The following is a 57,671-nucleotide window of genomic DNA, read 5'->3' on the forward strand; positions in this document are numbered from 1 at the left end:
CAATGCCTTCTGCCAGGGTAATGGCGGCATCATTGCCAGACTGGATAATCAGGCCATGTAACAGTTCATCCACCGTGACCGTCATGGTGGTATCGATAAACATTTTAGAGCCTTCGACTTTCCAGGCTTTTTGGCTGACCGGCAAGGTTTGTGTCAGTGCCAGGCGTTTTTGCTTTACCGCTTCAAACGTCAGGTAAGCCGTCATCACTTTCGTCAGTGACGCAGGCTCAACCGGCATATCCGGGTTACTCGCTGCCAGCAGACTGCCGGTATTGGCATCGCGCAGCACAAAGGCTTTGGCCGCCAATGTCGGTGTCGGCACATTGCCAGTGATGGCTTCGGCCGCCACGGTCATTAAAGGAATGGAAAGTAGAAAAGCAATACAGGAACGCCACATGGTCATCATTTATACGAGAATAAAAATTAATGAGAAGAAAACTGCTAACGGAAAAAGACTACCGCGAAAATATCAGTGCAGGTAACTGCAATTTGTCACGCATCTGGCTGGCGGCTTGCGCTGCTAATGCGTGATCCGGATAAGGCCCCAGCACAATCTGGAACGTTTTTCCATTATACACTTTGTTGAGTAGGGATTGTGTTTCTGGCAGGGTGGTGAAAATGCGCTGGTGCAGGCGGTCCGCATTTTCTTCCTGGCCAAATGCACCCACTTGTACATAAATGCCACCGGCTTCCAGTGTCGTCAGTGGGTTGGCGGATACTACGGCTGGTGTGGTGATTGCCTGGGTCGGTGTATTGCTGGCAGCAGGTGATGCCGATGGTTGTTGCGATGGGATTTGTTGCGACGGCGTTTGCTGGGTCGGGTCTATCAGTGACACCTCAACTTGTGCCGAGCCATGGCGAATAATATCCAGTTGTTTGGCCGCGGCGTAAGAGAGGTCTATGATGCGGTCACGGCCAAACGGGCCGCGGTCATTGACGCGTGCCATGATGGTTTTGCCATTGCTGAGGTTGGTGATGCGTACATAGCTTGGAATAGGCAACGTTCTATGCGCAGCGGTTAATTTGAACATGTCATAGGGTTCACCACTGGCAGTGCGGCGGCCATGGAATTTTTTGCCATACCACGAAGCATGTCCGGTTTGTGTGAACGGTGTGTTGATTTCAGACATCGGCGTCATGGTTTCACCATTGACGATATAGGGTTTGGTGGTGCCTTTGACAATCGGTTCCAGCTTGGGCGTGATGGTGGTTTCGAGCGGGATGTTCGGGTCTATGCCGTCAGTCGGATTGCCGCTAGTCTCTGGTTTGGGGTCGATGTTAATGACTTTGGGGCCACCAATGACTGAGCCATTCGTTGCGGGGTTGTTGGTAGCGGGAGTAGGTGTCGAGCTGGCAGCGCCGCTGGTGGCAGGCCTGGTCGGTGCCGCTGCTGGTGCGGTTTGCCGGGGAGGCATGCTGCTGCTACAAGCTGCCAGCCAGATGGCCAGCGTGACGATGCATAACCGTTGCAAGTAAAAAAACATCCTGTTCCTTAATCGGTGTTTACGCGCTTAATCCGTCGCCACCAAGCGTTTGTGCGATTGAACGCTCATCAGCAAGCCCAGGCTAAGGCCCAGGGTTAACAGTGAGGTGCCGCCGTAGCTCACCAGTGGTAATGGAATGCCGACCACAGGCAGGATACCGCTCACCATGCCCATATTCACAAAGCAGTAAGTAAAGAAAGTGGCGGCGATGCTACCCGCCAGCAAACGCGAAAAGGTACTCTTGGCTTGTGACGCGATAATGAAGGCGCGGCCGATAATAATGGTGAACAACAGCAATAACAGGCTGCAGCCAACCAGGCCAAACTCTTCAGCAAACACCGCAAAAATAAAGTCGGTCGTTCTTTCTGGCACAAAGTCGAGTTGTGACTGCGTACCATTGAGCCAGCCTTTGCCAGTGGTACCACCAGAGCCAATGGCGATGGTAGCCTGGATAATATGGTAACCAGCGCCTAGTGGATCCTGGCTGGGATCAATCAGGATCTCCACCCGACGACGCTGGTAATCATGCAGCATGGACCACAGAATTGGCAATGCGGCACCGAAGGCAACAGCGCTGCCCAAAATAAACTTCCAACTCAGCCCTGCCAGAAAAATGACATAAAAGCCTGACGCAAAGACCAGCGTGGCTGTGCCGAGGTCGGGTTGCTTGGCAATCAGCAACACGGGCGTGAGCAAAATGACGCCAGCGACGATGTAGTCTGCGGTACGCAGCATACTTTCACGTTTGGAAAAGTACCATGACAACATGATGGGTACCGCCAGTTTCATCAGTTCTGACGGCTGGATTTTGGTCACACCGAGGTTGAGCCAGCGTCGTGCGCCGTGGCTGATATCACCGACCAGTGCTACCGCAATCAGCAAGGCCAGCCCGAGCAGGTAGGCCGGTAGCGCAATGCGTTCTATATGTTGTGGCTGGGTATTGGCGACCAGGAACATCACCCCCAACATCACCACAATGTTGATTAACTGCGCATTCACCTTAAGCAGTGACTGGCCCGAGGCGCTGTAAAGTACCATGAGTGCTACCACCAGCACCATGAGCACCGTGGCCAGCAAAATCGAGTCGATATGCCGGATAAAATGGCCTATCCATTGTCTAATCATGAGGCTCCTCCTCGACTTCTGGTGCGTTGACGACAGCTGCTTCTGCCGCCGCTGCAGCTTGTGCCGCTGCCGGATCCACCGGGACTTTGCCCAGCAAGTAATAATCCATCACCTTGCGGGCAATGGGGCCTGCGGTAGAGCCACCGTGGCTGCCGTTTTCAACAATCACCGCCACGGCAATTTTTGGGTCTTCGGCTGGCGCATAGGCAATAAACCAGGCATGGTCGCGGTGGCGTTCATTAATCAGTTTTTCGTTGTATTTTTCATTTTGCTTGATGCCGACCACTTGTGCAGTACCCGTTTTAGCCGCGATGTCATAGCCGGCATTGGCGCCGATTGCTGCAGCGGTACCGCCTGGGCGGGTCACATCCATCATGCCCAGTTTCACAATATCCAGATTCTGCGCGCTCAAGTTGAGCTGGTCGGCAATGATGTGCGGCAACATTTTCACCTGGTTGGTTTTGGCGTTAACGATGGCATTGACCAGGTGCGGACGAATCGCCTTGCCGTTGTTGGCCAGCGTGGCCGTGGCATAGGCTAGCTGCATGGGCGTCACCAGCGTGTAGCCCTGGCCGATACCGACAATCACGGTTTCGCCCATGTACCAGGGTTGTTTATAGCGCCTTTGCTTCCAGGCAGGGGTTGGCAACAGACCGGACAACTCACCCTGGATATCAATATTGGTTTTTTCACCAAAGCCAAAATGGCGCACAAAATCTGTCAGGCGCTCAATGCCGAGCTCAACTGCCAGGCCGTAGAAAAAAGTGTCACAAGAGACGGTAATCGCCCTGCGCATATCCACTGCACCATGGCCGGACGGTTTCCAGTCCCGGTAGCGATGGCGGCTATTGGGCAGGGTGAAATAGCCGGGGTCACTAATGGTAAAGGGTGGCTGGCGTTTGCCGGATTCCAGGCCTGCCAGTGCAACGAATGGTTTAAATGTCGAGCCAGGTGGGTAGATGCCCTTGAGGCTGCGGTTAATCAGAGGCTTGTCTGGTGAGTTATTGAGGTTGTTCCAGTTGTCAAAATCAATGCCATCGACAAACAGGTTGGCATCAAACGACGGCATGCTCACCATAGATAGCACTTCGCCGGTTTTTGGCTGGATCGCCACTAATGCACCACGTCTGCCAGCAAACTCATGCTCGGCGATCTCCTGCATTTTGGCATCCATAGACAGCACAATATTGTTGCCTGAGGTGGGCGATGCGCTGGATAGCACACGCACCGCGCGGCCATCGGCGTCAATTTCTACCTGCTGGAAACCGGTGATGCCATGTAAGTCTTCTTCATAAGCCTGCTCGACCCCGGCTTTGCCGATGTGCTCAGTGCCTTTGTAATTCGACAGCTGGTTGCTTTCTTTGAGCTGTTTGAGGTCGTTTTCATTGATGCGGCTGATATAGCCGATGCCATGCGTGCCCAAGGTGCCATATGGATAATGGCGGAACAGGCGCGATTTGAGCTCAACGCCTGGGAAACGGAAGCGATTGACGGCGAACTTGGCCGCTTCATATTCGTTGAGGTGGGTGCGGATCGGGATACTTTCAAAGGTGTGACTCTGCGCGCGCAACTTCTTAAAGCGTTTTAAATCAGAGGCCGAGATTTCAACCAGTGCACCCAATTCGGCAATGGTGTCCTGCAAGCCATCGGTTTTAGACGGCGTGATTTCCAGCGTATACACAAAAAAGTTATGTGCCAGGATAATGCCATTACGATCCGAGATCAGGCCGCGGTTGGGTGTGATCGGGACAATCGAAATACGGTTATTTTCTGCCAGCGTCTGGTAGTAATCATAGCGGTAGACTTGCAGGAAATAGAAACGACCAAGCAGCGCGGAGAACGCGCTGAGGACCATTAATATCAGAAAAACCAGACGAACCCGGAACTTGTGCTGTTCGTTTTGATGGTTTTTGAGTTCAGTGCTATACCCCATGTGCTTATAACTTCTTCGGGCGGGTCAGCTCGCCAAACCAGATAATCATGAATTGCCACAATATCAGGTCGGAAACCACGGGCAGGCTGTAGGTCCAGTCCGGCAGCTCGCCGCCAGCAAACAGTTTGAGCAGTAAAATCAGCCCGCGTTGTACCCCAAACAGGAATATCACGTACAAATACAGTTGCCAGCGGTTAAATAGCACCAGGCGCCGTTGGTAAATCAGGCCCAGAAAAGCGGTGATGGCAAATGTCAGCGCGTGTTGGCCCAGCAGGCTGCCAGTGGATAAGTCGACCAGTAACCCGGCAAACCAGACCCAGCCGATATTGCAGTGATACGGGGCTTGTAGCACCCAGTAAATCATGATCACCAGCAAAAAGTCCGGGCGGATAATGACACCGGTGTTAGACCAAGGGTAGAGCTGGAATATCAGCCCGACCAACATGGTGAACAGGAAAGTGCTGAATTTTACCGGTTTCATGGGTGCTCCGGCGCGGCAGGGGCCGTGGTGTTTTCAGGGGCAGGGGCTGCACCCGAGGTGGCTGCAGCGGCGCCAGGCTCGGTGCTGGGGGAGTCCAGCACAGGCGTTTCGGTCGCCGGGTGCGGGTCAACCGCGGCATTATTTTTTTGCAGCACTTCAACTACCGATTGATCCAGATGCTGTGCGTTGTTGCGCGGCAACACCGGTTTGTTTTCGCTGGATGGGTTAATGGCGGGTGACTCAGGTACTTTGAGGATCAGCACATGCTTGTGGTTATTCACGCCAGCAATCGGGCGGCTAATGATTTTGGCAAAAGGCGAATCCTGGCTTTGTTTGATCTGGGTGACCACGGCGACGGCTAAGCCCGCCGGGTAGACGCCATCAATACCGGATGTGACCAGCTTGTCGCCCACTTTAATATCCACGCTGGTCGGCAGGTAGGGAATGTCCAGCGTGTTGCGCTTGCCTTCACCAAAGGCAATCGCGCGCAACTGGTTGCGCTCAATCTGNNTGTTCATCGACTACGGCCTGGCCAGGCGTAATGTGATGGCGGCTGCCACGGTTGAGCGTGATGATGTTGCTGAACGGGTCGCGACCCATGTGCAATACTTCGCCCAGGGTAGCCTGTGGAATAATCGGTGCATCGCCCGCCAGCAGTGTGCGTAAATGTGCATTTTCAGCATCCACGGTCGCCAGGCGCTGCAAGGCGGCATTGTCTATCAGTGACTGCTGCTTGAGTTTGAAATTGTCTTGAATCAGCTGGTTGTGTGAGGTGAAGTAGGTGTTGATGTTGCGGCCCCACTCATTAGGTGCACTGGCCAGCACTTCCAGGGGGTGCAAGGCGGTGCTGAACCATTGCCTGACCTGGCTCAGGTAGTCAAAGCGCGCGTCCACCGCCATCATGACCAGTGACAGCGTGCAAAAAAACATCAGGCGTGAGAAAGGCTTAGGTCCCTGGATAAAAAAAGCCGGGGACTCCTGCGGATCAAGCTGTTGGTGTATGCCTTTTAGCATAATCGGGTGCGCGCCATCGTTGCCCCGAATTATTCGCTAGCAAAAACGTTGCCCAGCTTGTCCATTTCTTCCAGTGCGCGACCACAGCCACGTGCGACGCAAGTCAGTGGGTCTTCTGCCACGATCACTGGCAAACCGGTTTCTTCCACCAGCAGGCGATCCAGGTCACGCAGCAGGGCGCCACCACCGGTCAATACCATGCCTTTTTCGGCAATGTCGGCACCCAGTTCTGGTGGGGTTTGTTCCAGGGCAGATTTTACCGCACCAACGATAGAGTTTAATGGTTCGGTCAGGGCTTCCAGGATTTCGTTACTGGAGATAGTGAATTTACGTGGCAAGCCTTCTGCCAGGTTGCGGCCAGTGACTTCCATTTCCAACACTTCAGAACCCGGGAAGGCGGAGCCGATTCTTTTCTTGATCGCTTCAGCGGTTGGCTCGGAAATTTGCATGCCGTAGTTGCGGCGGATGTAGTCAATAATCGCCTGGTCAAACTTGTCACCACCGACACGCTCAGACTTGGCGTACACAATGCCGCCCAGTGAGATCACGCCCACTTCGGTCGTGCCGCCACCGATATCCACCACCATGGAGCCTGTCGCTTCAGCGACTGGCATGTCGGCACCAATCGCAGCAGCCATGGGTTCTTCAATCAAAAACACTTGTTTGGCACCGGCGCGCTCAGCGGATTCTTTAATCGCGCGACGCTCAACCTGGGTGGAGCCTACCGGCACACAGATAATGATGCGTGGGCTAGGGGAGAACCAGCGGGATTCGTGTACTTTACGGATAAAAAACTTGAGCATTTGCTCGGTGATGGTGAAGTCGGCAATCACACCGTCCTTCATCGGGCGGATGGCCTGGATATTGGCTGGTGCACGGCCCAGCATGCTTTTCGCATCTGAACCGACGGCCAGTAACACCTTTTTGCCGTTGGGGCCGCCTTCGGTACGAATCGCCACCACCGACGGTTCATCCAGAACGACGCCCTTACCACGCACGTAGATCAAGGTGTTGGCGGTGCCAAGGTCAATGGCAAGGTCATTGGAGAAGTAGCTGTTGAGTGAACCGAACATGTTTTATCCTGTGAAGTTTCCGACTTTAGAACTGCTCGCTAAGTGCGGCATAAAATCAAGGTATAATAGCGCAAAACGCACATGAAATTAAGATGTGCTTTCAAAATCTTACAGACAATTAACCAGAACATGGCACTGAATCTAGATGATATCAAGCGTATCGCTCATCTGGCCCGTATTGAGGTCAGCGAGAGTGAAGCGCAGGAAACCCTGAACAAGCTATCCGGCATCCTCGGTTTGATCGAGCAAATGCAGGCGGTCGACACCACAGGCATTGTCCCTATGTCGCACTCGCAAGACGTGACGCAGCGCCTGCGTGAAGACGTGGTCACCAAAACGAACCAGCGCGAGCTGTTCCAGTCTATTGCCCCGGCAACACAGGATGGTCTGTACCTGGTGCCAAGAGTCATCGAATAACAGCGGTTTTCTACGCGATTTTACGGTTCTTATTATGATTAACAGCAGTCTCAAGCAGCTGGGCCAGCAGTTGGCCAGCAAACAAGTATCCAGTGTCGAGCTGACGCAAGCCTATTTGCAGCGCATGACGCAGCTCAATCCGACCATTAATGCCTACGTCACCATCGACGAGGATAAAACGCTGGCGCAGGCCAAGGCAGCTGATGCACGCATTGCCACTGGTGATTTCGGCCCGCTGACCGGAATCCCGCTGGCGCAAAAAGACATTTTCTGTGCCAAAGGCTGGCGCACCACCTGTAGCTCAAAAATGCTGGAGACCTTTATCTCTCCGTATGATGCACATGTCATCAGCCAGTTTGATGCTGCAGGCGCTGTGAACCTGGGTAAAACCAATATGGACGAGTTCGCCATGGGCTCCTCCAACGAAACCAGCTATTTTGGTGGCGTGAAAAACCCGTGGGACTTTGACCGTGTGCCGGGTGGTAGCTCAGGCGGTTCTGCCGCCGCGGTGGCCGCACGTTTGTGTGCCGCTGCGACGGGCACCGATACCGGCGGCTCCATCCGCCAGCCGGCCTCTTTGTGCGGTTTTACTGGCCTCAAGCCCACCTATGGCCTGGTGTCGCGTTACGGCATGATTGCGTTTGCATCTTCACTCGACCAAGCGGGCCCGATGGCCAAATCCGCCGAAGACTGTGCACTCATGCTGAATGTCATGGCGGGGTTTGATGAGCGTGACTCCACCAGCGTCAATCGTGAAAAAGAAGACTACACCCGCGGCCTGGCTGCCCTGACCGGCGAGCAGCCACTCAAAGGTTTGCGCATAGGCCTGCCTAAAGAATACTTTGCCGAAGGCCTGAGTGCCGATGTGGCCAAGGTCATCGAAACCGCCATTGCCGAATACAAAAAGCTGGGCGCCGAAATCGTAGAAATCAGTTTGCCTAATAACAATCTGTCGATTCCGGTCTATTACGTGCTGGCTCCGGCAGAAGCCTCCAGCAACCTGTCACGCTTTGACGGTGTACGTTATGGCCACCGTGCTGCCGAATACAACGACCTGATGGAAATGTATATGAAGTCGCGCGCCGAAGGCTTTGGTGCCGAGGTCAAACGCCGTATCCTGATTGGTACGTATGTATTAAGTGCCGGTTATTACGATGCTTACTATCTCAAAGCACAGCAAATTCGCCGTCTGATTGCGCAAGATTTTGTCGAAGCATTTAAGCACTGTGATGTGATCATGGGGCCAGCTGCCCCTTCGACAGCCTTTAAGGCCGGAGAGAAGACCAGTGACCCGGTCGCCATGTACCTCGAAGATCTGTATACCATCGCTGTTAACCTGGCCGGTTTGCCAGGCATGAGTATTCCAGCTGGTTTTGCGGCTAACTCAGAAGGTAAGTCCTTGCCGGTAGGCTTGCAGATTATCGGTAATTATTTTGATGAGGCGCGCATGCTGGAGATCGGCCACGCTTATCAACAAGTGACAGACTGGCACACACGTATGCCGGAGGGAATTTAAATGCAGTGGGAAGTCGTCATCGGGTTGGAAACTCATACTCAGTTACAAACTAAATCTAAACAGTTTAGCGGCGCTTCGACCACCTATGGTGCTGCGCCAAATACACAGGCTTGCGAAGTGAGCATCGCTTTACCCGGTGTATTGCCGGTACTGAACAAAGAAGCCGTCGAATGTGCCATTAAGTTTGGCCTGGCGATTGATGCTGAGATGGCGCCACGCAGTGTGTTTTCCCGCAAGAATTACTTTTATCCGGATTTACCTAAAGGCTACCAGATCAGCCAGTTTGAGTTGCCGGTGGTCGGTAAAGGCAAAATCACCATCCAGGTGCCTGCGACTAAAAGTACCGAAGCCTACGAAAAAGTCATTAACATCACGCGTGCGCATCTGGAAGAAGATGCCGGTAAATCGGTGCATGATGCGGTTGAAGGCATGTCCGGCATAGATCTCAACCGTGCAGGGACGCCGTTGCTGGAAATTGTGACTGAGCCAGATATGCGCAGCGCAGCGGAAGCGGTGGCTTATGCCAAGAAATTGCATGAACTGGTGCAATGGATAGGTATCTGTGATGGCAACATGCAAGAAGGTAGTTTCCGTTGTGATGTCAACGTGTCGGTGCGTCCAAAAGGCACTGAGAAATTAGGTACCCGTCGCGAAATCAAGAACCTCAACTCGTTCAAGTTTATGCAGCAGGCAATCGAGTACGAGACACAATGGCAAATTGAGACGCTGGAAGATGGCGGCACCATTCAGCAGGCAACCGTGCTGTTTAATCCGGATACGGGTGAAACGCGTGCCATGCGTAGCAAGGAAGAAGCCAACGATTACCGTTACTTCCCAGACCCTGACTTATTGCCGCTGGAAGTCACCGAAGCAGATAAGGCACGTGTGAAGGCCGAGATGCCAGAACTGCCGCAAGCTTTGCAAGCGCGCTTCAGCAGTGAATACCAACTCTCCAGTTATGATGCCAGCACCCTCACGGCCTCACGCAGTCTGGCCGATTATTTCGTTGCTGTGGTCAATGCTGGTGCTGAGCCTAAACAGGCCGCTAACTGGGTGATGGGCGCGTTGTCAGCCAAGCTGAATGCCGAAGAAAAAGCCATTGCTGATAGCCCGTTGTCTGCTGTGCAGCTGGCTGCTTTACTCAAGCGTATTGCTGATAACACTATCTCTAACAATGCCGCCAAGCAGGTGTTTGAAGGTTTGTGGGCCGGTGAGGGCGAAGTGGATGCCATTATTGAGGCCAAAGGCCTCAAACAGGTCTCTGATACTGGCGCCATTGAAGCGATTATCAATGAAGTACTGGCCGCTAACCAGGCGATGGTGGATGAATACAAAGCCGGTAAAGAAAAAGCTTTTAATGCGCTTGTTGGCCAATGTATGAAAGCCTCCAAAGGCAAGGCCAATCCGGCCCAAGTCAACGAACTGCTTAAGGCTAAACTGGGCTAAAGCGGATTATCCTGCTGTGGTATGGCAGGATAATATGGACGGACCTTATTCTTCTTCAAGCCAGTTGTTATTAATGGCAATCAAATCTGGCAGGCACTGCAACATGGCGTCGACGACAGCCGGGTCAAAGTGCTTGCCACGATTGGCTTCAATTTCTGCAATGGCATCTTCCACAGGCCAGGCCTCTTTGTAGGGGCGCTTGTTGAGTAAGGCATCAAATACGTCAGCCACCGCCACAATGCGGGCCTCCACCGGAATAGCCTCCCCTTTTAAGCCGAACGGATAACCGCTGCCATCCCATTTTTCATGGTGGTAAAGGGCGACGGAGTGTGCCAGCTTGATCAGGGGGGATGTGGAATTGTCGAGGATTTTTGCACCCATTTCCGGGTGCTTCCGCATTAACTCCAGCTCTTCATCGTTCAATTTTCCTGGTTTGAGCAATACATGGTCAGGAATGCCAATTTTGCCGATGTCATGCATGGGCGCAGCATGGATCAATTGTTCGGAGAAATGCGGATCCATACCCATTTGCAAGGCCAGTCTGCCAGACACATGACTCATACGCATGACATGCATGCCGGTTTCATTATCCTTGAACTCGGCAGCGCGGCCTAAACGCTGGATCAGTTCCAGGTGGGTGCGTTTCAGTTCGTCGATATGTACCAGTGATAAGTGCGTTTTGACGCGTGCTCGCACCAGGGCGGGTGAAATCGGTTTATTGATGTAATCCACACCGCCTGCGGCAAAGCCTTCAGACTCATCGGCCTCTTCCGCCAATGCGGTGACAAAAATGACCGGGATGGTGTTGGTTTCCGGGTCGCTTTTGAGCTGTCTACAGACTTCGAAGCCAGTCATGCCTGGCATCATCACATCCAGCAAAATCAGGCCGGGTCTTTCTTTTTTGACCAACTCCAATGCGTCCATACCGTTTTTGGCAAAACTCAAACGGTAATTGTCCTGTAGCACCTGCTTCAACACTTTAAGGTTAAGTGGTTCATCGTCAACAATCAGAATTTTTGCTTGTTGCGCGCTGTTGTCCATCATGAGGAAGTCTCCTGGGTCTGGATTGCCAGTAGCTGGTCAATATGCATGGTCGCTTGCTCAAAGTCAAAATCATTCAATAGCTGCGCAATGGTATTCAAGGCCTGGCGCCACGCTGCAGGGGCATGCTGAACGAGTTTGCTGACGAGCGCATCATCCAGCTCATTCATGACGATCAGTGTACGTAGTTCTTGCAGCCAGCCTAATAGTTGCGCAGCTGGCAGTTGAGCTTCATGCGTAGAGGCGGTCACTGCCTGCTGTAATAGCAAGGGTGTGATGGACGCATGCAGTGACTGTACGTGTGTTTGCAACTGAGTCACCAGTGCAGTGCAGGTGTGCCACTGATCCTCGCTCACTTGTTCCAGTGCGTGATAGCTGTCCTGAATGTTGCTTAGGGCGAGATTGGCGCTGACACCTTTATTAGCATGCGCGAGTTGCTTCACCGTGGCGTAATCCTGCGTTGCGATTGCGTGCTTAAGGGTAGTGATGTGCTTGCGTGATTCTTGCACATAAACATTGATTTCATGCAGGTAAGTTTGCTGGTCACCCCACAACTGGATACCTTTTTTCAGGTCGAAATGCGCCGTTACGGGCGGCGATGGGGTGGTGTCGGTGGCCATTGCCACAGGTTCCAGTTGTAATACACGCTGAATTTCTGCTAGTAATAATGGCAGTTCAATCGGTTTGGACGCAAAGCCATCCATGCCGGCTTCGGCGGCGGCTACCCGGTCCTGATCAAGCACGCTGGCTGTCAGCGCAATAATCGGCGTTCTGGCCCTGCCGGATTGTTGCTCTAATGCGCGTATATGCATGCTGGCGCTGAGGCCATCCATGACAGGCATTTGGACATCCATCAAAATCACGTCGTACGGCTGGGTTTGCCAGGCGTCGACGACTTCCTGACCATTGCTGGCCAGGGTGAGTTGATGGCCTTGTTTTTCCAGCACAATGTTTAATAGCCTGCGGTTTTGCTCAATATCATCTGCAGCCAGAATTTTCAGTGCGGGCAAGGTCAATGCTAACGCATTATTTTGTACTGAGTTTTCTGGCGCGCGGCCTTCAGTGAGCGGCAAAATCACTGAAAAACAGCTGCCGTTGCCAATTTTGCTGCTGGCGGTAATGCGGCCACCCATTAACTCTACCAATTGTTTGCTAATGGTGGTGCCCAGTCCGGTGCCACCGAAGCGGCGGCTCATTGAAGCATCGGCCTGGGTAAATGGCTCAAAAATCACATCCAGCCGGTTTGCATCAATGCCGATGCCAGTATCAATGATGTCAAATTGCACTTCGCCTTGCGGTGTCAGGTGCACATTGAGTTCAACATGACCTTTTTCGGTAAATTTAATCGCATTGCCCAGCAGATTGGTGAGCACCTGGCGAATGCGATGCTCGGCGCCGATGTAGTAACCAGCGGTTTCCGGGGCTAAATTCAGCCGCAAGTCCAACTGTTTTTTGCGCGCCTGTAACCAGAGGGATGAGATCAGGCTATCTACCATTTCGCGCATGGAGAAATCCAGCATCTCCAGCTCCAGCATGCCTTTTTCCAGTTTGGCACTGTCTAAAATATCATTGAGCAAATGCAGCAAGGACTTGGCGGATTGGCTGATGGTGGATAAATAGTTGCGCTGTTCCGGTTGCATGGCGGTATCCAGCAGCAATTCGCTAAAGCCGATAATGGAATTCATCGGTGTGCGAATCTCATGACTCATATTGGCCAGAAACGTACTTTTTGCATTAGCCGCTTGTTCAGCGGTTTCTTTTGCCTGTCGCATTTCCTGTTCCATTTGCTTGCGTTCGCTGATGTCCATCATAAACATCAGTACTTTAATCACTTTGCCATCGACATCGCGAATCGGGCTGTATGAGGCGTTGATCCAAACCGTTTTACCCGCTTTGCCATAACGCAAAAACTCGCCATGCACGAACTCACCCTGGCGCAAGGATGACCATTTTTTCTTGTAGGTGTCGGTCAGGGCAAAGTCGGGCGGGCAGAAAATGGAGTGATGACGGCCTTCGATGTCGTCGGCCTGGTAGCCAAGCAGGTCAAGGAAGTTCTGGTTGGCGGAAATCACAAAGCCGTCGATAGTAAATTCGGCCACGCTGGTGGAGTAATTGATCGCATTGACGATGCCTTCGAATTCGGCATTTTTCTGCTTGGACTCGGTGATGTCCAGCAGTACGCCATCCATGGCATACGGTATGCCGTCTTTATTCAGCAGCGGGGAAGCGAATGCTGATACCCATTTTTCACTACCGTTGCGATCCGTGATCCTGAACTCCACTTCAAAACTTTCAAGCTTGGCAATGGCTTTTGCCGCAATCGGGCGCACACGTGCGATATCGTCAGGATGCATCAAGGGCGAAAAGCGTAATTGTCCGCTGAGAAAGTCCTGCGCTGGCCAGCCTGTCATCTGCAGCACAGCATCGCTGATCAGTTGTATGCTCCAGTCGTCCGCCAGGCTGACGCGAAACGTCACACCTGGGATATTGTTCATCATAGATTGAATCTGCTGATCTTTTTGTCGCACAGACTCTTCAATAGCTTTGCGCAGGCTGAGGTCGGTGATGAAGCCCACGTATAAGGTTTCATTGGCAAGCTTGACTTCACCAATCGCCAGCCTGATCGGAAAGGTTGAGCCATCTTTGCGCATGGCATCCAGATCGCGGCCTTCGCCCATGATTTTTGCCTGGCCCGTTGCCTGGTAATTTTTCAGGTAATAAAGGTGATTGGAGCTGTCCGGTTCTGGCATCAGCAGGGAAATATTTTTGCCTTTCATTTCTGCTTTGGTCCAGCCGAACAGTTTTTCGACGGCGTCATTGCAGGCGATCATTTCGCCAGTGGTATTGATGGTGACGATACCGTCTACGGCTGTATCCAGAATGGTCGACAAGCGTGTTTCACTGGCCTGGATGGTCGCCAGCATTTGCCGGTAGCGTATCAGGGCGTTAATCGCCGTGGCGATGATGCCGATGAGGATAGTGACCAGCGTAATGCCCAGTGCCATGGTGATGGATTGGTTGTCATCCGGGTTAAAGCCGGGTTTCGCTTCGCCCAGAAAGCGCGCAGACGCCATGCCGGTATAGTGCATGGCGGTGATGGCGCTGCCCATGAGCACACCGCCCAGGATGATGCTCACTTTGGGCGGGATTTTGCCTTTCTGGTTTAAAAAGATGCCTGTCCACAGGGACAGCGTGGATAAAGCCACGGCGACCACCACTGAAACCAATACCCATACCAGGTCAAACTTGAGCACAGGCTCCATGCGCATGGCGAGCATGCCGATGTAATGCATGGCACCAATGCCTGCGCCGACGGCAAATCCGCCTTTAATCAATTTGCGGTAGTCGATCTGGTTTTCAGACATCAGGCTCAGGGCATAGTGTGACGCCAGAATGCCTGGCATCATAGAGACCAGGGTCGCATCGGGATAATAGGAAACCGGCGTGCAGATTTGATAGGCCAGCATGCCAATAAAGTGCATGGCCCAGATGCCGGCACCTAATGATACTGAGCTGGCGATAATCGAAAACCGGCGTGAAACCACAGATGTCTGTTTTTGTGACAGGCGCGTTAATTGCAGGGCCAGAATAGAGGAGCCGATGGCGACCACGGCCGATAACACCACCAGCCAATCATCATAGCTGCCATAGAGCAGGGCGGTTGGAGCGCCTGCTCTGAAAAAGAAAATACCGTACCAATCCATGCTTGATTTGCCTTGTGAGTCCCTGTTTGACTACTTCCCACGTATAGTCTAGCGGGTACAGCTCTGCACTAAATAGCGGAATAATTGCAGGTTCGGTGCTTAGTTTTTTAAATTACTGCTCGTTTTGATTGATATTGCGATCAGCCTGATTGAAAAACCCTGCCGAAGCAGGGTTTTTTGGCGCAAAGCAATCCATGCTAGTGCGTGCAAAGCGCGTGGCAAATCAACTGGTAGCAAATGGTCATAAAACCGACGGTGGTGATGACGAAGCTGATGGCGGAAAATACTTTCCACTTGGTTTTGCTCCAGAAGTCCGGGTCAAACGCCGCAATCACAAACACGGTCGGGTTAGTAAAGCCACCAATCGCCACGCAAACACAGGCAAAATAGTGCAACTCAACGCCTGCCGCTTTGGCCGCCCCAAAAAATCCCAGGTTAAACAAGGCCATTAAGGCATAGTCAACGTGGGCGCGGATCATGGTTTTGTAATCGACCAGAAAATCGCCATCTATACCTTTGATGGGAAACCAGCGCGCGAATGTCATCAACCACGCTGACAGAATTAAAGCGGTAGTACAGGCCACGGCCCCTATGAGTAAAGCTTCCATTATGATCTCTCCTGAGTTCCTGATTGAAATAAATCCCGTATGTTTTTATAGTCGGGTGACATGATTGTAGACAGGTCTGTCTATTTGTCAATGGCAGGCAGTTGCAAAACTTTGTTTTGCTTGCGTTATCAGGTGTTTTCGCGCACAATCCGTCCGTTGCTAGGGGTCTGTACATCCTTGATTTATTCCAGGTTTTGCAGTGAGAGTTACCCTTCGAACCTGATGTGGTTAATACCACCGTAGGGAATGCAAACCTTCACATGCATCCTTACGTCTTTTTCTTTTAAGGATGCCAATGAACGCTATTGATAAAAATATCAAGTTCGTCAACGCTGATGCTAAAGTTGACGAAGCTGCTACCAAACCGTTTGCCAAATCGCGCAAAATCTACGTTGAAGGTTCCCGCCCTGATATCCAGGTGCCATTCCGTGAAATTTCATTGAGTGATACACCGTCCAGTTTTGGCGGTGATACCAATCCACCCGTCGTGGTCTACGACACTTCAGGCCCTTACACTGACCCGACGGTCGAGATTGATATCCGTAATGGTTTGCCAGCCTTGCGTGCCCAATGGATCATGGAGCGTGGCGATGTGGAGCAACTGGATGGCCCGACCTCTGAGTTTGGTCATCAGCGCCTGGTAGATCCACAGTTGGCAGAAATGCGCTTTAACCTGCACCGTAAACCATTGCGTGCAAAGGCTGGCCAAAACGTGAGCCAGATGCACTATGCGCGTAAAGGCATCATTACGCCGGAGATGGAATTTATCGCCATCCGCGAAAACCAGCGCCGTGAAAATATGAGCGAATTGCTGCAAACACAGCATCCTGGCCAGAATTATGGCGCCAGCATTCCAGCCGTGATTACGCCAGAGTTTGTACGTGACGAAGTGGCCCGTGGCCGCGCCATTATCCCAGCCAACATCAACCACCCTGAAATCGAGCCGATGATTATTGGCCGTAACTTCCTGGTCAAAATCAACGCCAACATCGGTAACTCAGCCCTCGGTTCTTCGATCTCTGAAGAAGTAGAGAAAATGGTATGGGGCACGCGTTGGGGCGGCGATACCGTAATGGATCTGTCTACTGGTAAAAACATCCACGAAACCCGTGAGTGGATTATCCGTAACTCACCTGTGCCGATTGGCACTGTGCCTATCTACCAGGCCTTGGAAAAAGTAAACGGTAAAGCCGAAGACCTGACTTGGGAAATCTTCCGCGATACGCTGATCGAGCAGGCAGAGCAAGGTGTGGACTACTTCACCATTCATGCAGGTGTGCGTTTAGCGTACATCCCGATGACCGCAAAACGTATGACCGGTATCGTGTCACGCGGTGGTTCGATTATGGCGAAATGGTGTTTGGCGCATCACCAAGAATCCTTCCTGTATACGCACTTCGAAGATATCTGCGAAATCATGAAGCAGTACGATGTGTCCTTCTCACTGGGTGATGGCTTGCGTCCTGGTTCTATCTATGACGCTAACGACGAAGCGCAGTTTGCCGAGTTGAAAACATTGGGTGAACTGACACAAATCGCCTGGAAGCACGATGTACAGTGCATGATTGAAGGCCCAGGTCACGTGCCGATGCACCTGATTAAAGAGAACATGGACCTGCAACTGGAACACTGTGGCGAAGCCCCATTCTACACATTGGGGCCTTTAACTACCGACATTGCACCAGGTTATGACCACATCACTTCCGGTATCGGCGCCGCCATGATCGGCTGGTACGGCTGTGCCATGCTGTGTTACGTCACCCCGAAAGAGCACTTGGGCTTGCCGGACAAAGAAGACGTACGCGTGGGTATCATTACTTACAAGATTGCTGCGCACGCTGCAGACTTGGCAAAAGGTCACCCAGGCGCACAAATTCGTGACAATGCTTTATCAAAAGCACGTTTCGAATTCCGCTGGGAAGATCAGTTCAATATCGGCCTCGATCCTGAAAAAGCCCGCGAATTTCATGANNGGGAAGACCAGTTTAACCTCGGCCTGGATCCGGAAAAAGCCAAGGAATTCCACGACGAAACCTTGCCACAAGAGGGCGCTAAACAAGCCCACTTCTGCTCCATGTGTGGTCCACATTTCTGCTCGATGAAGATCACACAAGACGTCCGTGATTATGCGGATAAGCTGGGGGTTGATGAACAAGCCGCCCTGCAAAAAGGTATGCAGGAAAAAGCGATTGAATTCGTGAAAAAAGGGAGCGAGGTTTATCAGAAGGTGTAACCAGTCTGATTAACGCTTAAAAGCCAGCAGCGATGCTGGCTTTTTTTATGGCTATTTGCGACACGTGCCAGACAATATGCGGCCTGTTTTCTGCAAAGTGCCTGGGGCACAACATCAGTCACGGTAACGGTGTTAAGGTTTGTCTATCTATGCCAAAGGGGTGTGCCATGTCGTCTATTCTGGATAATGTGCTGAAAGAATTACCTGCTTATTTGGGTAGTTTTACCCAGCTGCTGACGCAGCCAAAGCAACTGGTGCGTGACCATTTGCAGACTGACGATGCCAAAACCAGGCTGGAGCAGTCGATTGCATTCTTGTTACTCTCATTCACTATTGCGGTTGTGCTGGCGGTGGTGTTTCCCGAAATGACCAATCCTGTGCAATTGGCCAGTGATGAAGCTGGCATGGCCGCACATGCGCTGGCGGCGGTACGGTTATTGTTCGAATTATTGGGTTTGTCGGCGCTGGCTTATCTGGCGGCTAAAGTCGCAGGGGTGCAAAGTGGTTTTCAGCGCTTTTTCGGGGTGATGTGTGCGGCTTGCGGCGTCATGCTGGTGATACAGGTGCTTGCTGCCTCGCTCACCAATATCAGCCTGGCTGACCCGGTGACCGCAAAATCGTGGATAGCGCTGGAAAAAGGTATGGCAGACCTCAAGCCCTTGCTGGAGCAAGGCGTGCTTTGCGCGACCAATGCCCAGACGGGTGACGTGAGTCCCAATGCGCAGCTGGGCACACAACTACAATCTCAGCTAGCGGCGTTGCAGGCCATTTATCTGCAGGCAACCGACCGGCCCTTGTTTAAGCTGGCGGCCGGACTGCAATTGCTGGCATTGCTTATTCTGCTGATCTGGTCAGGTCGGCTATGGGCGCTGTATCTGCAAGGCCATGCACTCAGTACCGGTAAGGTGGTATTGGCGACGGTATTGCTCGTTGTATTTACTGGTGCAGGCACGCTGGTGTATGAGCTGGTGAATGCCGGGCGCACCATGATGGACTTATACCGGCATTGCGGATGAATTATTTGGCAGGTATTTGCGGCGTTTATTCCCTGATTCTGTCATAGCAACCCGCGTTATAGTCCACCATCTACTCAAGCGGCTAAAGGGCATCCATCATGGCGGACAACCTGCAAAGCAGTATCGTAAGGGATTTTCGGCAGACATTGTTGTGGCCGATACAGTTGATGACAGACCAGCACAGTGCTGGCGAGGTGCATTGTCCCTGGCAACTGCTAAAAGCCGCGCCTGACTCGCCGTGGGTTGAGATACAAGACGAGTTTCTGCAGGCTTCTCCGTATTTGAGCGAAGCACGCTATCAGGAGTTTGTGACGTTTTTGCCGTTTGCCCAGCGCTTTTTGTATGGTGAAGGCAAACATGGTCGTGAGTCTGGCGGCTATGGTGAGTCGCCCATCCATATTTTCACGCGTAGCGATATTCACCAGGTGCGTATTACCCTGCATGACGAGCCTGAGCCCATCGTCCTGCGGGTGTCTCACGTCGAGTTGTATTTCTTTTTTGATATTGATGTCGCCATGCTGGCATTTGAGGTGACAGGTAAAGACCTGCCATTGAAATCTGCCATGGAGGTGATGTACCGCCTGGGCCGGACTTACCCTAACTATTGGGATGATACGGGCGAAGGCGGTCACTGTGCCCAGTTGATTGAATGGCTGGATCAGCAGGGTCAGGTGCTTGCGCGCTCTGATTATGAAGACAAAGCGCGTTATCTCTCTTATGTGAAAGAAAACCATGTGCCTTGCGTGTCATTGCACTGGCTGGCGTTGCTGCATCCTTTGGTGCCCCATTATTCCGACCAGGCCGGAGCCTTACGCTACCGTGAAATTGAGTACCAGCGCATGCCCTTGATGGCCTACCTGTCGTTTGATGATGTCAGCCAGCTGAGTCGGGGCGACCTGATCCGCCTTGGCCTGGTGTGCCAACCCTGGCATTCAGAAACCCTGCCATTTACCGAACACTTTTTGCAGGAATTCGAAAAGCATAATTGCTATGACCGCTATTGGGACGAAGCCCGGCAAGACCCGTGGAGTACTACCCGCATCATGTGTACCGGGCAAAATTTTGTCGTCGTCGGCAGTCATCAGCACCGCGTATTTACCAATGAGCGGACCGGTATCAAGCGTCATTACCAGAACCAGTATTTCCTGCTGTTTTTAATCGCACATTTTCAAAAAGCCGCTTTGCTGATGCTGTCAGACCGCATGGTGCAAGCTATTAGCCGCCTCGATATCCAGAGCGAAGACTCGGTGAAAAATTTCCGCAACCGTATCCGTAATGCTACTGCGGTGTTTTTACGTTTTACGCATCGCTATTGGTTTGAAAACGTCTCAGACCAGGCTGTGGCTAAAGACCTGTTTTCACTGATGCTGAAACAACTGGATTCGGTGAGCCTGTTTGAAAAAACCCGCCGCCGCATTATGGACATGGCCGAGTATCTGGAAGGCGAGGAAATCAAGCGCCAGGCCGACACCGTTGTCCGTCTGACCGTCGTGACGATTCTGGGCCTGATTGGCACCATGACCACAGGTTTGCTGGGTATGAACTTGATTGATCTTACGCAATCCAGCACACTGGAGAAACTGGCCTATTTTTCGGTCGTGTTTATCCCGGTCAGCTTGCTCACGTTTTACACCGTCATTAAATCCAGGCGGCTGTCATTGTTTCTGGATGCACTTTCCAACGAGGGCGCAGGCTTGCGCTATAAATTGGCCAAGCTGCGCAGTGTCTGGGTCGGTAAGCTGGATGATCGATAAAGCGATGCTCAAAGATGGATGACAATACTGCCAAGTCCAACAGTTGTTAAAAAGTGAATCTTTGTGCTTAAACACTATCAAAGTAAAACCAGCGAAAACTGGCAATATTGATAGGAGAACGACATGAGACGCAGGCTCTATTTTGTTTTACCCAATATTAGAAGTGCGCAAGCCATGATGAATGAGTTGCTGCTGGAACGCATTGATGAAGATCATATTCATTTTCATGCAAAAAATGAGCAGACCCTGGGTAACTTGCCAAAAGCCAACGCGGTAGAAAAGTCTGATGTGGTTTACAGCGCGATGGCGGGTTTTGTGTTTGGTGCCGTGTTCGGGCTGTTTGGCGGCATGCTGGCTTATTTGGTGCCCTGGTGGTTTGGTGAGGTCACGTTGATGGTGATCCCGTATTGCATGGTGTTAGGCGCCTTGTCATGTGCTGCCTGGGCAGCGACGGTGGCGACAGCCGCGCCCAGTTACCGGATCAAGTCATATTCTGCCCAAATTGAGCAGGGCAATATCTTGATGATTGTGTCTGTGCCCTTGCGCCGGCTGAGTGAGGTGCGTCAGCGGCTGATGCGACATCATCCGGAGGCCATGTATAGTGGTGTCTGGCCAGCAGAGCATCGGCTCTTTCCGTAAACATCGACTGATGAAATACAAAAGCCAGCATTGCTGGCTTTTGTATTTAACGGGCTTCTTTTAACCAGATCGGGCTAAGCTCAAAACTACCGCCCTCATAACTGACCAGGATTTGCCGGTCCTGGATGGTAAAGCTGATCGTCAGTCCGCGCGCAGCAGCGGCCGCCAATTGCTCAGTCTCGGGCAGATTAATCACGGTCACATTGTCGTGCTTGAGCACTGCTTTATGGTTCTGATCCCACCACATATCCGCCGTTCTGCCGCCATAGAGCACTTGCACTACCTGCGTCGACCGACCGCAGGCTTTGCGGATGTCGCGCTCATCAGGCAAGCCCACGCAAATCCAGCGTTCAATCGCCCCGGTCAGGTCTTTTTGCCAGAGGTCGGGCTCATCATCTTCGCTCAGGCCTTTGCCAAATAGCAGCGTTTCCTCTGCATATAGTGCGAAGGCCAGCAGGCGCACCATCAAGCGTTCATCGGTCTCGGACGGGTGTTTGGCCAGCGTAAGATGATGTTGCTGGTAATAGTGCCGATCCATGTCTGCAATATTGACATCGATTTTATAAATGGTGGATTTCAGGGCCATGCGTCAGTGGGCTTGAGTGATAAAAGTAAAAGTGCTGCGAGTATAGCAAACATGCGCGTGCACATGGGGCTGGCGACGTATGTATCTGCCAGGCTACAACAAATTGCTTGCTTCTTTAAGCTGCCCATGTAAAATAAAAATGAAACGTTTTATTTTTATTTTATGCAAGCACTTTCATCCCCCAATCTCCTGGATGCGTCACCAATGAAAACCAAAGTCGGCCGTCCAAAATCAGGCACTGAACAGGAGCGTCATATCTTGCTGCTGGAGCAGGCGTTAGCACTGTTCATGACAGAAGGCGTGACGCAAACCAGTGTGGCGCATATTGCCTCTGTGTGTGGGGTCTCGACGCGGACCATCTATGAGCGCTTCAGCAATAAATATGAGTTACTGATTGCGGCCATGCGGCATATGGTGGAGCAGGATGTGTCTGCCATGGTGAAGGTAGAGGACCTGCCTAACCAGTCATTGCAGCAGGTACTGACCGATATTGGCCGCTTTGCGCTCAACCGCGTGATGGAGCCGCGCATGCTGTCATTTTTCCGTATCGGGATTGCCGAGGCGGCGCATATTCCTGAGTTATCACGTGCGATGAAAACAGTCGGGCCGCAGCGCATCCATCAGATGCTGGCGGATGTGTTCCGTTTTTACGCGGCGCGCGGCGAGTTACCCGCTCAGGATTTTATGCGGGCGGCGGAGTCATATTGTGAATTGCTCATTGCCGCGCCGCGGACCAAGGCACTGTTTGGTGTGCTGGAACCAGACTGGGATGCAGAAGCGCATCTGGCATTCGTGGTGAATTTGTTTTTACGTGGATTAGAAGGAATGGAGCCGGGTCATGCAGCGTCATAAACACTGGTATTGGCTGTTGCTGTGTTTGCCGCTGGCGAGTTGCTCGGTGATTGACGAATATATTCGCCCAAAACCAGTGACTGCCGAGCAGTGGCAAGCCCCTTTGCCGCACAGTGGTAGCGTGGCTGCATTAACAGACTGGTGGGCACAATTTAACGACCCGGTGCTCAACCAACTACTGGGTGAGGCGCAAAAAGAAAGTCCTTCGCTGGAGATCGCGCTGGCCAATATCCGTGTGGCGCGCGCCAACGTACTATCCGCACGTGCGCAAGGTATTCCGGATTTAACCAGCACTGGCAGCGTCACCAAGAGCAAAGGCGGTGGCGGTAATGCGGCTTTCCCCTCCAGCACCATAGAAATCGATTCCGTGTCGCTGGATGCCAGTTGGGAGATCGACCTGTTTGGTAAAGTGAAAGCGGCCAAGCAGGCGGCCAAAGCCCAGCTCGAATCGAAAAAAATTGCCTGGCACGATGCACGCCTGACCTTGGCGGCGGAAGTCGCCAATAACTATGTCAATTATCGTGCTTGCCAGGCCTCAGTGCAGGCGTTGCAGCAGGCTTACGATTCGCGTCATGAGACCGCGCGTTTGACAGGCATTTCAGCCAAGGCAGGCTTTTCTGCCCCGTCTGACCTGGCGCTGGCAGAGGCGGCTACGCGCGCCAGCGAGTCGACGCTGGATGGCCAACAAGCGGAATGTGATGGTCTAATCAAAGCATTGGTTGAGCTCACTAATCTGCCAGAACCTGCCTTGCGCGATTTACTCGCTAAAGGCAAAGGGATGCCGGAGCCAGCGATGTTTGATGTGAGCGCGTTACCAGCAAATCTGCTGACCCGTCGCCCGGACTTGGCGATTGACGAGCGCAACCTGGCTGAAGCTAGCGCCAATATTGGCGTCTCTAAGGCACAAATGTATCCAAGCTTGAGTCTGACAGGCTCTATTGGTTACCGCCGGACGAATTTTAACGGCACGGTCACGCGGACGGATTCATGGTCTTATGGCCCGACGCTTAAATTGCCGATTTTTGACGGCGGTACGTTACGTGCAGACCTGGCTGAAGCGCGTGCCAATTTCGACAGTTTGCTGGCAACCTACAAACAGGATGTGCGCAGTGCCGTGAAAGAGGTCGAGCAAGCGCTGGTCAATCTGGATAGTGCAACGCGACGAGCGCAGTCTGAGCAAGCCAGTGCGCAGCAATATCAGCAATATTTTAAAGCGGCTGAAATCAACTGGAGGTCTGGCGGCCTGGATTTGCTGTCGCTGGAAGACGCGCGCCGCCAAAAAATTAACGCTGAACTCAATGTGATTACGCAGCAAAAGAATCGGGTATTACAGTGGATCGCCTTGTATAAAGCCTTTGGCGGCGATTGGCTGGAAACACAAAAAACAGTTAAACCTCCACTGAAACCCATGGAGAAAAGGTAAGCATCATGGCAAATAAACTGACAAAAAAAACCAAGTTTCTAATCATTTCAGCGTTGCTGGTTGGCGTTAGTGTGTGGTTTTGGCAACATCCCTTACATCAGGCGGAGCTGGCCGAAAAACGCGGTAACCGGCAGCCGGTAGGCAGCACGGCTGCCAATCAACCGGCTGAGCATGGCCAGGCCACCAAAGCTGCACTGAGTGTGGAGCTGACGCGTCCAGCGATTGTGCAATGGCCGATGACATTGGTACTCAATGGCAGTATTTATCCATGGCAGGAGGCGCTCGTCAGTGCAGAAATCGCTGGCTTGCGTATTCAGCAAGTGTTGTCTGACGTGGGTGCGCAGGTCAGCAAGGGGCAATCGCTAGTCTTGTTGGCTGATGAGACCGTGAAAGCTGATTTGCAAAAGCAACTGGCCACGGTGGAAAAAGATAAAGCCGCGCTGGCCGAGGCTAAAAGCAATGCGGATCGTGCGCGTGAAATCAAAGACAGCGGGGCATTGTCGGCACAAAAAATTAATGAATATATGATCGCCGAACAAACGGCACGCGCGAATCTGGCCTTGTCCGAGGCTGAGCTGGAAAACCAGAAAATCCGCCTGCGGCAAACCAAAGTGGTTGCGCCGGACGATGGCGTGATTTCATCCCGTTCTGCCAATCTGGGCAATGTGGTGTCTGCGGGCACCGAATTATTCCGGCTGGTGCGCCAGAGCCGTATTGAGTGGCGGGGCGAGGTGAATGCCAATCAGCAAACAGCCTTACATGCAGGTCAGGCTGTACGTCTGAATTTGTCGGGCGGTAAAACGGTGACAGGTAAGGTCCGCCTGATTTCGCCGACGGTCGATAGCAATACGCGCAATGCGCTGGTGTATGTGGACATTCCTAAAGATAGCGCCAAACCTGGCATGTATGTGCAAGGTCAGGTCGATATTGGTCAGCAGCAGGGCATGGCAGTGCCATTGGGGGCGGTAACTTACCGCGATGGGTTTGCCTATGTATTTGAATTGACGGCCGCCGATGCGCAGGGTTTGCGCAAAGTGATTCAGCGCAAAGTGCAAACTGGCCGCACCCGTGGCGAGCAGATTGAGTTGCTGAGTGGCGTGACTGCCGAGGCGTCACTGGTATTGAGTGGCGGTGCCTTTTTAAATGATGGTGATACGGTAAAAGTCATCACCATGACCAAGCGCGGGGCTTAAGTATGAATTTTTCTGCCTGGTCTATCCGTAACCCGGTACCGGCCATTTTGCTATTTGTGGTGCTGAGCTTTCTTGGTCTCAAATCACTTAACCAGTTAGGCAAACAAAACTTTCCTGATATTGAGTTGCCCGTGATCACCGTGGGTGCGACGCTGGAGGGCGCTGCGCCACCGCAACTTGAGACTGAAGTGGCACGCAAGATCGAAGACAAGATTGCGACCATCGGTGGCATTGAGCACATGACCACCACCATCACCGATGGCAGTGTCAGCATCGCGGTGCAATTCACCATTGATACTAAAAGTGAAGAGGCGCTCAACCTGGTGCGTAATGCGGTCGATAGCGCGCGCTCAGAATTGCCTGCTGCGGTGACAACGCCGACCGTGTCCAAGGTGACGACTTCAGGTAATGCCATCCTGACCTTTGTCGCTTCGGCCGAGAATATGGACGAAGGCGAGCTGTCGTGGTTTGTTGACAATGAAGTCAGCAAAGCCATGCTGGCGGTGAACGGCGTGGGCAAGATTACGCGTACCGGTGGCGTAGACCGCGAGGTACAGGTGAATCTGGACCCTACCTTGATGGCCGGTTTGGATGTGGATGTCAGCGATGTGTCGGCGCAGCTCAAGCGCGTGCAGCAAGACGCTTCGGGCGGGCGTGGTGATATCGGTGACAATATCCAGTCGGTGCGCACACTGGGTGCGCTCCACAGTGCAGACGAGGTGCGCCATCTGGATATTCCGCTTGGTGATGGCCGCCATATCAAGTTGTCGCAAGTAGCCGAGGTGCTTGATACCTATGCCGAGCGCACCACCTATGCCAGTTATGATGGCAAACCGGTCATTCGCTTTGAAATTACGCGCAGCAAAGGCACCAGTGAAGTGACGGTGGCCAAAGATGTACGCGCGGCGCTGGAGAAATTTGAGCAACTGCATCCGCAGGTGAAGATTATCGAAGCGTTTAACATGGTGAAGCCGGTAGAAGACAACTACGAAGGCTCCATGCACCTGCTGTATGAAGGTGCGCTGCTGGCCATCCTGGTGGTCTGGTGGTTCTTGCGCGATTGGCGCGCCACGATTATTGCCGCCGTGGCCTTGCCGCTGTCTATGATTCCTACGTTTGCGTTTATGCAATATTTGGGCTTTTCGCTCAATGTGTTGACCTTGCTGGCGATGGCCCTGGTGGTCGGGATTTTGGTCGATGACGCCATTGTGGAGATTGAAAATATTGTGCGCCACTTGCGCATGGGTAAAACGCCGTATCAGGCGGCGATGGAAGCCGCCGATGAAATTGGCTTTGCCGTGATTGCAACCACGTTTACGCTGGTGGCGATTTTCCTGCCAACGGCGTTTATGGGCGGTATTCCTGGCAAGTTTTTCAAGCAGTTTGGTATCACGGCGGCCATCGCCATTCTTGGCTCATTGGTGGTGGCGCGGTTGTTAACGCCCATGATGTCTGCGTATCTGCTCAAGCCGCATGCAGCTAAAGAGGAAGAAGACTCTTCGTCCATGCGCGTGTATTTGCGTTGGGTGGGCTGGTGTTTGCAGCACCGCAAAACTGTCGTGGCAGGCTTTGTGCTGTTTATTGTCGGCTCACTGAGCCTGATGCCTTTGCTGCCTAAGGGCTTCGTGCCTTCTTCTGACAGCAGCCAGACCAAGGTCAATATTGAGTTGCAACCGGGCACGCCTCTGGCGCAAACGCGGCAGGTGGTGCAGATGGCCGAACACATCGTCAAGCAGCATCCAGAAGTGAAGGCCGTGTTTAGTGCGGCAGGTTCTGCCAGCACCGGCGGTGGCGGGCCGAATGCTTCGCAAAATACGACTGATGTGCGTAAGGGCAGCCTGGTGATCAGCCTGACGGATCGTAGTGAACGTAAACAAAAGCAATCTGAAATTGAAGCGGACTTGCGTGAGCGGCTGAAAAGCCTGCCAGGCGCACGGGTGACCGTAGGCATAGGCGAGTCCGGCGAGAAGCTGCAAATTACGCTGGCCAGTGACGACGCCAATGCCCTGACCAGTGCCAGCCAGCAGTTACAGCAGCAATTGCGCACTTTGAATGGTGTTGGCAATATTACTTCCAGTGCCAGTTTGCAGCGGCCAGAGGTGCAGATTATTCCCGATGTCGACAAAGCAGCTGAGTTAGGCGTCACTGTGGAGTCTATTGCTCAAGTGATACGCGTAGCAACATCGGGCGACTTCACCAATACCATGCCCAAGTTGAATTTACCGCAGCGCCAGGTGCCAATCCGCGTGCGCTTAGGTCCTAGCGTGCGTAGCAGTCTGCAAGAAATCGCACAGCTACGCGTGCCGTCGCGTAATGGCAGCGTCAGTCTGGAAACCGTGGCGACTGTGCGCATGGGCAGCGGCCCACAGCAAATTGACCGTATGGACCGCATGCGTAATGTCACCTTTGATATTGAGCTGAATAAACGCCAGATTGGTGAAGTGTTGCGCGAAGTGCAGCAACTGCCTGCCATGCAGAACCTGCCGCCGAGTGTGAAACAACTCGAAGCGGGCGATGCCAAGCGCATGAATGAACTCTTCAGCAGCTTTGGCGGCGCTATGATTATTGGCGTGATGTGCATCTATGTGGTGCTGGTGCTGCTGTTTGGCGATTTCTTACAGCCGGTGACCATTCTGGGTGCATTGCCGTTGTCATTGGGTGGCGCCTTTTTCGCCCTGCTGGTGACACATAACAGCTTCTCTATGCCGAGCGTGATTGGCTTGTTGATGCTCATGGGCGTCGTCACCAAAAACTCTATTTTGCTGGTGGAATACACCATCATGGCGCGAAAAGAGCGCAAGTTGAGTCGATTTGACGCCATTATCGACGGCTGCCATAAACGTGCACGGCCGATTATCATGACGACGATTGCCATGGCGGCCGGTATGATGCCGATTGCGCTGGGTTGGAGTGCAGACCCGAGTTTCCGCTCGCCGATGGCGATTACGGTGATTGGCGGGTTGATTACCTCAACCTTGCTCAGTCTGGTGGTGATTCCGGTGTTGTATACCTATGTGGATGATTTGTTGGGGTGGTTGCGGGGTTTGGGGAGATTGGCGCGGAAGCACGTTTAGTCCCTATTCACTTGCAGGTTAGCTTAAAACCAGGCGTGCTGAGAGGTGCGCCTGGTTTTTTATTTATGGGTGGGATCTCGGAGGGAAGGTAATTCTTTGGCGGGTGGATTGATAAGCTGCTTTTCGCCCTCTCGGCGAGTTACTTTTCTTTNNTTGAGCAACGCAAGGGAGCCTTTAGGCCGTGATGGCTGGGTGTCTTCCTCTTTGGTTACTTTCTGGGGGACAAGCACCAGAAAGTGATTCGCCAACAGGCGAAATAAATTTATCGAGTTAGAAACAGAATTTGAGACTCAATAGATTATGACTTCAGCGCACATTCCACACGCTCAGCCACTATTTTTTGTAACTGATCTCTAATCGCGGTACTAAGTGGCTGCACCTCGGAATCCCGCATAGATTCTCCCCAGTGGCTATTCGGAAAATGCCTGTCACTCTCGAATCTCGGCAATACATGCCAATGCATATGCGGCGTCTTATTGCCCAAACTTGCCAGGTTTATTTTGTCCGGCTGTATCACTTCACGCACGGCAGTTTCCACCGCAAACACCACTTTCATGGTGCGGGCGCGGTCAGCGGGCGGTAGATCAGTCATTTCTTTGACGTGTGCAAGTAACTCGACGCGGCAATAGGCAGGGTAGTCTGCGTCATGCAGTAACACCACGCGGCAGAAATCATCTTGCCACAGTAAGTCCTGCGATGTTGGCAGGCAGAGTGGGCACTGACTCATCAGGAGACTGCCAGCATTCTGTCCAGGGTGAGTTTAGCCAGTTTGGCTTCATGCTCAGGCACTTTGATCTGGTTAACCACATTGCCTTCGGCCAGGTTTTCCAGGCACCAGGCCAGGTGTTGCGGGTCGATACGCGCCATGGTCGAGCATTCGCAGACGACGTGGCTCATAAACTGCACCAGTTTGTTTTGCGGTTTCATTTCTTCAGCCAGGCGGGTGACCAGGTTGAGCTCAGTGCCGACCAGCCATTTGGTGCCTGGTTCGGCTTCGCTCACGGTGCGCAGGATATATTCGGTAGAACCGACATAGTCTGAGTTGATGCAGACTTCAAACGCGGTTTCCGGGTGCGAAATCACTTTGCCATCCGGGTGCTGGGCACGGAACTGGTCGATATTCTGTTTGCGGAACATCTGGTGTACGGAGCAATGACCTTTCCATAACAGGATTTTGGCATCCTTGATTTGTTGTTCAGTCAGGCCACCCATCGGCAGGTCTGGATCCCATACTGGCATTTGCTCCAATGGGATGCCCATTTTGTAGCCGCTCCAGCGACCCAGGTGCTGGTCGGGGAAAAACAGGATTTTTTCGCGTTGGCTAAAGCCCCATTCGAGGATTTTCGGCGCGTTGGTGCTGGTGCAGACGATGCCACCGTGCTCACCACAAAATGCTTTTAAATCCGCGGCGGAATTGATATAGGTGACCGGGGTGATGGTTTCATCAAAGTTGAGCACTTTACTCAGCTCGCGGTAGCTGCGCTCGACCTTGGCCAGGTTGGCCATGTCTGCCATGGAACAACCAGCAGCGAGGTCGGGTAGTACGACAATTTGCTCGGGACGACTCAAAATATCAGCGACCTCAGCCATAAAATGCACGCCAAGGAAGACGATGAACTCTGCATCCAGGCTGTCGCAATATTTGGACAGTTTTAAGGAGTCACCAGAGTAATCGGCATGTCGATAGACGCTTTCATGCTGGTAGTGGTGGCCCAGAATTACCAGGCGTTTGCCTAGCTTTTCGCGAGCTGCAAGGATACGCGCCTGACAATCATCGTCTTTGGCCGCTTGGAATTTATCAAATTGGATGGTGGCTGTTTGCATGCTTTAAGTGTATGGGCCAGGCCCGGTACGAAAAACGTTATTTTACAGCTGATTAGACTGAATCCCAATCATATTAGTGCCTGATAAAACCAGATTATGTTTCTCGCCCATGCGCCGCAAGGCATCGACATTGGTCCAGCTGAATACTTTTTTGGCTGCTTCGCGCCAATCCAGCCATTCATAGCGTGTATGCTCGTCTGGCGCCAGTGTGACTGCCATGGCGGATGGCAGGCATAATCCAAACAGGTGTTCGGTGTTTTCGGTGACGCCAGGCGCGTAGCGGTGGCGCCAGTGCGGATAGATTTCATAGATATTGCTAGCCTGCCAATCCTGAAAATCATAAGCTAGGGCATCCAGCCCGGTTTCTTCTTTCACTTCGCGGATGGCTGCCTGGTAGGGTGTTTCGCCTGCTTCTATGCTGCCAGTAACCGATTGCCAGAAGCCTGCTTTGTCAGCGCGCTCCAGCAATAACACCTGCAAATCGGGCGTATGGATCAGAATCAGGGCAGAAACCGGGGTCTTGTAATGTTGTGTCATGCAAGTATTGTCTATAAACGCCGTTATATTGTCCATGATGGCATCTAATACTGAAAGTGCTTATTTCGTGCAGTGAAAGATTGTCGTAAGCCGTTCTGAGTATTATGATCAAAAAATAAAGTATCTAAAAATAGGGAATGATCAATGTTGAGGCGTCAGCTAGGCTGGGCATGTATCATGCTGATAGTGAGTGCGCGGTGTTTACTGGCTGCTGATGCCGCATCTACTGGTATCGCAGATCCTATCGTACTAAATCAATTGTCTTTGCGGCAGGCGGAGCAACTGTTTGCGGGGGGCAACCGCGAGTTGCTGGCAGCCAAGCGCGCTGTTGAGGGCGCCGAGGCGGATACCCTGATCGCAGGGCAACGGCCTAACCCGGTCTTGTCGCTAGGACTCTCCAGTGTTAACGTCAATCGTGGCCAGGGTAATATGAACCAGAACGGTTCCAACGGCCTGTGGGACAAGACCTATAACTCCGCGTTGCAAGTCAGTCAGTTGTACGAGCGTGGAAACAAGCGCGAGCTACGTACTGCCGTGGCCGAAAGTGCGGTGAAGGCTTCCGGCTTCGATTTCAAAGAAACTTATCGCCAGCAAGCCTTGGCGATGGCCACTGCTTATTTTGATCTCAAACTGGCGCAAGACACGTTGCTGATACAGCAGGCGAATGTCAGCTCTTATGACAAAACCTTGCAGGCGGCGCAACTGCGGCTAAAAGCGGGTGATGTGGCTTCGGCTGATGTCGCGCGCATTCGGGTGGATGCCCTGCGCGCCAGCAATGATTTACGGCAGGCAGAGGCCACCTTGCAGAAAGCGCAGGCCTTGTTAGCCTATTTGCTGGGTAAAGATCAGGATGCTGTCAGGCTATATGTATCTGACCCTTGGCCCAGCCTGGTTTCAGACCAGCTGGCAGGGACGGAAAGCAACTGGCTACCGCAACGTTCAGATGTACAAGCCGCTGAGGCGCGCATGGAGCAGGCGCAACAGGCCAGAAAACTGGCCGAATCACTCAAAACCAGGGATCTGACCTGGTCGCTGGCTTATCAACACTTCCCGGGACAAGAACCCGGCTCTGCGCCGGATACAGTGGGCGCTTCTGTCAGTATTCCGCTATTTACCAATTATCAATATGAAGGCGAAGCGGCGCGGGCCGAAGTGGATTACACCACTGCCATGGAAGCCAAAGAACAGGTCAGGGCAGCAGCTGTGGCTGAAATGCGTCGTGCCAAAGCAGATTTACAGGCAGCGGTGGATAAAAATCGTCGTTTTGACCAGAGTATTCTGAGCGAAGCGCAAACAGCGGCCGATGCTGCCGAATTTGCTTATCGGCATGGTGCCATGAGTGTGATGGACCTGCTGGATGCCAGACGTATTTTACGTGCCCTGCAACTGGAAGCCGCCAGTGTAAAAGCGGATTATGCTAAATCACTGTCTGCCTGGCTGGCCGCCACCCGCCAGGCTTTTACTTATCAAGACTAAAACACTATGACCACGCCTAACTCTAAGCAAATATTCATGCGGGCCATGCCAAGCAGCGGCTATTTTTTAATTGTAATGCTTGCTGGAGTAATGTTTTCCAGCCAGGCCAGTGCGGCAGACAAAAGTACTGGCAACACACGCGATGCCAATGAAATCGTACTGACTGCAGGGTCGCCACAACTGACCAGCTTAAAGGTCGAGCCAGTGACAGAAATTCCGGTGCCAGTCACCGAGCCGTTAAATGGCAAGATTGTATTGGATGAAAACAGGACGGCGCGTATCTTTTCGCCGGTGGCTGGACGGGCACTGACCATCAAGGCGCAGGTGGGCGACAGCGTGAAAGCCGGGCAGACCTTGCTGGTGATGGACTCACCAGACGTGGGTGGTGCCGTGGCCGATGTGCGCAAAGCGCAGGCAGACATGCAGCTGAAACAGCAGGCATTGGAGCGTAGCCGTATGCTGGTTGAAGGTGGCGTGTTGGCGAAGAAAGAGGTGGAAGTGGCGCAAGCCGATTGGGCAACTTCCCGCGCAGAGTCGGCGCGTGCAACGGCCAGGCTGAAAAATCTCGGGGTTTCAACGGCTGCCAATGATAATTACGCATTACGTTCACCGATTGCAGGCGTGGTGGTTGATCGCAAAATCAATCCTGGCAGTGAAGTGCGGCCAGATGCTGCAGAGCCTTTGTTTATTGTCACCGACCCTGGTCATTTATGGGCCAGCATTGATTTGCCAGAGCGCGACTTAAGCAGAATCTCGCAAGGGCAGAAACTGAGCGTAGAAGTCGATGCCTATCCTGATGAAGTGTTTAGTGGCGAGGTCAAAACCATAGGCGTCATGGTCGACCCGACCACGCGCCGTATCCCCGTGCGTTGTGTGGTGGAGAGCAATGGCAAACTGAAGCCGGAAATGTATGCACGCATCACGCCATTGGATAACAGCCAGCACCGGGTGATTCGCTTGCCCAATAGCGCGCTGATTACAGAAGGCCTGTATAGCTATGTGTTTGTTGAAGAGCGCCCTTTGCATTTTAAAAAACGCAAAGTGACACTCGACCTGCAACGTCGGGAATATGCCACGGTAAAAGACGGTTTGAAGCCGGGTGAACGCGTGGTGGTCGGTGGTGCGATTTTATTGAATTCTGATTTATCAGTGAGTAAATAAAGCATGTTAAAAGGCTTGATCACTTTCTCGCTGCAACAACGCGTCTTCCTGCTGATCGGCGCGGTGGTGCTGACTATTTTTGGCTGGGTTGCCGTCCAGAATCTGCCGATTGAAGCGTTCCCGGATGTGGAGGACGTGCATGTCATCATTGTCACGCAATCGCCCGGCATGGCGCCCGAAGAGGTGGAGCGGGTGGTTTCCTTACCCATAGAGCATGGTATGAGCGGGGTGCCTGGCCTGGCACAAATCCGCTCGGTGTCTATCACGGGCCTGTCGGTTGTCACCTTGACGTTTGCCGAACGCACCGAAGATTATTTTGCCCGGCAACAAGTGCTGGAGCGTTTGCAGGGCGTGAGTCTGCCGACAGGCTTGCAGCCAACCCTGGCGCCGTTGACGACGGCGGTGGGTGAAGTCTACCGCTACCTGGTGGAAGCACCCAAAGACATGCCGCAACGTGAAGTGCGCGCGATCCAGGACTGGAAAATTATTCCGCAACTGCGCATGGTGCCTGGCGTGGCAGATATCACCAGCTTTGGCGGTACGGTCAAAGAGTATCAAATCAAGCTGGACCCTTATCGTCTGAAAAAGTTTGCCGTCAGCATTGACCAGGTTAATCAGGCCGTAGGCAACAACAGCAGCAACGTTGGTGGTGGCTTGATGCATCGTGGTGATGAATCGCTGGTGGTGCGCGGCATCGGCCTGTTTCACAGTCTGGATGATATTGCGCAGTCGGTGGTGGATACAAGAGATGGCAAGCCTATCCTGGTGAGTGATCTCGGCCAGGTGGTGATTGGTGACCGGCCGCGTTCTGGCATTGTGTCGTTTAACCAGCAGGATGACATCATTGAAGGCATCGTGCTGATGACCAAGGGCCAAAATGCGGCCAAAGTGATTGAGGCTTTGCGTGCCAAGGTGGAAGTGGTCAATGAGTCACTGCCGGCCGGGGTGAAAGTGGTGCCATTCTATGACCGTACCGGCCTGGTACAACATACGGTACATACGGTGTCAGAAAATCTGATTGTCGGCGCCTTGCTGGTGGTGACGATTCTGGTGGTGTTTCTGCGTAACTGGCGTGCGGCGCTGATTGTGGCCTCGGTGATTCCATTGTCCTTGCTGTTTGCCTTTATTGTGATGGATTTGCGTGGTGTATCTGCTAACCTGATTTCACTGGGGGCGGTGGATTTCGGCATTATTATCGACAGTGCGGTCGTGCTGGTCGAAGCATTGATGGTGCGTCTGGCAGTGGCAGAAGTTGATAAAAATCCGACGCATACCGGCCTGGCCTGGCGCATGCAAACCTTGAAAAGTACGGCCATTGATATGGGGCATCCTATCCTGTTCTCCAAGGCCATCATCATTACCGCGTTTCTGCCTATTTTTACCTTCCAGCGGGTAGAGGGCAAAATCTTTTCGCCCATGGCGTTTACGCTTAGCTTTGCCTTACTGGGCGCCATTATCCTGACCTTAACCCTAGTGCCAGCCTTACTGTCATACACCATGAGTCGCGAAGACATGGCGGAAAAACACAGCGGCTGGATGCACAGGTTGCAGGAGACTTATCGCAATATCCTGCTTAAAAGTAGCCAATCCCGGCCACTGGTAGTGATTGCTTCAGTCGCGATATTGGTGGTATCTGTGGTATCTGCGCCTATGCTGGGCTCGGAGTTCTTACCCAAGCTGGATGAAGGCAATATCTGGCTTACGGTTGACCTGCCCCCTTCGGCCAGCCTGGAAAAAACCAAGGACGTCGAGCGTGAAATCAGGCGCATTCTCAATAGTTACCAGGAAGTGCGGTTAGTGGTTGCGCATGTCGGTCGCCCAGATGATGGCACAGACCCTAAGGGGCCGTACCACATGGAAATCCTTGCCGACCTTAAACCACATAGCGAATGGAAGTTTGCCGATAAAGAAGCGCTGATTAAAGACATGTCGCGCCGCATTCACGAGATTCCTGGCGTGCCTACCAACTTTTCCCAAGTGATTCAGGACAGTGTGGAAGAAGCATTGTCCGGGGTAAAAGGTGAGATCGCCGTGAAGATTTTTGGGCCGGATTTGGCGATTCTTGAACAAAAGGCTGGAGAAGTAGTTGATGCCATGAATACGGTACGCGGCGCAACCGATGTCGCAGCGGTGCGTATTTCCGGCAACTCTGAGCTCGACATTACCCTGAATCGCAATCAGTTGTCGCGCTATGGCTTGATGGTTGGCGATGTGAACAATACGGTGCAAACGGCATTGGCAGGCAATCCAGCCAATACTTTTTATGATGGTGACCGCCATTTTGACGTCACATTGCGCTTAGACCGGCCATTCCGGGATTCTGTGGATGACATTGATGAATTGCCGATTGCCTTGCCTAATGGTGGCGGCAGTATTCCATTGAGCGAGGTGGCCGAAGTGACGATCAAGCAAGGGGCGTCGCGGGTGAGTCGTGAAGCGGGTGCGCGCATTGTGTCGATCAAGGCCAATATTACGGATAGAGACCAGGGCAGCTTTGTGAAAGAGGCGATGCAGACAGTTAAGGCGCAAGTGAAGTTGCCGCCGGGTTACACCATGACCTGGGGCGGCCAGTTTGAGAACCAGCAGCGCGCGATGAAGCGACTGATGGTCATTGTGCCGTTGTCGGTATTACTGATTTTTGTATTGCTGTTCTGGGCGTTTAAGTCGGTGAAAAATGCCTTGCTGGTATTGCTGATGATTCCGTTTACGCTGGTAGGTGGCTTGGCAGGTTTGGCGGTCTCAGGTTTGCACCTGTCTGTGTCTGCGGCGGTTGGCTTTATTGCATTGGCAGGCATCTCGGTGCAAAACGGTGTGATTATGGTCGAGCAGATCAAAAACCTGATGCGTGAAGGACGCAGTGTGACTGAGTCTGTGATCGACGGTGCGGTGGCAAGATTACGCCCCATTTTAATGACGGCGCTGATGGCTGGGCTCGGCCTGATGCCTGCGGCACTTTCGCATGGCATTGGTTCAGAAACGCAGCGGCCTTTTGCGGTGGTGATTGTGGGTGGGTTGATTACCGCCACCTTGTTCACCTTGTTATTGCTGCCCTTGTTGTTCCCGTTGTTCTCAGATGTACGCCGCCGTAAGTCGTAATGGATGATCTGGTTTTAGAAAGCCAATGTGGTGGTTTATTTCAGCCGACTGCGATTGCAGTTCAATCTATGAAAAAATTAATTGATTAATAATCAATGGCTTGTGGTTTTCGGGGAGTTGGCACGTTATATGCAGTTAGAGAGATAGTCACTCAGCTTGCAGGTTGGGCGACCTTGCAACCTCCAAAGTGCAATCTCCAAATTGATAGGTATTGAAGCAAACTGCATATAACCACAACAATGAGCAATCGTTCCCCGATTATCCTTTCCCGAGGATATTGCTTGCCCCAAGCTTTCGAGCTTGGGTTTTTTTTGCCCAGAATGGTGTTTGATGAAATCTGCTTGATTAAGCCTGATTACGCTTTTCGGCGTTGACCAGGTTTTTTGGCAACTGGAAAACGACGTTTTCGACTACGCCTTGTAGTTCTTCAACGTGGGCTGCGCCCATGTTTTGCAACGCAGCAATCACTTCCTTCACCAGCACTTCTGGCGCAGAAGCGCCCGCCGAGATACCGATCTTACGTTTGCCTTGTAACCATGCGGCTTGCAAATGACTGGCGTTGTCGACCATATAGGCTTCTACGCCCTGGTTTTTGGCGACTTCGCGCAAACGGTTCGAGTTTGAGCTATTGGGCGAGCCGACAATAATCACCAGGTCACAGTCTTTGGCCATGACTTTGACTGCGTCTTGCCGGTTTTGCGTGGCATAGCAAATGTCATCGCTCTTGGGGGCTTTGATTGTTGGGAAGCGCACTTTCAAGGCATTGATCACTTGCGTAGCATCATCGACGGACAATGTGGTTTGCGTCACATAGGCCAGTTTGTCCGGGTCTGTCACTTGCAGTGCGGCCACATCCTCAGGTGTTTCCACCAGGTGCATGCCTGCTTCAGACTGACCCATGGTGCCTTCTACTTCTGGATGGCCCTTGTGGCCAATCATGATGATTTCCATACCCTCTTTGCGCATCTTGGCCACTTCAATATGCACCTTGGTCACCAGCGGACAGGTGGCGTCAAATGCCGTCAGGCCGCGTGACTCTGCCTCTGCGCGCACGGCTTTGGACACGCCATGGGCGCTGAAAATGACGATGCTGCCTGTCGGAATTTTTTCCAGCTCATCGACAAAAATTGCGCCTTTGTCACGCAACTGGCCAACGACAAATTTGTTGTGCACCACTTCATTGCGTACATAGATCGGTGCGCCGAACTTTTCCAGCGCCTGCTCGACAATGATGATGGCACGGTCTACCCCGGCGCAAAAGCCGCGCGGGTTAGCCAGTACAATATTGGGTGTCACTTCTGTTTGCATAATGAATTCCGTCATAGGATGCTGCATTCTGCGCCTGCCAATACCAAGGTCAACCACAAGGTCTGGCAGGCATCAGGTATAATCTGCATTTTTGTTGCTCGTTGAAGCCCATGTTATGAAAAACACTGCTACCTTGCTGATTACCTGCCCGGATACCAAAGGGATTGTGGCGGCGATTGCGCAATTTTTGTATGAGCACAATGCCAATATTTTACACGCAGACCAGCATCAGGATGCGGAAAATAATCTGTTTTTGATGCGCGTGGAGTGGGACCTGACCAATTTCAATGTCGCCGTGGCTGACTTTGAGCAGGCGTTTGGCCCGATTGCCCAGCGTTTTGACATGACCTGGCAGCTCAAACTGTCCGAGCAAAAAACACGTACGGCGATCATGGTCTCGCAATATGACCACTGCCTGGTTGATTTGCTGCACCGCCACCATAGTGGTGAGTTGGCTTGCGATATTCCTTTGATTATCAGCAATCATAGAGACACCGAGAAACTGGCACAGTTTTACGGTATTGACTTCCACTATCTGCCGATGAGTAAGGAAACCAAAGCCGAGGTTGAGGCCCAGCAATTTGCGCTGTTTGATCAATATGGCATTGATTTGATCGTGCTGGCACGCTATATGCAGATTTTGTCACCGGATTTTGTCGCGCGTTATCCGCAAAAAATCATCAATATTCACCACTCATTCCTGCCAGCTTTTATCGGCGCGCGCCCTTACCACCGTGCCTTTGAGCGTGGTGTGAAGTTGATTGGTGCCACCAGCCACTATGTCACTGAAGTGCTGGATGAAGGCCCGATTATCGAGCAGGATCTGGCGCGGATTTCTCACCGTGACCAGGTTGAAGACTTAATCCAGAAAGGCCGTGACCTGGAACGTGTGGTGCTCTCCAAAGCTGTGCGCTGGCATATTGAGCATCGTATTTTGCTCTATGCGAACAAGACCGTGATTTTTGATTAAACTGTTTCACCCAATAAAAAAACCGAAGCTTTGAGGCTTCGGTTTTTTTATTGGCCATAGGGAGGCTTACGGCAGCGTACGTTCCAGTTTAAACAGGTCTGCAATTTGCTCGCGTTCGCGGATCACATGCACCTGGTCACCATCCACCAAGACTTCTGCCGCACGGGCACGCGTGTTGTAGTTGCTGGCCATGCTCATGCCATAGGCGCCAGCAGAATGAATCGCTAGGTAATCGCCTTCCTCAATTGACAATGTGCGGTCATGACCTAAAAAGTCACCACTTTCACACACCGGGCCGACAATTTCATACACCTGCGCTTCAGCAGTCGATGGCGCGATGGTGGTGATATTGTGGAATGCGTCATACAGCGCCGGGCGCATCAGGTCGTTCATGGCGGCATCAACGATGGCGAAGTTTTTGGATTCGCCCGGTTTCAGGTATTCCACCTTGGTCAGCAAGACGCCTGCATTACCGACCAGTGCGCGGCCTGGTTCGAACAACACTTTTACGTTTCTGCCAGCCAGTTTTTGCAAGATAGCAGCTGTGTAAGCAGCAAAGTCTGGCGGGGTTTCATCACTGTAGGTAATGCCTACGCCGCCGCCGACGTCTATATGCTGGATATGAATGCCTTTGGCAGCCAATGCGTCTACCAGGCCAAGTACTTTATCCAGTGCATCCAGAAAAGGCGAAAGCTCGGTAATTTGCGAACCAATATGGCAATCCACGCCGTGCACTTCGATGTTAGGCAGTTGCGCCGCTTTTTCATACAGGTTCAGTGCATCTTCAAACGCCACGCCAAACTTGTTGTTTTTGAGACCGGTAGAAATATAGGGGTGCGTTTTGGCATCTACGTTGGGATTCACGCGTAGAGAAACCGGGGCTTGTTTACCGAGGCTGGCAGCTACTTGCTGGATGCGGTCCAGTTCATTGACTGACTCGACGTTAAAGCACAGTATGCCTGCTTCGAGCGCGGCTTTAATTTCAGCATGTGATTTCCCCACCCCTGAGAACACGACTTTTTTCGGGTCGCCACCTGCAGCAAGCACGCGCGCCAATTCGCCGCCAGACACAATATCAAACCCGGCGCCTAATCTGGCGAACAGATTCAGAATGGCCAGGCTGGGGTTGGCTTTCACTGCGAAGCAAATCAAATGGTCATGGCCGACCAGGCCAGCCTGAAAGCGTTCAAAGGCTTGCGTTAATGCTGCACGCGAATAGACGTAAGTAGGCGTTTGATGTGCCAGGGCGATCTCACGCAGAGCCACATGTTCAGCATGTAGCAAGCCCTGTTGAGTAGAAAAAGGTTGGGTTGAAAGCGTGGTCACGATGAAGACTTATCTTGTTGAGGAGTTTGAGGATATTGGCGTTCAGGAATATACAAATCCCCTTTGAGACCACAGGCGCTCAGTTGAGCCAACAATAAGGCAACAGCCAGTAATCTCGTCCAGAAGGAAAGCATGATCCACCGTCCAATATAAATAGTGCGTCATTTTACCATTAAACCGCCAGTGGCTCATGGTGCCTGCGCCGCCACTTGACCGTTTGTCGGGCAATCTCAACCATTGGTCGGCTGCTGCTGGACATGACAGCCTGCTGTTTGCATGATAAGGCTATCTTAAAAGGGGTTTGATCATGAAGCGCCCAAATCAATATGGTTTTAGCCTGATTGAAATGATGATTGTGGTAGCGATTATTGGCTTACTGGCCAGTATTGCCGTGCCAGGGTATCAGGACTATGTGAAAAGTGGCAACGCCGCAGAGGCCCCCGCCAATCTGGCTAATTGCCGGGTGCAGGCTGAGCAGTTCTTTCAGGATAACTTTACTTATGTGGGGTTCGTTTGTGTGCCTAGCGATGCCAAGTCTTTCGATTACAGCATTGATAACCAGTCGGCGACTACCTACACTTTGCGAGCCACTGGCCGAGCTTCCAATAACATGGGTGCCTTCGAGTTCACAGTCAATCAGGATAATGCCAAAACCTCCAAGTTTGATGGCACAGTGGGCAGTTCTTGCTGGCTGACTTCATCTTCAGGGTCTTGCTAACAGATGCGTCAGCAAGGATTTACATTGGTGGAGCTGGTGGTGGCCATGGCGGTGTTGATCTCGTTGGCTACCATTGCGATTCCGGCCTTCCAGACGTCGATTGGCAACGCCCAGATTCGTACGGTGGCGGAGTCTATCCATAGCGGTTTACAGCAAGCGAGGATGGAGGCGATCAAGCGTAATGCCAGGGTCAAATTTATCCTGCAAACCAATAGTGCCTGGCAGATTGGTTGTGTCACTGTGGTCACGGGCTGTCCGGCGCTGATTACGCAAAGAAGTGCCACGGAAGGGTCTTCTACAAATACAGCGGTGTCGGCAGATAATGATACTGCGGTATTTAGCAGTTTTGGTACGCGTGACCCGGCGACGGCCGTGGGGCTGACGGTGGTCAATGTCACCAATACGCAAGTCAAGAATGAAGAGCGCAGGGCTTTGCGCGTGCTACTGGCAGCCGGGGGCAATGCCAGGGTATGTGATCCGGCCGTGTCGGGTGCAGGGGATCCTAGGGCATGTTAATTCTTTCACGACAAAAGCGTTCTTTTGCCATGCGTTTGCAGCAGGGCTCGGTGCTGATTGAGTCTATGGTAGCGCTGGTGATTTTTAGTATGGGCGTGCTGGCACTGGTGGGTTTGCAAAGCGCCATGATTAAGAACAGCAGTGATAATCGCTACCGCGCGGAGGCACAACTGATCGCACAAACACACATCGCCAACATGATGGCTTTTGGTGGAGATGCGGCAAACTATATTACCCAGGTGGATAAGAGCAAAATCAAATCCCAGTTGCCGAATGGTACGCTGACTTTCTCGGCACTGACCAACACCATGGTGACGGTGACGGTTGGCTGGCAAGTGCCTGGCGGTAACCGTCATCAGGTCAATGCGTCCAGTTATTTGTTTGATGTGATGCCGTGATGAATACATCTATGCGCATGTTTTCACGTTTACGCAGCCAGCGTTTCCAGACGGGCTTGAGCCTGGTGGAGTTGCTGGTGGGTATTTTGATTGGTCTGGTGGCGACTCTTGCCATCAGCAACCTGTTTAGTGGCTTCGAAGCTCGCAAACGCATGATTGCAGGGGGGGCTGATGCGCAATCAAGCGGCGTGCTGGCCATGTATTACATGCAGCGCGACGCGCAGAATGCGGGTTATGGCCTGCCTTTGTATAACAGTAGTGACCCATCTCCTTTGTTGTGCCCGATCAACACCTCGATTAACCAGGGCGGAGTGATTATTAACTTGTCGCCAGTGGTGATTGTAGACGGCGGCACAGGCAGCGACATTGTGCGCATCCGCTATGGCAACCCGGCCAGTGGTGGTGCATCCTTGCGCGCCACGGGGACCATGACAGCGCCTACTTTGGATGGCCGCCTGATTGGTTGCCAGGAGAATGATGTGGTGCTGTTTCATCAAACACCGACCAATCCGAATTGCAGCCTTGGCCGCCTGCAAAAAGTTAATTCTGATCGCACCATAAATACCTTGTCTGAAATTAATACACCGCCTACGGCCAGCCCGGTGAGCATTTTGAATGGTGCCGATTGGGTACGCTTTTCCTGTTTGGGCGCATGGAATCAGTATGAATATACGGTGAATGCCGCCATGGAACTGACGCGCACCGGAGGCACATCCGGCACCACGCCATTTCCGAATAGCGCGGCGGTACCCGTCGCCAGTGATATTGTGGCCTTGCAGGCACAATACGGGATTACCGAGACCATAGACCCCACGGCGACCACCACCACCGCTGCCGCTTATTTGAACCGGGTTGATCGATGGGTTGATGCCACGGGTACTTTTGGGCCGACGATGGCGCTCATGGACCGTAACCGTATCCGTGCGATCCGCATTGCAGTGATCGCCAGGGACGGCAATTTGCAAAGAAGCAATGTGAGCCAGACATGTAACGGTGCCGCAGCAGGCGTGAGCAGAGTGTGCATCTGGCAGGCGGATGCCAATCCTGCCGGTGTTGACTTAAGTGGCGTGCCCAACTGGCAGCGCTACCGCTACCGTAGCTTTGAAGCCACTATCCCGCTCAGAAACATTATTTGGAACCGCGATGCGCTATAGCCTTTTATTGTCTCGAGTGGCACGCAGGCCTTTGGTTCGCCAAACCGGTATCGTGCTGTTTTTTGCCTTGCTGGCACTTGCTGTAATGTCGATTGCGGCGGTGGCCCTGATACGCAGTGTGGATACCAATGCCTTGCTTTCAGGCAATATGGTGTTCCGCCAATCGGCCAGTACGGCCTCAAATGTGGCGTTGGAAGGCATTGCACAGAGTATCGCTAAAAACGTATCGCTGTCGGTCAGTACGGCGCACCATCCTGGCTTGGGGTATTACGCCAATTGTAGCCAGTTTGATACCCGGCCCGATGCGCTAGTGTGTGATGGCAACCAGTTGACGACGATGGCGTGGAATAACGGCAATAGCAGCCTTGCCCCCAGCCAGACCGATGGTAATGATGAAATCCGCAACGGTGTAGACCGCCAGGGGAATGAAATCCGTTATGTTGTAGAGCGCATGTGTAATTACAGTGATGCTGAAATTGCTGATGGTGCTGCGTTAAGTGATGCCTCCCGTTGCATGATGGCCAGCTCCCCCAGCAATGGCGAAAACTGCTCTCATAATATTACAAATCTTGAGCTGTTCAAGCGCTGTATTGCCAGTTCGGATTCACCGTTATATCGGGTCACCTTGCGTATCGCAGGACCCAAAAACACCGTCACTTTTTTGCAAACGTTTATCTCCAACTAAATGGGTGGAACGATGAAAAGCCAACATTGGATCAAAAAAATTTTCTGGCTGGGCGCATTGCTACCAGGGCTTGTGCAAGCTGAATTTCTGGATCTGGCGACCATGCCGTTGCAAACCTCCGGCAGTTCGGATGTCAAACCAAACCTCATGTTTGTGCTGGATAACTCGGGCAGTATGGGCTGGGATTATGCGCCTGACTGGTCCAACTCTTCTTCACCATGGTTGTTTGATAATGCGGATTACAACACGCAGTACTACAATCCAGAGGTGCAATATAGCCCGCCGTTGACCTACCTGGCCGCCAGTATGGCCAATCAGACTAATTTTGCGGCGGTGCCGAATGAGGTGAATGATCTGGGCGGTGGCAAAAACGGGACCACTGATATCCGCTCGATGGCGACTTACTATGCGTTTATCCCAGGAGAGTTCTGCTCCACGCCTAGCCTGACCAGTTGCGTGATCTCGAAAGAGGCAACGGGAAGCTATATTTATCCGTCCAATATCCGCTGGTGTAACACCAGCACGGCTGCAACCAGACGCAGTTTGACCGGCTCCATGTATTGCCAGAAGATCCGCAATGCCAGCAGTACCGTGAATGACGGCAATACCTATACCAATTTGCGCAGGCCTATCTCCACCTATACCCTGACGCTGAACAAGACCAGTAATAATGCGTCCATACAAAGCATAAAAATCAATAATATTGAGCTTTTATCCACTACCGTCTCAGTCAACAACTCATATAACAGCAGCCAGTTTGCCAGTGAGGTGCGCAATAATATGTGCCGTACCAGTCTGTCGGGCAATTGCAACCTGAGCGGTAATACGGTCAATATCAGCAGCAATGTGCTGACGATTATTACGCCTGCTGGTGAGCCAGTGAACACCGCCGCCCCGATTCAAGTCACCATGACAGGTGGCAATTACACGGCTCAACTGACGACTAATACCACCACTGACATTCCCGGCAGCATGGTCTACGTCAAGATTTCAAGTGATGTCCCTTATACAGCCCCAGGAAAAACGACCAAAGGGCTGGATAGGTTGGATTGTACCGGCACTACTTGTACGCTTACCGAGGAGATGACCAACTTTGCTAACTGGTGGGCGTATTACCGTACACGTATGCAGTCGATGAAAACGGCAGCCAGCCAGGCATTCAAGGCGCTGGATTCCCGTTATCGCGTTGGTTTGGTCACCATTAATAGTCCGAGTTCCAACTATCTGGCACTGGCACCGTTTAATGCTAGCCAGAAGCAATCCTGGTACCAGAAACTGTTTGCGGTGTCTGCCAGTGGCGGCACCCCGTTGCGTACGGCACTATCCAGCGTAGGGCGGCATTTTGCTGGTAAAAAAACATTGGGCAATGATGACCCGATGCAATATGCCTGTCAGTCTAATTTCACCTTGCTGACCACGGATGGTTACTGGAACGACAGTAGCAATCCAACCCGTATCAATAGTACAGCCATCGGTGACCAGGACGGTAGCAGTCCACGGCCACAGTTCGACAGTAGCGCTAAGTCCAACACGCTGGCGGATACGGCCAAGTATTTTTATGATACGGATATCCGGGATAATACGTTCTCGAATTGTACCGGTGGCTTAGGCTCTTCTGTGTGTGGTACAACCAATGATTATCCAAAACAGAATATGGTGACCATGACCTTGGGCCTGGGCATTGACGGCACATTGGTTTACACCGAGGACTACAAAACGCGGACCTCCGGCGATTACAAGGATATTTCTTCCAATGCAAAAAACTGGCCGGACCCAACCCTCAATGAGGATGGCACCCGTATTGATGACTTATGGCATGCGGCAGTAAACGCAGGCGGCACCTATTACAGTGCCAGCAACCCCAAGTTGTTACGTGAGTCATTAGCGAAGGGCTTGTCCGAGATCAAGTCTATCCAGGGCGCCAGTGCCGCCGCTGCCGCCAGTAGCCTGGCGCCGACCAATGGGGATAACTTCCAGTATGTGGCCAGTTACCAGTCCGTGAAGTGGACAGGCAATCTGGAGGCACGCACGGTCAACACGACCTCTTTGCAAACGTCAGAAAGCGCCGTATGGTGCGTTGAGAATGTGGCCGCAGAAACATGTACCTCACCTGCAACGGCGGCTAGCCAGGACGGTAAGCTGTATTGTAAAACGACTAACTCTGATCAGACTGCGTGCGGGAATGCAGGGGGCGCATTAGGTTCTGCCATTGGCATGAGTGAGCCTGCCTCGTGTTATGTGGCGATTGCAAGCAGTTGTACTGGCAAGTTACAGAATCAGCTGGGTGCAAACCGTCAAATATTCTTTAATGCCAATAATGCAATGGTATTGTTTACGGCAGATAACTTACCTGTGCAGCATCGCACTACGCTGGAAAATGGGTATAAAGCGTTGAGCCAGATGCAGGGCTTGCCTGCCAGTGACCTGCGGATGACTGAACCTAATAAAGCCGGCAAGTTGGTGGATTATCTCCGAGGGAATAAGACTTACGAAGATACCTCATCTAATCCGGTTGCAGATAATCGCTGGTTCCGTGAGCGGTTAGCAACGCTGGGGGATATCTCACAGTCACGCCCCGCTTATTTCAAAGCCTCTAATGTGGATTATCTGGATGCCGGTTATAAAGCCTATAAGGCATCAAGAAAAGCCTTGCAAAGTGGAACGGTCTATGTGGGCGCCAATGATGGTATGTTACATGCCTTCAACGCCGATAACGGTAATGAGCTGTGGGCATTTATCCCCACCCCGGTGATTGCCAACCTGGCCAATCTGGCCGATAAAGAGTATGGCTCCAATTACCATACCAATTACGTGAATGGCAGCCCGGTGGTCACCGATGTTTGTATCTCCGGCTGCAGTGGCGATAGCGCTATTTGGCGCACTATCCTGGTTTCTGGGTTAAATGGCGGCGGGCGTGGCTATTTTGCCATTGATGTGACGAACCCCGGTAGCCCCGTGTTGCTGTGGGAGTTTTATGCACAGACCACCGGCGCGAATAGTAATCTGGGGTATACCTTTGGTAACCCGCTGGTGACTAAAATGCAGGATGGCCGCTGGGTAGTGCTGGTGACTTCGGGCTATAACAATGGCACCAATGCGCGTAAATTGAATGATGGTACATTGGTCGCTAACACGCCAACCGGGAATGGCGGCGGTTACCTGTATGTGCTCGATGCCAATACCGGCAGCGTGTTGAAAACTCTCTCTACCGGTGAAGGCAGTGCTGGCGAGCCTAGTGGCCTATCAAGAATCTCGGCCTATGCTGACCAGATGTTTGAAAATAACATGGCCTTGAATGTGTATGGCGGTGATTTAAATGGCAACATCTGGCGCTTTAACATCAACACCAATGCAGTGACTAAAATTGCGACCTTACGTGATGGCGGCGGTAATGTGCAAAAAATCACTACCCAACCAGAATTGGGTAAGGTCGACAATAACAAGGTGGTCATGGTGGGGACAGGGAAGTTTCTCGAACCGGCTGATTTGACAAACACCCCACAAAACTCTGCATACACGTTTAAAGATAACGGGCAAACCACGGCGATCGGGCGTGCGCAACTGACGACGCAATCACTGAGTGGTGATCGTGTCGTGACCTCGAGTGGGACGGTCAATTTTGATACCGGCTATGGCTGGGTGCTGGATTTCCCGGCGGGCGAGCGCGTCAACCTGGACCCGCTGTTATTAAATGGTGCTTTGCTGATGCCCACCATGGTGCCTAGCAGTGAGGCCTGCAACGGGGCAGGCTATGGCTGGTTTAACTTCTTTAACTACAAAAAAGGCGGCTCTTTGCTAACCAGTGGCATCGTTTCCGAGCGCATGACTACCCCGGCGGTGGGCTTCAATATCGTTTATGACGGTAATGGCGTGCCACATGTGGTGGTGACGGGCAGCAATGACCCAACACCGCAGCAACTGAGTCTGGACGACCAGGTATTTGGCCTCTCGGCGACGAGCAGGTCGACTGAGATTTTCAAGCAGAAGAACAATGGCAGCTATGGCACCAAGCAAAGCTGGCATGAGTTGATACAGTAAAAGTGTCACCAATAAAAAAGCCCCTAACGGGGCTTTTTTGTTACCTGCGGCTTATTTCACCCGTTGTGCAAACACATACAAAATCAGGCAAATCGCTACAACAACGCCAATCAGGGTATAGATGCCTACCGCGCCTAAAAACATGGTTGCCTCCTGTGATGGTGATGGTCGAAGGTTTATTTTAGGCAAACACAAGGGGAGTGTCTAGGCGTGCCTGAAACGCGTGCCCAGAGGGGGATGTTGCAGAGGTCGTGCGTGAATTTGGTACAGATTGGCCGCGGCTGTATACCGGGCAACAATGCTTGGCGCTAAACCACTTCCAGTGAGAGCTCTGCAGGTTTGTAAATCGCTTGAATATTATTGTCAGCCACAATGTCCTCAGCCAGGTACATAATGTCCTGTGCTGTCATCAGCTCAGGCATACTGGCGGTGTAGGTCAGTGGCTCATCTTGCCATTCGCTCATGATTCTTCCTTTATTTGCTGGTGTGTATAACTGTATTAACGTCATGCTTGGTCCATTCTTAAGTCGGGCATTCTGGTTTATGGCGGTTTTCCATATCACCATCGATTAAAACTATGTTAACCAGGTTGTGTGAAGATTTCATGAAGTGAATGCATTGTTTAGATGACAGTGACCTTGCTATTCATCTGTCCTGAAATGGCGCACAATAAAAGCACTTAGAGCGAGGGTTGGCTGATGAAGATTGCAAGGATATTCGCTGTGTTTGGGCTGTTGCTGCTATGCTATGCAGGTTTCTGGTATTGGCAGTCACTGACGGAGGCTGAGCCCATCAGCCCGCAGAGCGATGTTGCGCAGGCGATTAATCAGTGTGACCTGATTGCCAGCAAGGCAGCAGCTGGGTTGCCTGAAGTCTTGCCGTTTCAGAAGCTGGAGAAAGCGGCCAGGCAGTCGCGCGTACTGGATCGCTGCATGCAAGATCGCGGCTATGAGCAGAATCCGGCCTGGGTAACGCAAGCCAATCAGCAAGCTTCACGTATCGCACATGAGCAGGGTATTTCTGAGGCTGAGGCTTATGAAACGCTGCGTCGGCAGGCCATGTTAAACGCGCAGCCAGGCGCGACTGGCTACTGGCGCAAACCTGCCTGAGTGATTAGCGTTTTTGGCCGAGATAATCGGTTTTGCCAAGCGGTACACCGAGGTGGCGCAAAATGTTATAAGCCGTGGTGGTGTGAAAATAGACGTTGGGCATGACCCATTTTTGCAGGTAGTCCAACCCGGTAAATGTCAGGTCCACTTTGCGGATCGTCAGCACGATTTCTTTGCTGTCAGCCCCCTCCAGCAGTTCTGGTTGGATTTGTGCCAGAAAATCTATGGTTTTATCGATTCTGGCGTACAGCATGTCAAAGCTGGTTTCATCATCGGCATATTGCGGAATTTCCAATCTGGCCAGTCTAGCGCCTGCACCTTTACTCATATCGCTGACCAGTTGCACTTGTCTGGTGAGCGGATACATATCGACAGATAAACGGCTGTTCAGCAGCACTTCAGGCGCCACCTTTTTCTGCTCAGCATACAATTCACCTTGTTGCAGGATGTGTTTCAAGTTCTGCAAGGTGCGTAACAATGGCGCGATACTGACATCATATAAATGCATGGCGTAATCCTCTTAATAGTCATAACGCCGATATTGTAACGCTTCTGCAATGTGCGCATCACTCATGTGTTCTGCACCGGCCAGATCAGCGATAGTCCTGCCAACCTTGAGAATGCGGTGATAACTACGGGCGGATAATGAGAACTTGTGCATGGCAGTTTGTAACAGGTGGCTAGCTTGTTCACCGAGCTGGCAAACATCCGCAATCTCCAGCGGGCCTAGCATCGCGTTAGGCTTTTGCTGGCGTTGCATTTGCCGCCGTCTCGCCAGCGTCACGCGGGCGCATATACTGGCACTGCTTTCACTTGGCTGATGCTGGCTCAACTCCTCTGGTTTAAGGGCTGGGACATCTATATTCATGTCAATGCGGTCAAGCAAGGGACCGGAAAGCTTGTTTTTGTAACGTAAGATTTGTTCTGGTGTGCAGCGGCAGCGCTGGTTGTAATGCCCGAAGTAGCCGCATGGGCAGGGATTCATCGCGGCAATCAACTGAAATTGTGCCGGAAAAGTGGCTTGCCTGGCGGCACGTGAAATGGTGATGCTGCCATTTTCGAGCGGCTCGCGTAATACTTCCAGCACCTTGCGGTCAAACTCCGGCAGCTCATCCAAAAACAGCACGCCATGATGCGCGAGGCTGATTTCACCGGGGCGTGGCACGCTGCCTCCGCCGACCAATGCCACTGCCGAGGCAGTATGGTGTGGCGTCCGAAAGGGGCGTTTTTTCCAGTTCGTTGCTGGAAACTGTCCGGTCAGTGACAAAATAGCTGCGCTTTCAAGCGCCTCCTGCGTGGTCATTTCTGGCAGGATGCCGACAAACCGTTGCGCCAGCATGCTCTTACCCGTGCCTGGTGGGCCGCTCATTAGCAGGCTGTGCTGGCCGGCCGCAGCAATCTCCAATGCGCGTTTGGCACGCAGCTGACCTTTGACCTCCTGATAATCTGGCAGCAAGGTGTTTATTGCAGGCGTGACCAAAGGGTGTTGTGGCAACGATTGTTTGTCAGACAAATGCGCGCATACATCAAGCAGGCTGTCTGCCGCAAAAATGGTGCAGCCTTCGACCAGGCTCGCCTCATATGCACTTTCTTGGGGCAAGATAGCCGCTCTGGTGCCCGCTTTGTCTTGTAGCAGTTGATATGTCATCGCCAGCGCGCCACGAATTGGCCGTAATGCGCCTGTGAGCGCCAGTTCACCGGCAATCACATAATTTGCCAGCTGTTGTTTGGGCAGTTGGCCTGAGGCGGCCAGAATGCCGAGCGCAATCGGCAGATCGTAGCGTCCGCCTTCTTTTGGCAGGTCGGCCGGCGCAAGGTTGACGGTAATGCGACGGGCTGGGAACTCAAATTGTGCCGTCTGTATCGCTGCCCGTACTCTGTCCTTGCTCTCTTTTACTTCGGTTTCAGGGAGGCCGACGATGGTGAAACTTGGCAAGCCATTGGCCAAATGCACTTCTACCACCACCTCTGGCGCGTCCATGCCGCTCAGTGCACGACTGTATAACACCGCCAGACTCATTTCGCACTCCTGAATATTGGAATGCTAACAATTGTAAATTAATTTTTACTTCTTGGCTGGTTGAGCCTGTTCCAGCTGGCTGATTTTTTCTTCCAGTGTTTTCAATTGTTGCTGGGTACGTGCCAATAGTGCTGACTGAATATCGAATTCTTCGCGTGAAACAAGTTCCATTTTGGTGAGCGCGCCCTGAAATAGTGCATGCAAATTGGTTTCTAGCTCTGAAATGGGGCTTGAATCAACTAGTTGTTTGATTTTAAAAGATAATTCTTTAATTTTTTCGTTGGTAAATAGCATGGTAAGCACTCCTTTGCACAATATTTTAGCATGTATAGCAGGGTTGAAAATATAATTACCCCAATACAATAAGTTCATAATTAATAAAAAACAATTTGTTATTATGTTTTTTTAATAATTAANNAGTTTATATAGGTTGGCACGTGCCTTGCTTTGTGGTCAATGTTGTTTCATTCTCGTTTACAACAATTCGATCAAAGATTTTCACAGAGAGAGGACTCATAAATGCGTCAATCTATTTTGCTCACAGCAGTTTTGGGTGCATTATCTTTTGCACAAGCTTCATACGCAGCTGAAGAGGCTAAAGAAGAAGCTAAATCTGACTGGTCTGCGACCGGTAACGTTTCTTTTGTATCAGATTACTACTCACGTGGTATTTCACAATCATGGCATAAGCCAACCGCACAAGGTGGTATGGATATTACCCATTCTAGCGGCTTCTATGCTGGTGTCTGGGGTTCAGGTGTCACGCCTAACACTTATCCAGATTCAACCACTGAAATTGATATTTATGCTGGTTACAATGGTAGCGTACCTGCTGTTGAAGGTTTGGGCTGGAGTGCTGGTCTGTATGGTTACCTGTATCCAGGTGGCTCTTGGAAAAAATACCGCGCATCTAACCCAACATCTGGTAACCCTAACGATCCATTAACACCAAAAGGCGGCCGCTGGGATACTTATGAGGCTAACGTCGGTTTGTCTTATGGCTGGTTGAGCGGTAAATTGTCTTATACCCTGACCGACTGGTGGGGCGCGGATAAATCAACAGGTTGGGATGGCAGCACTAAAGGTTCTACCTATTTTGAATTGAACGCGGCTTATCCATTGCCATGGTGGGATTTGACTTTAATTGCTCACGTGGGCCGTTTGAATGTTGCGGGTAAGTTGAACTACAACTTTTCAACAACTGGTACTGGTGGGGTTGATAACTTCCCAAGTCAGTCACTGAGTGGCGCAACTAATCCAGACTACACAGACTGGAAAATTGGCTTGAGCAAAGCGTTCAAGATTGGTGCTACCGAGGGCTGGAACGCCGGTGTATACTGGGTTGAGTCAGATAACTCCCGCTACTGGGACAAAAATGGCTACGGTGGCACAAGCTTTAACGGCAAAGGCGACTTGACTACAGCACAAAGTAAAAACCTGAATGAAGGTCGTTTGGTATTAACCCTCGGTCGTACATTCTAAAAAGCAAGTTTAGATCTGGCGGGCATCGTGCCCGTCAGAGTTAACAACGGGAGAAGCAAATGAAATTTGTATCCGCAATAATCAAGCCATTTAAGCTTGATGAAGTGCGTGAGGCTTTGTCCAACATTGGCGTACAAGGCATCACAGTCACTGAGGTCAAAGGGTTTGGCCGTCAAAAGGGGCATACCGAGTTATATCGTGGTGCAGAATATGTCGTGGATTTTTTGCCTAAGGTGAAGCTCGAAGTAGCCATCAAGGACGACATGCTTGATCAAGTCGTTGATGCGATTGAGAAAGCGGCTGCAACTGGCAAAATCGGTGATGGCAAAGTATTTGTCTTCGATCTGGAACAAGTTTACCGTATACGTACCGGCGAAACCGGTCCGGATGCGCTATAAGAAAGGGCTTCAGCTATGAAGAAAATTCTTTCCATGTTATCACTGGTCGCCTTGATTGGCCTGGCGGCAACCCCAGTGAGTTATGCTGAAGAGACTGTGACTGAAACGATCACAGTACAAGAAACAGTCACCCCTGATGCAGCACCAGCGGCCGAAGCGCCTGCTGCAGAAGCTGCGCCAGCGGCAGCAGAGGCTGCACCAACATTGGATGTAGGTAATACCGCATTCATGATTGTGGCCACTGTGTTGGTAATTTTAATGACAATCCCAGGTTTGGCCCTGTTCTATGGTGGCTTGGTGCGTCAGAAAAACATGCTTTCCGTGTTGATGCAAATTTTCGTGGTGTTCTCATTGATCTCCGTGTTGTGGGCGGCTTACGGCTACAGTATGGCGTTTAGTGAAGGTAATGCCATCGTTGGGGGCTTGAGCAAGGCATTCCTGTCAGGCATTACAACGGACAGCTTGTCTGGCACTATCCCTGAATATGTTTTCCTGACTTTCCAGATGATTTTTGCTGCGTTGACACCAGCATTGATCGTGGGTGGTTTTGCTGAGCGTATGAAGTTCTCTGCTGTATTGCTGTTCACAGCGTTGTGGGTGACCTTTGCTTATATCCCAATCGCACACATGGTGTGGGGTGGTGGTTATCTGGCTGAATTGGGTGCCAAAGACTTTGCTGGCGGTACTGTTGTACACATCAACGCTGGTGTGGCTGCGCTGATTGGCGCCATGATGTTGGGCAAACGTATCGGTTACGGTAAAGAAGCGATGCCTCCGCATAACCTGGTCATGACCATGATTGGTGCGTCATTACTGTGGGTGGGTTGGTTTGGTTTCAACGTAGGTAGCGAACTGGCTGCTGATGCCACTGCAGGTATGGTTCTGGTAAACACACAACTGGCAACTGCGGCTGCTGTATTGGGCTGGATCCTGGCTGAGTGGTTGTTCCGCGGTAAACCAAGCATGTTGGGTGCTGCATCCGGTGCGGTAGCTGGCCTGGTTGCGATTACACCAGCATGTGGTTTCATCGGTCCGATGGGTTCTATCATTCTGGGCTTCACTGCCAGCTTCGTCAGCCTGTGGGGCGTGACCAAGTTGAAAGGTGCGCTGGGTTATGACGACTCACTGGATGTATTCGGTGTGCACGGCCTGGCAGGTATCTGGGGCGCGGTAGGTACAGGCGTATTGATGTCCCCTGGTTTGGGTGGTGTTGGTTATGCCGAAGGCGTGACCATGGGTGGTCAGGTTTCTACCCAAATCATCGCCGTCGTGGTGACCCTGATCTGGACGGGTATCGTGAGTGTGATTCTTTACAAAGTTGTAGACGCTGTTGTAGGCTTGCGCGTAAGTGAAGAATACGAGCGCGAAGGTTTGGATACGACTGAGCATGGTGAGCGTGCTTACAGCCTGTAATCCGTGATGTGAAAAAGAAAACGGCTCATTGAGCCGTTTTTTTTTGAACTTAATAAAATACATTTGTATCCATGTAGTGGGCCTGAACTAAAATAACTCTTAATTATGGCAAATCTAACTCCCTCCCTGTTGAGCCCGGTACAACGGGTATTAAAACTCGCCGCCTTTGAAAAGCAGGATATCCTGCTTCTGGTTTACCTGACACTAGTCTATGGCGTGTTGGGAATCGCGACGCCTGTGGCGGTACAGACCATGGTCAATATCGTCACCATGGGCGGCGTGTTGCAGCCCTTGTATGTGGTCGGCTTTATCCTGTTTTGCCTGCTGGCCTTGTCGGGGGGGATTTACGCGATTGAGAGTTTCCTGGTTGAGCTGATTCAACGCCGGGTATTTGTGCGGCATAGTTTGCTCATTGCGCAAAACACACAACAGATTCATGTCTCTGTCTATGACCAGCACAATCCAGTGGAGCTGGTAAACCGCTACTTTGATATTCAGACGGTGCAAAAATCGGTGGCAACCCTGCTCACGGTTGGCCTGACCGCCTTGCTGCAAGGCTTGATTGGTAGCGTGGTCTTACTGTTTTACAGCTTGTACTTCGGCATTCTGGTGATCCTGATGCTGATCGTATTGTGGGCTGTCGTATTTTTGCTGGGCAAGCAGGCGGAAACCACCGCGCTCAAGGAGTCCAAGGCCAAGTACGATATGGCGGCATGGCTGGAAAACATTGCACGCAATAAATGGTTATCCAAGTTTTATGGTGCCAAACAACGTACTACAGAAAATACTGAGGTGCTGGCCCAAAACTATCTGGGTGCCAGAGTACAACATTTCCGCGTATTAATGATGCAGTTGATTGGCGCGGTTGGCATGTATGCGGTGATCGGCACCGGCATGCTGATTCTCGGCGGCACCTTAGTGATCAAGGGGCAGATTAACCTGGGCCAGTTTGTGGCGGCAGAATTGATTATTTTTGGTGTGCTGTCTGCCTTTGTGCGCTTTGTGACCAAGCTGGAGTATTTTTACGATTTGCTGGCTGCGGTCGATAAATTAGGCGTGCTGGAGACCTTGCCGGTGGAGACGGTGGGTGAGCATCAGTCCAGCCTGGACGGCTATCATCCTTTAAAAGTGGTTGGCCTGGGTTTTAGTCATCTTGCTCAGCCAGCACTGATGAGTCAGGTGAGTTTTGAATTGCAACATGGCCAGAGTATGGCGATTCTGGGCGCATTGGGCAGTGGTAAAAGCACCTTGCTCGAGCTGTTAACCGGACTCAGGCAACCTGCCCAAGGCTATATCAGTTATGGCGGCATAGACTTGCGCCAACTGAACCTGGACCACTTGCGTGACCGTATTGGTGTTGCCAATAAGGTCGAGTGGCAGCATGGCTCTATTCTGGATAATCTGCGCCTGACCCGCACTAACATCACGCTGGATGCCATGGTCGATATCTTGCAAATGCTGGGCCTGTGGGAAGATATCAGCCAATTGCCCAAGGGCATGGATACCGTACTGACCGATTATGGTGCGCCCATGACGTATACCCAGTTGCAACGCCTGATGCTGGCCAGGGCGATGATAGGACGTCCGGACTTGCTGATCATTGATGGCTTGCTGGATGGGCTCGGCCAGCAGGAGCTGGATCAGGTGCTGACCTTGCTTAAGCGCCACCAGTCAGATTGGATGTTGATTGTGACCACGCGCTTCCCCCATATTGCACAGCAATTCCAGCAGGTGATGACCCTGGATAGCCCGCGCAACCAGGCGGGAGACCATCATGCATAATCAATTGCAACAAGCGCTGATGCACAGCGTGCAAACGCCGCAGCATTTGCGTGTCTGGGTCAAACGGTTAGCCTGGTTGTTAGTGGGTTTGCCGACCTTGTTTTTATTTTTACCCTGGCAGCAAAACGTGACGGCCTTGGGTAAGGTGACTGCCTATTCACCTTCCGAGCGCGTACAAACCATCGATGCGCCGGTGAATGGCCTGATCAATCGCTGGCATGTGCAAGAGGGCTCGCAAGTGAAAGAGGGCGATTTGCTGCTGGAGATTGCCGATACTGATCCTAATTTTAAGCAGCGTCTTGAAGCACAGCGGGATAATTTGCAAAGCAAGCTGGGTGCGAAACAAGATGAGTTGCGTAATTACGAGTTACAGAAACAGAACCTGACCGCCGCGCGCGATGCCAAGATTTCTGCGGCCCAATACAAGCTGGATGTGGCCAACCAGAAAATCCGCAGTAGTCAGGAGGCGGTGAATTCGGCGCAGGCGACATTGGATGCGGCCAGCCTGCAAGTCAATCGTTTGCAACGTTTGTTTGCCGATGGCCTGGTGTCTAAGCGTGATTTGGAGGTGGCTGAACGTGACCATATTATTGCCAGCCGCAACCTTAATAGTGCGCAGGCGCAATGGCAATCAGCCAAAGCAGAAGCCAGTTCGGCGGCGGCGGATATCCAGCAAACCCGTTCTGATACCCAGGCCTATTTAGACTCCACTTCTGCGGTGATCAACAAGATTCGCGGCGAAACCGCAGACAGTGAAAATAGCCTGCACAATTCAGAAATCTCACTGGCGCGGCAAAATATGCAGCGCATTGTCGCGCCCAGGGATGGCACGATTTTCAGGTTACCGGTCAATTCGCAATCGCAAATTATCAAGCAGGGCGATCCCTTGCTGGTGATTGTGCCCCATACCTCGCAGCGCGCGGTCGAGCTATGGGTTGATGGCCGTGATGCACCACTGATTACGTCCCGCAGCAGTGTGCGCCTGGAGTTTGAAGGCTGGCCTGCGATACAGGTGCCCGGTTGGGCGCAGGTCGGCGTTGGCACGTTTGAAGGTGAAATTTCCTTTGTCGATCCGACAGATAACGGCTCAGGTCATTTCCGTATCATGGTTGTGCATAAAGCCGGTACACCAGAATGGCCATCGGCCAGGTTTTTGCGCCAGGGCATCAGCGCCAAAGGCTGGGTACTGCTTGAGCGTGTGACCATAGGCTATGAATTGTGGCGTTTGCTCAATGGCTTTCCGCCACGTATCCCGCCAGAACCCGTGCCCTTGCAACAGGCCGGAGGCAAAGCCGCATGACGCGCTGGCTGGTAACACTATTAGCGCTTGCTTCGCCTTGGGGCGCATTGTTGGCCGATGAGGTGACAGACACGCGGGCGCGGCAACGCCTGGAAAAGACCGAAGGGCGGGCGTTAGAAACCTATAGTCCGCAACCTGGCCTACCACTACACGATGCGGTCAAGCGACAGCAGCAACGCAAATCGTCGGTGACGGTTGATTTAAAAAGTGCGTTAAAGCCGTTTGATAGCCCGGAAAGTGAAAGTATTGTGCCAATGGCACCAGGCTCTCAAGTCACCATTGCCGATATTCGCCAGCGGGCATTGCAAAACAATTTGCAAATCAAAGTGGCAAAAATGGATCCAGAGC

General features: G+C 52.1%; 49 protein-coding genes and 1 riboswitch (2 of these 50 cut by a window edge). Of the genes, 28 read left to right on the top strand and 21 right to left on the bottom strand.

Going from position 1 to position 57,671, the window contains the following annotated elements:
• From B3355_RS00265 to B3355_RS00295, 7 genes are all read right to left on the bottom strand, one after another.
• Positions 1 to 355, bottom strand: partial view of a D-alanyl-D-alanine carboxypeptidase family protein gene (locus tag B3355_RS00265; RefSeq protein WP_019880870.1) — the beginning only. Its footprint begins 743 nt before the window's first position; the window shows 355 of its 1,098 coding nt (coding positions 1-355); the start codon lies at positions 353 to 355; its stop codon lies off the left edge, out of view.
• Between the two features lie 100 nt (positions 356 to 455).
• Entirely contained in the window at positions 456 to 1,484 is a 1,029-nt protein-coding gene (locus B3355_RS00270; protein WP_292778996.1) for a septal ring lytic transglycosylase RlpA family protein, read from the bottom strand.
• Positions 1,485 to 1,511: 27 nt separating this feature from the next.
• A complete protein-coding gene (gene rodA, locus B3355_RS00275; protein WP_024930280.1) occupies positions 1,512 to 2,609 on the bottom strand; it encodes a rod shape-determining protein RodA in 1,098 nt (365 codons plus the stop codon).
• Complete coding sequence (gene mrdA, locus B3355_RS00280) at positions 2,602 to 4,542, bottom strand: penicillin-binding protein 2 (RefSeq protein ID WP_019880874.1); 1,941 nt, start codon at positions 4,540 to 4,542, stop codon at positions 2,602 to 2,604. Before mrdA ends, rodA begins: the two co-directional genes overlap by 8 nt.
• A 4-nt stretch (positions 4,543 to 4,546) precedes the next feature.
• The gene (gene mreD / locus B3355_RS00285; RefSeq protein WP_019880875.1) at positions 4,547 to 5,023 is read right to left on the bottom strand and encodes a rod shape-determining protein MreD; all 477 of its coding nucleotides are present in this window, start codon (positions 5,021 to 5,023) and stop codon (positions 4,547 to 4,549) included.
• Positions 5,020 to 5,541, bottom strand: a complete 522-nt coding sequence (gene mreC, locus B3355_RS00290) for a rod shape-determining protein MreC (protein WP_292779003.1) — start codon at positions 5,539 to 5,541, stop codon at positions 5,020 to 5,022. The genes mreD and mreC overlap by 4 nt, the downstream gene beginning before the upstream one ends.
• A 525-nt stretch (positions 5,542 to 6,066) precedes the next feature.
• Positions 6,067 to 7,110 (bottom strand): rod shape-determining protein, encoded by a 1,044-nt coding sequence (locus B3355_RS00295; RefSeq protein WP_018985380.1) that lies wholly within the window; start codon positions 7,108 to 7,110, stop codon positions 6,067 to 6,069.
• A gap of 129 nt (positions 7,111 to 7,239) precedes the next feature.
• On the opposite strand from B3355_RS00295, the gene gatC reads away from it, so the two are divergent.
• Genes gatC through gatB form a run of 3 tightly spaced genes read left to right on the top strand, consistent with a single transcriptional unit; the run spans position 7,240 to position 10,489 of the window.
• Positions 7,240 to 7,527, top strand: a complete 288-nt coding sequence (gatC, locus tag B3355_RS00300) for an Asp-tRNA(Asn)/Glu-tRNA(Gln) amidotransferase subunit GatC (RefSeq protein ID WP_024930282.1) — start codon at positions 7,240 to 7,242, stop codon at positions 7,525 to 7,527.
• Positions 7,528 to 7,561: 34 nt separating this feature from the next.
• On the top strand, positions 7,562 to 9,043 hold the full coding sequence (gatA, locus tag B3355_RS00305) for an Asp-tRNA(Asn)/Glu-tRNA(Gln) amidotransferase subunit GatA (protein ID WP_047515487.1): 1,482 nt from the start codon (positions 7,562 to 7,564) through the stop codon (positions 9,041 to 9,043).
• Positions 9,044 to 10,489 carry an Asp-tRNA(Asn)/Glu-tRNA(Gln) amidotransferase subunit GatB gene (gatB, locus tag B3355_RS00310; protein WP_019880880.1) on the top strand — a complete coding sequence of 482 codons (1,446 nt, stop codon included), beginning with the start codon at positions 9,044 to 9,046 and terminating at the stop codon, positions 10,487 to 10,489.
• 45 nt (positions 10,490 to 10,534) lie between these two features.
• Here gatB and B3355_RS00315 read toward each other — a convergent pair whose 3' ends face one another.
• From B3355_RS00315 to B3355_RS00325, 3 genes are all read right to left on the bottom strand, one after another.
• Positions 10,535 to 11,533, bottom strand: a complete 999-nt coding sequence (locus B3355_RS00315) for a response regulator (protein WP_292779015.1) — start codon at positions 11,531 to 11,533, stop codon at positions 10,535 to 10,537.
• Positions 11,530 to 15,234: a PAS domain S-box protein gene (locus B3355_RS00320; RefSeq protein WP_292779018.1), complete on the bottom strand. Its 3,705-nt coding sequence runs from the start codon at positions 15,232 to 15,234 to the stop codon at positions 11,530 to 11,532. The genes B3355_RS00315 and B3355_RS00320 overlap by 4 nt, the downstream gene beginning before the upstream one ends.
• Before the next feature lie 197 nt (positions 15,235 to 15,431).
• The gene (locus B3355_RS00325; protein ID WP_019880883.1) at positions 15,432 to 15,842 is read right to left on the bottom strand and encodes a hypothetical protein; all 411 of its coding nucleotides are present in this window, start codon (positions 15,840 to 15,842) and stop codon (positions 15,432 to 15,434) included.
• A gap of 151 nt (positions 15,843 to 15,993) precedes the next feature.
• Positions 15,994 to 16,106: riboswitch (TPP riboswitch) on the top strand.
• A 31-nt stretch (positions 16,107 to 16,137) separates the two neighbouring features.
• On the opposite strand from B3355_RS00325, the gene thiC reads away from it, so the two are divergent.
• The 4 genes from thiC to B3355_RS00345 all read left to right on the top strand — a co-directional run bounded on the left by thiC (position 16,138) and on the right by B3355_RS00345 (position 21,484).
• Entirely contained in the window at positions 16,138 to 18,075 is a 1,938-nt protein-coding gene (thiC, locus tag B3355_RS00330; protein ID WP_292779021.1) for a phosphomethylpyrimidine synthase ThiC, read from the top strand.
• A gap of 167 nt (positions 18,076 to 18,242) precedes the next feature.
• Positions 18,243 to 19,091: a hypothetical protein gene (locus tag B3355_RS00335; RefSeq protein WP_292779024.1), complete on the top strand. Its 849-nt coding sequence runs from the start codon at positions 18,243 to 18,245 to the stop codon at positions 19,089 to 19,091.
• 98 nt (positions 19,092 to 19,189) lie between these two features.
• Entirely contained in the window at positions 19,190 to 20,845 is a 1,656-nt protein-coding gene (locus tag B3355_RS00340; protein WP_292779027.1) for a hypothetical protein, read from the top strand.
• Between the two features lie 123 nt (positions 20,846 to 20,968).
• On the top strand, positions 20,969 to 21,484 hold the full coding sequence (locus B3355_RS00345; protein WP_292779030.1) for a hypothetical protein: 516 nt from the start codon (positions 20,969 to 20,971) through the stop codon (positions 21,482 to 21,484).
• 46 nt (positions 21,485 to 21,530) lie between these two features.
• Here B3355_RS00345 and B3355_RS00350 read toward each other — a convergent pair whose 3' ends face one another.
• Positions 21,531 to 22,070, bottom strand: a complete 540-nt coding sequence (locus B3355_RS00350) for a YaeQ family protein (RefSeq protein ID WP_292779033.1) — start codon at positions 22,068 to 22,070, stop codon at positions 21,531 to 21,533.
• 204 nt (positions 22,071 to 22,274) lie between these two features.
• Here B3355_RS00350 and B3355_RS00355 point away from each other — a divergent pair, with 204 nt between their 5' ends.
• Genes B3355_RS00355 through B3355_RS00370 form a run of 4 tightly spaced genes read left to right on the top strand, consistent with a single transcriptional unit; the run spans position 22,275 to position 28,612 of the window.
• Positions 22,275 to 22,922 carry a TetR/AcrR family transcriptional regulator gene (locus tag B3355_RS00355; protein ID WP_292779035.1) on the top strand — a complete coding sequence of 216 codons (648 nt, stop codon included), beginning with the start codon at positions 22,275 to 22,277 and terminating at the stop codon, positions 22,920 to 22,922.
• Positions 22,909 to 24,345, top strand: coding sequence for an efflux transporter outer membrane subunit (locus B3355_RS00360; protein ID WP_292779037.1), 1,437 nt, complete (start codon positions 22,909 to 22,911; stop codon positions 24,343 to 24,345). Before B3355_RS00355 ends, B3355_RS00360 begins: the two co-directional genes overlap by 14 nt.
• 5 nt (positions 24,346 to 24,350) lie before the next feature.
• Positions 24,351 to 25,538 (top strand): efflux RND transporter periplasmic adaptor subunit, encoded by a 1,188-nt coding sequence (locus tag B3355_RS00365; protein ID WP_292779040.1) that lies wholly within the window; start codon positions 24,351 to 24,353, stop codon positions 25,536 to 25,538.
• A gap of 2 nt (positions 25,539 to 25,540) precedes the next feature.
• Positions 25,541 to 28,612 carry an efflux RND transporter permease subunit gene (locus tag B3355_RS00370; protein ID WP_292779043.1) on the top strand — a complete coding sequence of 1,024 codons (3,072 nt, stop codon included), beginning with the start codon at positions 25,541 to 25,543 and terminating at the stop codon, positions 28,610 to 28,612.
• A gap of 298 nt (positions 28,613 to 28,910) precedes the next feature.
• Here the strand turns inward: B3355_RS00370 and B3355_RS00375 are convergent, their stop codons facing one another.
• From B3355_RS00375 to nudB, 3 genes are read right to left on the bottom strand one after another with little or no spacing between them, the layout of a single operon-like run.
• Positions 28,911 to 29,339, bottom strand: a complete 429-nt coding sequence (locus tag B3355_RS00375; RefSeq protein ID WP_292779046.1) for an HIT family protein — start codon at positions 29,337 to 29,339, stop codon at positions 28,911 to 28,913.
• Positions 29,339 to 30,436 (bottom strand): quinolinate synthase NadA, encoded by a 1,098-nt coding sequence (nadA, locus tag B3355_RS00380; RefSeq protein ID WP_019880895.1) that lies wholly within the window; start codon positions 30,434 to 30,436, stop codon positions 29,339 to 29,341. The genes B3355_RS00375 and nadA overlap by 1 nt, the downstream gene beginning before the upstream one ends.
• 42 nt (positions 30,437 to 30,478) lie before the next feature.
• Positions 30,479 to 30,973, bottom strand: coding sequence for a dihydroneopterin triphosphate diphosphatase (gene nudB, locus B3355_RS00385; RefSeq protein WP_292779253.1), 495 nt, complete (start codon positions 30,971 to 30,973; stop codon positions 30,479 to 30,481).
• A 177-nt stretch (positions 30,974 to 31,150) separates the two neighbouring features.
• Here nudB and B3355_RS00390 point away from each other — a divergent pair, with 177 nt between their 5' ends.
• From B3355_RS00390 to B3355_RS00400, 3 genes are all read left to right on the top strand, one after another.
• Positions 31,151 to 32,449, top strand: a complete 1,299-nt coding sequence (locus B3355_RS00390) for a TolC family protein (RefSeq protein WP_292779052.1) — start codon at positions 31,151 to 31,153, stop codon at positions 32,447 to 32,449.
• Between the two features lie 90 nt (positions 32,450 to 32,539).
• Positions 32,540 to 33,610, top strand: a complete 1,071-nt coding sequence (locus B3355_RS00395; RefSeq protein ID WP_242402227.1) for an efflux RND transporter periplasmic adaptor subunit — start codon at positions 32,540 to 32,542, stop codon at positions 33,608 to 33,610.
• Positions 33,611 to 33,613: 3 nt separating this feature from the next.
• Positions 33,614 to 36,706, top strand: a complete 3,093-nt coding sequence (locus B3355_RS00400) for an efflux RND transporter permease subunit (protein ID WP_292779058.1) — start codon at positions 33,614 to 33,616, stop codon at positions 36,704 to 36,706.
• 345 nt (positions 36,707 to 37,051) lie between these two features.
• Here B3355_RS00400 and ispH read toward each other — a convergent pair whose 3' ends face one another.
• On the bottom strand, positions 37,052 to 38,029 hold the full coding sequence (gene ispH / locus B3355_RS00405) for a 4-hydroxy-3-methylbut-2-enyl diphosphate reductase (RefSeq protein ID WP_292779061.1): 978 nt from the start codon (positions 38,027 to 38,029) through the stop codon (positions 37,052 to 37,054).
• Positions 38,030 to 38,129: 100 nt separating this feature from the next.
• Here ispH and purU point away from each other — a divergent pair, with 100 nt between their 5' ends.
• Positions 38,130 to 38,984 (top strand): formyltetrahydrofolate deformylase, encoded by an 855-nt coding sequence (gene purU / locus B3355_RS00410; RefSeq protein ID WP_047515452.1) that lies wholly within the window; start codon positions 38,130 to 38,132, stop codon positions 38,982 to 38,984.
• A gap of 66 nt (positions 38,985 to 39,050) precedes the next feature.
• Here purU and lysA read toward each other — a convergent pair whose 3' ends face one another.
• A complete protein-coding gene (gene lysA / locus B3355_RS00415; RefSeq protein ID WP_292779067.1) occupies positions 39,051 to 40,310 on the bottom strand; it encodes a diaminopimelate decarboxylase in 1,260 nt (419 codons plus the stop codon).
• A complete protein-coding gene (gene lptM / locus B3355_RS13615) occupies positions 40,307 to 40,444 on the bottom strand; it encodes an LPS translocon maturation chaperone LptM (RefSeq protein ID WP_152604412.1) in 138 nt (45 codons plus the stop codon). The genes lysA and lptM overlap by 4 nt, the downstream gene beginning before the upstream one ends.
• 173 nt (positions 40,445 to 40,617) lie before the next feature.
• Between lptM and B3355_RS00420 the strand changes: the two genes are divergently transcribed.
• Genes B3355_RS00420 through B3355_RS00445 form a run of 6 tightly spaced genes read left to right on the top strand, consistent with a single transcriptional unit; the run spans position 40,618 to position 47,819 of the window.
• On the top strand, positions 40,618 to 41,028 hold the full coding sequence (locus B3355_RS00420; protein WP_292779070.1) for a type IV pilin protein: 411 nt from the start codon (positions 40,618 to 40,620) through the stop codon (positions 41,026 to 41,028).
• Between the two features lie 3 nt (positions 41,029 to 41,031).
• On the top strand, positions 41,032 to 41,544 hold the full coding sequence (locus B3355_RS00425) for a GspH/FimT family pseudopilin (RefSeq protein WP_019880909.1): 513 nt from the start codon (positions 41,032 to 41,034) through the stop codon (positions 41,542 to 41,544).
• Positions 41,538 to 41,942 (top strand): type IV pilus modification PilV family protein, encoded by a 405-nt coding sequence (locus B3355_RS00430; RefSeq protein WP_292779075.1) that lies wholly within the window; start codon positions 41,538 to 41,540, stop codon positions 41,940 to 41,942. The genes B3355_RS00425 and B3355_RS00430 overlap by 7 nt, the downstream gene beginning before the upstream one ends.
• Complete coding sequence (locus tag B3355_RS00435) at positions 41,942 to 43,096, top strand: PilW family protein (protein ID WP_292779078.1); 1,155 nt, start codon at positions 41,942 to 41,944, stop codon at positions 43,094 to 43,096. Before B3355_RS00430 ends, B3355_RS00435 begins: the two co-directional genes overlap by 1 nt.
• Positions 43,086 to 43,781, top strand: a complete 696-nt coding sequence (locus B3355_RS00440; RefSeq protein WP_047515444.1) for a pilus assembly PilX family protein — start codon at positions 43,086 to 43,088, stop codon at positions 43,779 to 43,781. Before B3355_RS00435 ends, B3355_RS00440 begins: the two co-directional genes overlap by 11 nt.
• Positions 43,782 to 43,793: 12 nt before the next feature.
• Positions 43,794 to 47,819, top strand: a complete 4,026-nt coding sequence (locus tag B3355_RS00445; RefSeq protein ID WP_292779081.1) for a pilus assembly protein — start codon at positions 43,794 to 43,796, stop codon at positions 47,817 to 47,819.
• Between the two features lie 308 nt (positions 47,820 to 48,127).
• On the opposite strand, the gene B3355_RS00450 is transcribed toward B3355_RS00445, so the two are convergent.
• The gene (locus B3355_RS00450) at positions 48,128 to 48,283 is read right to left on the bottom strand and encodes a hypothetical protein (protein WP_019880917.1); all 156 of its coding nucleotides are present in this window, start codon (positions 48,281 to 48,283) and stop codon (positions 48,128 to 48,130) included.
• Between the two features lie 258 nt (positions 48,284 to 48,541).
• On the opposite strand from B3355_RS00450, the gene B3355_RS00455 reads away from it, so the two are divergent.
• The gene (locus tag B3355_RS00455; protein WP_235272961.1) at positions 48,542 to 48,928 is read left to right on the top strand and encodes a hypothetical protein; all 387 of its coding nucleotides are present in this window, start codon (positions 48,542 to 48,544) and stop codon (positions 48,926 to 48,928) included.
• A 4-nt stretch (positions 48,929 to 48,932) separates the two neighbouring features.
• Here the strand turns inward: B3355_RS00455 and B3355_RS00460 are convergent, their stop codons facing one another.
• The 3 genes from B3355_RS00460 to B3355_RS00470 are packed head-to-tail and all read right to left on the bottom strand — an operon-like array spanning position 48,933 to position 51,242.
• Complete coding sequence (locus B3355_RS00460) at positions 48,933 to 49,436, bottom strand: DUF1993 domain-containing protein (protein WP_292779090.1); 504 nt, start codon at positions 49,434 to 49,436, stop codon at positions 48,933 to 48,935.
• A 12-nt stretch (positions 49,437 to 49,448) separates the two neighbouring features.
• Positions 49,449 to 50,948 (bottom strand): YifB family Mg chelatase-like AAA ATPase, encoded by a 1,500-nt coding sequence (locus tag B3355_RS00465; protein ID WP_292779092.1) that lies wholly within the window; start codon positions 50,946 to 50,948, stop codon positions 49,449 to 49,451.
• A 45-nt stretch (positions 50,949 to 50,993) separates the two neighbouring features.
• Positions 50,994 to 51,242, bottom strand: coding sequence for an accessory factor UbiK family protein (locus tag B3355_RS00470; protein WP_019880955.1), 249 nt, complete (start codon positions 51,240 to 51,242; stop codon positions 50,994 to 50,996).
• Between the two features lie 225 nt (positions 51,243 to 51,467).
• On the opposite strand from B3355_RS00470, the gene B3355_RS00475 reads away from it, so the two are divergent.
• The 6 genes from B3355_RS00475 to B3355_RS00500 all read left to right on the top strand — a co-directional run.
• A complete protein-coding gene (locus tag B3355_RS00475; protein ID WP_292779094.1) occupies positions 51,468 to 52,430 on the top strand; it encodes a TorF family putative porin in 963 nt (320 codons plus the stop codon).
• A 59-nt stretch (positions 52,431 to 52,489) separates the two neighbouring features.
• Entirely contained in the window at positions 52,490 to 52,828 is a 339-nt protein-coding gene (gene glnK, locus B3355_RS00480) for a P-II family nitrogen regulator (RefSeq protein WP_018986930.1), read from the top strand.
• 15 nt (positions 52,829 to 52,843) lie between these two features.
• Complete coding sequence (locus tag B3355_RS00485) at positions 52,844 to 54,241, top strand: ammonium transporter (protein ID WP_024930313.1); 1,398 nt, start codon at positions 52,844 to 52,846, stop codon at positions 54,239 to 54,241.
• A 105-nt stretch (positions 54,242 to 54,346) separates the two neighbouring features.
• A complete protein-coding gene (locus tag B3355_RS00490) occupies positions 54,347 to 56,023 on the top strand; it encodes an ATP-binding cassette domain-containing protein (protein WP_292779111.1) in 1,677 nt (558 codons plus the stop codon).
• Positions 56,016 to 57,323 (top strand): HlyD family secretion protein, encoded by a 1,308-nt coding sequence (locus B3355_RS00495; RefSeq protein ID WP_292779113.1) that lies wholly within the window; start codon positions 56,016 to 56,018, stop codon positions 57,321 to 57,323. Before B3355_RS00490 ends, B3355_RS00495 begins: the two co-directional genes overlap by 8 nt.
• A protein-coding gene (locus B3355_RS00500) for a TolC family protein (RefSeq protein WP_292779115.1) crosses the window boundary here: on the top strand, positions 57,320 to 57,671 show its start. Its footprint extends 1,370 nt past the window's final position; 352 of the gene's 1,722 nt are visible here — the first part of the coding sequence; the start codon lies at positions 57,320 to 57,322; its stop codon lies beyond the right edge, outside the window. Before B3355_RS00495 ends, B3355_RS00500 begins: the two co-directional genes overlap by 4 nt.

The organism is Methylophilus sp. UBA6697 (assembly GCF_002454655.1).
Lineage (GTDB): Bacteria > Pseudomonadota > Gammaproteobacteria > Burkholderiales > Methylophilaceae > Methylophilus.

Bases quoted from the DNA above. Each gene is read 5' to 3' on its own strand.
- B3355_RS00465 (WP_292779092.1), bottom strand. From the start codon at position 50,948: ATGAGTCTGGCGGTGTTATACAGTCGTGCACTGAGCGGCATGGACGCG.
- mreD (WP_019880875.1), bottom strand. From the start codon at position 5,023: ATGAAACCGGTAAAATTCAGCACTTTCCTGTTCACCATGTTGGTCGGG.
- B3355_RS00370 (WP_292779043.1), top strand. From the start codon at position 25,541: ATGAATTTTTCTGCCTGGTCTATCCGTAACCCGGTACCGGCCATTTTG.
- B3355_RS00450 (WP_019880917.1), bottom strand. From the start codon at position 48,283: ATGAGCGAATGGCAAGATGAGCCACTGACCTACACCGCCAGTATGCCT.
- B3355_RS00400 (WP_292779058.1), top strand. From the start codon at position 33,614: ATGTTAAAAGGCTTGATCACTTTCTCGCTGCAACAACGCGTCTTCCTG.
- B3355_RS00460 (WP_292779090.1), bottom strand. From the start codon at position 49,436: ATGCATTTATATGATGTCAGTATCGCGCCATTGTTACGCACCTTGCAG.
- B3355_RS00470 (WP_019880955.1), bottom strand. From the start codon at position 51,242: ATGCTATTTACCAACGAAAAAATTAAAGAATTATCTTTTAAAATCAAA.
- B3355_RS00475 (WP_292779094.1), top strand. From the start codon at position 51,468: ATGCGTCAATCTATTTTGCTCACAGCAGTTTTGGGTGCATTATCTTTT.
- B3355_RS00335 (WP_292779024.1), top strand. From the start codon at position 18,243: ATGTCGTCTATTCTGGATAATGTGCTGAAAGAATTACCTGCTTATTTG.
- B3355_RS00485 (WP_024930313.1), top strand. From the start codon at position 52,844: ATGAAGAAAATTCTTTCCATGTTATCACTGGTCGCCTTGATTGGCCTG.
- ispH (WP_292779061.1), bottom strand. From the start codon at position 38,029: ATGACGGAATTCATTATGCAAACAGAAGTGACACCCAATATTGTACTG.
- purU (WP_047515452.1), top strand. From the start codon at position 38,130: ATGAAAAACACTGCTACCTTGCTGATTACCTGCCCGGATACCAAAGGG.
- glnK (WP_018986930.1), top strand. From the start codon at position 52,490: ATGAAATTTGTATCCGCAATAATCAAGCCATTTAAGCTTGATGAAGTG.
- B3355_RS00320 (WP_292779018.1), bottom strand. From the start codon at position 15,234: ATGGATTGGTACGGTATTTTCTTTTTCAGAGCAGGCGCTCCAACCGCC.
- mrdA (WP_019880874.1), bottom strand. From the start codon at position 4,542: ATGGGGTATAGCACTGAACTCAAAAACCATCAAAACGAACAGCACAAG.
- B3355_RS00295 (WP_018985380.1), bottom strand. From the start codon at position 7,110: ATGTTCGGTTCACTCAACAGCTACTTCTCCAATGACCTTGCCATTGAC.
- B3355_RS00375 (WP_292779046.1), bottom strand. From the start codon at position 29,339: ATGAGTCAGTGCCCACTCTGCCTGCCAACATCGCAGGACTTACTGTGG.
- B3355_RS00495 (WP_292779113.1), top strand. From the start codon at position 56,016: ATGCATAATCAATTGCAACAAGCGCTGATGCACAGCGTGCAAACGCCG.
- B3355_RS00440 (WP_047515444.1), top strand. From the start codon at position 43,086: ATGCGCTATAGCCTTTTATTGTCTCGAGTGGCACGCAGGCCTTTGGTT.
- gatA (WP_047515487.1), top strand. From the start codon at position 7,562: ATGATTAACAGCAGTCTCAAGCAGCTGGGCCAGCAGTTGGCCAGCAAA.
- B3355_RS00350 (WP_292779033.1), bottom strand. From the start codon at position 22,070: ATGGCCCTGAAATCCACCATTTATAAAATCGATGTCAATATTGCAGAC.
- gatB (WP_019880880.1), top strand. From the start codon at position 9,044: ATGCAGTGGGAAGTCGTCATCGGGTTGGAAACTCATACTCAGTTACAA.
- B3355_RS00340 (WP_292779027.1), top strand. From the start codon at position 19,190: ATGGCGGACAACCTGCAAAGCAGTATCGTAAGGGATTTTCGGCAGACA.
- B3355_RS00315 (WP_292779015.1), bottom strand. From the start codon at position 11,533: ATGATGGACAACAGCGCGCAACAAGCAAAAATTCTGATTGTTGACGAT.
- rodA (WP_024930280.1), bottom strand. From the start codon at position 2,609: ATGATTAGACAATGGATAGGCCATTTTATCCGGCATATCGACTCGATT.
- B3355_RS00395 (WP_242402227.1), top strand. From the start codon at position 32,540: ATGTTTTCCAGCCAGGCCAGTGCGGCAGACAAAAGTACTGGCAACACA.
- B3355_RS00325 (WP_019880883.1), bottom strand. From the start codon at position 15,842: ATGGAAGCTTTACTCATAGGGGCCGTGGCCTGTACTACCGCTTTAATT.
- B3355_RS00445 (WP_292779081.1), top strand. From the start codon at position 43,794: ATGAAAAGCCAACATTGGATCAAAAAAATTTTCTGGCTGGGCGCATTG.
- B3355_RS00425 (WP_019880909.1), top strand. From the start codon at position 41,032: ATGCGTCAGCAAGGATTTACATTGGTGGAGCTGGTGGTGGCCATGGCG.
- B3355_RS00355 (WP_292779035.1), top strand. From the start codon at position 22,275: ATGAAAACCAAAGTCGGCCGTCCAAAATCAGGCACTGAACAGGAGCGT.
- lptM (WP_152604412.1), bottom strand. From the start codon at position 40,444: ATGCTTTCCTTCTGGACGAGATTACTGGCTGTTGCCTTATTGTTGGCT.
- B3355_RS00430 (WP_292779075.1), top strand. From the start codon at position 41,538: ATGTTAATTCTTTCACGACAAAAGCGTTCTTTTGCCATGCGTTTGCAG.
- B3355_RS00420 (WP_292779070.1), top strand. From the start codon at position 40,618: ATGAAGCGCCCAAATCAATATGGTTTTAGCCTGATTGAAATGATGATT.
- B3355_RS00435 (WP_292779078.1), top strand. From the start codon at position 41,942: ATGAATACATCTATGCGCATGTTTTCACGTTTACGCAGCCAGCGTTTC.
- nadA (WP_019880895.1), bottom strand. From the start codon at position 30,436: ATGCAAACAGCCACCATCCAATTTGATAAATTCCAAGCGGCCAAAGAC.
- B3355_RS00360 (WP_292779037.1), top strand. From the start codon at position 22,909: ATGCAGCGTCATAAACACTGGTATTGGCTGTTGCTGTGTTTGCCGCTG.
- B3355_RS00270 (WP_292778996.1), bottom strand. From the start codon at position 1,484: ATGTTTTTTTACTTGCAACGGTTATGCATCGTCACGCTGGCCATCTGG.
- nudB (WP_292779253.1), bottom strand. From the start codon at position 30,973: ATGACACAACATTACAAGACCCCGGTTTCTGCCCTGATTCTGATCCAT.
- B3355_RS00390 (WP_292779052.1), top strand. From the start codon at position 31,151: ATGCTGATAGTGAGTGCGCGGTGTTTACTGGCTGCTGATGCCGCATCT.
- B3355_RS00365 (WP_292779040.1), top strand. From the start codon at position 24,351: ATGGCAAATAAACTGACAAAAAAAACCAAGTTTCTAATCATTTCAGCG.
- gatC (WP_024930282.1), top strand. From the start codon at position 7,240: ATGGCACTGAATCTAGATGATATCAAGCGTATCGCTCATCTGGCCCGT.
- B3355_RS00345 (WP_292779030.1), top strand. From the start codon at position 20,969: ATGAGACGCAGGCTCTATTTTGTTTTACCCAATATTAGAAGTGCGCAA.
- B3355_RS00490 (WP_292779111.1), top strand. From the start codon at position 54,347: ATGGCAAATCTAACTCCCTCCCTGTTGAGCCCGGTACAACGGGTATTA.